The sequence below is a fragment of the Catenulispora yoronensis genome (assembly GCF_039531695.1).
In the GTDB taxonomy this organism is placed as follows: domain Bacteria; phylum Actinomycetota; class Actinomycetes; order Streptomycetales; family Catenulisporaceae; genus Catenulispora; species Catenulispora yoronensis.
On sequence record NZ_BAAAQN010000011.1, the window covers coordinates 56,935 to 114,605 of the forward strand.

Here is a 57,671-nt window from a genome sequence, read left to right on the forward strand (position 1 = left end):
CCGGATTCCGGCGGGGTGGAGGAAGGAACGGAAGGGGTCGTCATCGCAGCCTCTGGTCGGTCCGGGTTTCCCGAAGTGCCCGCACGGGCGTCGGAATCGTATGCCCGGGCAGGCGTTTCCCGCGACGGTTCGGGACCAATACCCGACGGGACGGCAAAGTGCAGGGCAAGTCCTGGTTGCGCCGTGGGCACGGGCCGCTAGGCTGACGGCTTCGGCAATCGGGATCATGGGGTGGCTCATGGGTGAGGCGCGGCTGACCCGCGAGGAAGCGGTGGCGTTGCTGGAGCGGGGGGAGGCGGCCGCCGAAGCAGAAGACTGGGCCGTGGCCGCGGCCTGCTACGAGGAGTTCCTCGAAGTGTTCCCCGATACCGAGTTCAGCCCCGTGCTGTGGTTCGACGCCGCGCTGTATCACAAGTTCCTGCGGAACTGGGACAAAGCCTACGAGATCGGCAAGCAGGCCGCGGCGCGGGCCGGCGACGGCGAGGGCGAGCCCGCCTACTGGAACCTGGGCATCGCCGCGACGATGGTGCGCGACTGGGAGACCGCGCGGCAGGCGTGGGCCGGCTTCGGCATCACCCTGGCGCCCGGCGAGGGCGAGATCCAGGACGGCTTCGGCATGGCCTGCGTCCGGCTCGACCCCGAGGGCGACGCCGAGGTGGTGTGGGTACGCCGCATCTGCCCGACCCGCGGCCGCGTCCTGTCCGTCCCCTTCACCGACCGCCGCTTCGGCGAGATCGTCGTCCACGACGGCGCCCCCAACGGCGAGCGCCACGTCGGCGAGCACTCCTACCCGGTCTTCGACGAACTCGCACTGTGGCAGCCCTCGGACACACCGACCTGGCGGGCCCAGCTGACAGCCCCCGACGAGGCCGACATGCGCGCCCTCAGCGACGCCTTCAGCGACCACGACCTGGCCATGGAACCGGTCGACAGCCTCAAGTTCCACTGCAAGTGCTGCAGCGAGGGCTCCCTGGAGACCGACACCACCGTACTCACCGGCCTCCGCGACGTCCTGCTGGCCGCACCGGACGAGGCCGCGGCGCGGGAGATCCTGGACACCTGGGCCGACGACGGCCCGCAGCGGGCGTGGCATGCGATCCATGCGAAGGCTGAGACGGAGCTTGGGGAGTAACCAACCCACCGACCAATTCACCAATCAGTCAACGCACCACCCGGTAGCCGGCGAGTAGGTAGGCCAGCGAGTTGATGGGCCAGTGGGTCGGCGGGCCAGTGAGTCGGTGAGCCGACCCACCGCCCGAGTCGCAGCGCACTCCCGTCAACGCACCCCCGTCACCCCTCAAACCCACTAGCGCTCCCTACCACCCCATGTGAGAGCATGCCAGGCGTAGGCGACGCCTGCCCCGAACGCCGCAAGAAGATTCGTTCGGCCGTCCGGACACAAGGAACTCCCTTGGGCTACCTCGCTCTGCTCCGTCTGCCGTTCCTCGCCCGGCTGCTCGCCGGGTCGCTCGTCGGGCGTCTGCCCGGTGGGATGGCGATTCTGATGATTCCGCTGGCGTTGCGGCGTTCCGGTCTGGACTACGGCTTCGTCGGGCTGGCCTCCGGGGCGCTCGCCGTCTCGGCCGCCGTCGGGGGGCCGGTGCTGGGGCGGCTGGTGGACCGGGTCGGGCAGGTCAAGGTCCTGGTTCCGGCGGCTGTCGGTTCCGGGCTCGGGTTCGCGGTTCTCGCGCTGGCGCCTGGTGACCGGGTCGCGGTGCTGGTCGGCGTCGTGCTTGCCGGGGCTGCCGCGCCGCCGTTGGAGCCGTGCATCCGGATCCTGTGGCCCTCGCTGGTGTCCGCCGACAAGTTGGCCTCCGCCTATGCGCTGGACTCGGCCGCGCAGGAGCTGATCTTCGTCTCCGGGCCGTTGGTGGTGGCCGGGTGTGTGGCGTGGGCCTCGCCGGTCGCGGCGTTGTGGCTGGGGGCGGTGCTCGGTGTGGTCGGCGTGTTGGTCGTCGTGACGGCGCGGCCGGTGCGGGAGTGGCGACCGGAGTCGCGGGAGACGCACTGGCTCGGGCCGCTGCGCAGCCCCGGGCTGGTGGTGCTGCTGGCCTCGCTGATCGGTCTCGGTGTCGCCATCGGGACGTTGAACGTGTTCCTGGTCGACTACGCCGAGCACCACCGCTTCCCAGGCGGGGCCGGCACGCTGATGGCGATCAACGCCTTCGGCTCGCTGCTCGGTGCGCTGGCCTACGGCGCGCGCACCTGGCGCGGCTCGCCGCCGAGCCAGCTGCTGTGGCTGCGCGTCGGCCTCGGCGTCTCCTACGCGCTGCTGTTGTTCGTTCCCGCGCCGCCGCTGATGGTGGTGGCCATGGTGCTCTCCGGGGTGTGCTTCGCGCCGTCGCTGACCGTGCTGTTCATGCTCACCGGCGAACTGGCGCCGGCCGGGACCGCCACCGAGGCGTTCGCCTGGCTGATAACGCTGTTCAGCGTCGGCGCCGCGACCGGTTCGGCGATCACCGGATTCGTGGTGGACCACGCGAGCCTGGGCGCGGCGGCCGTGACCGCGGTGGCCGGCGTCGGGTCCGCGGTGCTGATCCAGCTGGCCGGGCAGCGGTTCCTGACCCAGAGCGAGCCGGCCGCCCAAGGAACTCGTCACGGGACGCCGGAGTTGACCATGTGACTGGAGGGACCTGACGACGGGGATGCCGAATGATTACGGGGATGCCGAATGATTCTTGAGATCCGTACCTACCGCCTGCATCCGGGCACGCGCGAGGAGTTCCTGCGCGCGATGACCGAGGAGGCGATCCCGCTGCTGCTCAAGGCGGGTATCGACGTGGTGGCCGCCGGGCCCTCGCTCTACAACGAGGACGCCGACGAGGAGGCGGTGCTGATGCGCGGCTTCGCCTCGCTGGAGCAGCTGGCCGAGCAGCAGGACGCGTTCTACTCCAGCCCGGAGTGGCTGGAGGGGCCGCGCGAGGCGATCGTGGCGCCGATCGTGCAGTACCACTCGATCGTGCTGGACGTGCCGACCGCCGTGGTCGAGGGGCTGCGGAAGCCATACTGAGCTACCGACGGGTAACATGTCAGGGGCGGCCCCCGGGGTCGCCCCTGAACACCTTTTCTGACGAACTCTGACGAACTCATGGAGACGACCATGGTCTTCTCGGTCCCGGTCACCGTCCGCGGCTACGAACTCGACACCCAGGGCCACCTCAACCAGGCCGTCTACCTCCAGTACTCCGAGCACGCCCGCTGGGAGCTGCTGCGCGCCGCCGGCATCCAGCAGAACGAGCTGGTCGAGAGCGGCATCGGCCCGGTGGTGCTGGAGGCCACCATCAAGTACCTGCGCGAGCTCCGCGGCGGCGACGAGGTGCGGGTCACCTGCGAGCCCGGCTGGACCGAGGGCAAGGTCTTCCAGTTCAAGCAGCAGATCATCAAGGACGACGGCACCGTCTGCGCCGAGATCGTGCTGGTCGGCGGCGTGCTGGACCTGAAGGCGCGCAAGCTGGTGCCGAACCCGGCCGCGGCGCTGGCGGCGCTCGCGAGCGACCCGTCGGTGCTGGGGGTCTGAGGAAGTCTCGAAGCCGCGGCACCGACTGTTCCGAAGTCGTACCTTCACCAGATCGGCTGATCGGTGTGGTCCGCGCGTTTCGCCCAGCGAGCACTCGTCGTTTCTCCGGACGAGCGGCACGTGATCGGTGCCGCCGCTACACAGGAGGAAGTACCAGTGCTGAACACCAAGAAGATCGCCGCGCTCGTCGCCGCCACCGGCGGTCTGGTGATGGCCGGGGCCGGCCTGGCCAGCGCCGACTCGACCGCCCACGGTTCCGCCCAGGACTCGCCCGGCGTCGTGTCGGGCAACAACATCCAGGTCCCGGTGCACATCCCGGTGAACCTGTGCGGCAACACCGTGAGCATCATCGGCATTCTGGACCAGGCGCTCGGCAATGCCTGCGTGAACGCGGGCTGACGGTTCGCGCGACGCGCTTCGGGGCGGTTCCGAGGATCCCTGGCGGGTCCTCGGGGCCGCCCCTCGCCGTGTTCTCGAGGATCGACACCTTTCGCGCGGATTTCACTCGAAAGGGCGATTCCGGGTTTAGTCGGAAAAACCTCACGCCGGACGTCTCGTTAGCCGGATAGGTCAATCGGCTCGTCTGACGAAACAACAGGCATACAAGGCAGGGGCTTTCATGCATTCGCAAGTGAAACGGCGTATCGCGTTCGGGATCACCACCGGCGGTCTGCTCGCCGGCGGCGGATTCGGCATCGCGCACGCCGACACGGCCGGCACGGGCTCCGGGGCCACCGGCACGGCCGGCGGCTCACCCGGAGTCCTCTCGGGCAACAGCATCCAGATCCCGGTCGACATCCCGATCAACGTCTGCGGCGTGACGGCGAACGTGGTGGGCCTGCTGAACCCGGCCGCCGGCAACAGCTGCGCGAACTCCGGCGGCGCCGTCGCCACCGGCGGGTCGGCCGCGTCGGACGGATCCGCCGCGTCCGGGGGCTCCACGGCCGTCGGCGGCGCGTTCGGCTCGCCGGGCGTCCTGTCCGGCAACAACGTGCAGGTCCCGGTCGACGTCCCGGCCAACGTCTGCGGCGACAGCGTCAACGTCGTCGGCGTCGGCAACACCGCCGCGCACAACACCTGCGCCAACCACGGCGCTCCGACCTCCGGCGGCGCGGTCGCCGCGGGCGGCAGCGGCAACGGGACCACCGCCGGCGGCTCGCCGGGCCTGTTGTCCGGCAACAGCCTGCAGATCCCGGTCACGGTCCCGGTCAATGCTTGCGGCGACAGCGTCAACGTGATCGGCATCGGCAACACCGCCGCGCACAACAGCTGCGCCAACCACGGCAGTGCCGTCGCCGCGCCCCCGCCGGTGACCACCACCACGGCCGCCCCGCCGCCCGCCGCGCCGCCGTCCACCCCCGTCACCACGACGCCCGGGACCACCGTGCCCCGCACCACCGGCGGCGAGCCGGTCGGCGACGTGGCGCAGCCGGCCGGGGCGACCGGCTCGCTGGCCCACACCGGCGCCGACGGCCTGGCGCTGGCACCGATCGGCGCGGCCATGATCGGCGGCGGCGCGTTCCTGTACCGCAAGTTCAAGCCGAGGGGCTCGCACTGAGCCGGGCCGAGCTGCGCTGCACTGAGCCGCACTGCGCTGCACTGAACTGAACTGAACTGTGCTGCGCTGAACCGCGGGGCGGGGATCCGAACCAAGGATCCCCGCCCCGCCGTCGTCTTGTCGGGAAGTTCTCACACACGGACGCCGCATTTCATTGGCTCCTCAGAGAGAGAACGCACAGTCGTGGGCATACAGGTAGAGCAGACGCCGACAGGAGAACCCATTGAGGACCGGCTGGATCGAGCTCGCCGCCATCCCGGCGGCGCTGTTGGTCGTGTACCTGATGCGCACCAACAGCTGGGCCAGCGACCACGTCCGCCAGGCCTGGAGCTGGCTCAAGGCGTGGGCCCGGCTGGCCCCGTTCACCACGGCGCTGTGGCTGCTGGTGGCGGTGCACGCCTGGATGCTCATCGGCCTGCCGCCCAAGCTGCGCGACGCGGTCCTGCTCACCCACTCCACCACCCTGTCCCACCTCAAGCACGAGCCGCTGACCGTGCTGTTCGGCTCGGCGATGTGGACCGACGTGGACGAACTGCTGTTCATGACCTTCACCGCGGTGATCTACCTGGCGCCGCTGGAGCGCTGGATCGGCACCTGGCGCACGCTGCTGGCGTTCCTGGCCGGGCACATCGGCGCCACCGTGCTGATCGCGCTGTGGATCGAGGAGACGGTGCTGATCACCCCGGAGCAGGACCGGGTCTACGCCCGCACCATCGACGTCGGCATCAGCTACGGCGCCTACGCCTGCGCGGCCCTGCTGGCCTACCGGCTGCGCTGGCCCTTCCGGGTGTCGGTGTGGGCGCTGATGCTGGCCTACCTGCTCTACCAGGCCTCGCTCACCGACTTCGACGCCGCGGTCGACTACACCTCGCTGGGCCACCTCGTCGCCTTCGCCATCGGCCTGCTGCTGTGGCCGCTGACCAGGACCGACCGCGCCCGGGCCCGGGTCCACGACCCGTGGATCAAGATCCCCGCCGCGACCTCGGCGTTTTCCGGGGCGCAGCGCCCGGCCGATAATGAGAGCACGAGCCTGGCGCGGTGATCCCGCAGAGCCTGGCGCGCGACAACGACGTCCGCCCCTGAACCGCGAGGGATGCGCCATGCCCGCCGCCGATACCAGAACCGACGAATCCGCCGGAACCGCTGTTCGGGGCAACGTCGCCCCGCCCGTCAACGCCCCGGACACCGGCGTCCCAGGCACCGCCGCCCCCGACCTCGCCGCTCTCGACGAGATCCAGCGCCGCGTGCTGTGGCTGGCCACCCGGATCGTCGACGCCGCCAACCACGACCGCGCCACCGGCGACGGGGTCAAGGTCGGCGGCCACCAGGCCTCCTCGGCCTCGCTGGTCACCGCGATGACCGCGCTCTACTTCAGCCACCTCGGCCCGGACGACAAGGTGTCGGTCAAGCCGCACGCCTCGCCGGTGTTCCACGCCATCCAGTACCTGCTCGGCGACCTGGACGGCTCCTACCTCACCCGGCTGCGGGCCTTCGGCGGCCTCCAGTCCTACCCCAGCCGCACCAAGGACCCGGACCGCGTCGACTTCTCCACCGGCTCGGTCGGCCTGGGGCCGGCCGCGCCGCTGTTCGCCGCCGCCGCGCGCCGCTACGTCGACGCCCACTTCGGGGCCCGGCCGCGCTCCCGCTTCGTCGCGCTGCTCGGCGACGCCGAGCTCGACGAGGGCAACGTCTGGGAGGCCATCGCCGACCCGGCCTGCGCGGGCCTGGGCGAGGTGATGTGGATCGTCGACTTCAACCGGCAGTCGCTGGACCGGGTCGTGCCCGGCATCCGCGAGGGCCAGCTGCGGCGGCAGTTCGAGGCCGCCGGGTGGCACGTCGTCGAGGTCAAGTACGGCCACCGGCTCCAGGCCGTGTTCGGCCGGCCCGGCGGCCCGGCGCTGAAGGCCTGGATCGACGGCATGTCGAACGAGCGCTACCAGTCGCTGTTCGGCCTGGCCGGCCCGGAGCTGCGCGCCCGGTTCCTGGAGGGCGCCTCCATCGAGGTGGGCGCGGTGCTCTCGGTGGTCCCGGACGAGGACCTCGGCGCGCTGCTCACCGACCTCGGCGGCCACGACCTGGAGGCGATGCTCGCCGCCTACGCCGAGTGCGACCGCGTCGCCGACCGGCCCTCGGTGGTGTTCGCCTACACCGTCAAGGGCTGGGGCCTGCCGATCGCCGGCAACCCGCGCAACCACTCCGCGCTGCTGAGCACCGAGCAGGTCGCCGCGCTGCGCGCCGCGCAGGGGCTGACCGAGGCCACCGAGTGGGACCGGATCGCCCCGGACACCGGCGCCGGGCGCCTGGTCGCCGCGCGCGCCGCGGCCCTGAAGCGCCCGCAGCCCACCGCCCACGCCCCGATCCCGGTGCCGGTGCAGGTCGAGACCCGCTCGCCGAACAAGCCGACCTCGACCCAGGAGGCGTTCGGGCGCCTGGTCTCCGGGCTGGCCCGCACCCCCGAGGTGGCGCGGCACCTGGTCACCACCGCCCCGGACGTGGCGACGTCCACGAACCTGGCCGGGTTCATCAACAAGTTCGGCGTGTTCGCGCCCAGCGAGGTGCAGAACTTCACCGCCGCCGACTCCCCGGTGCGCTGGACCGAGTCCCCGGCCGGGCAGCACATCGAGCTGGGCATCTCCGAGATGAACCTGTTCCTGCTGCTCGGGCAGCTCGGCCTGGCCTGGGACCTGTCGGACCAGCCGCTGCTGCCGATCGGGACCGTCTACGACCCCTTCGTCTGCCGCGGCCTGGACGCCTTCATCTACGGCACCTACTCCGGCGCGCGCTTCCTGATCGCCGGCACGCCCTCGGGCGTCACGCTGGCCCCGGAGGGCGGCGCGCACCAGTCGACGATCACCGCCTCGATCGGCCTGGAGCTGCCGAACGTGGTGTTCTCCGAGCCCGCCTACACCCGCACCCTGGACTGGATCCTGTGCGACGCGCTGGCGCGGATGGGCCGCGGGGAGGCCGGATCCTCGGCCTACCTGCGCCTCACCACGCGGCCGCTGGACCAGGCGCCGTTCGAGGCGGCGCTGGCGCGGGTGGGGGAGGAGCGGCTGCGCGAGCAGGTGCTGGCCGGCGGGTACCGGCTGCACGTCGCCTCCGAGCTGGAGAACGCCGGGGCGCCGGTGGTGCACCTGGCGGCGTCCGGGGCGGTGCTGCCGGAGGTGCTGGCCGCCGCCGAGGAGCTGGCGGCGGAGGGCGTGGCGGCGCACGTGGTCGACGTGACGTCGCTGGACCGGCTCTACACCGGGTGGCGCCGCTCGTTGCAGCAGGACTACCGGACGGCCTCCGGGCCGCGGCGGCCGTCGGTGCTCAAGGAGCTGTTCCCGGGCCGGGCGCCGATCGTGACGGTGCACGACGCGGCCTCGCACGCCATGGCGTGGCTGGGGTCGGCGGTCGGGGTGCCGGCGGTGCCGCTGGGGGTGGACTCGTTCGGGCAGTCCGGGGCGGTCGCGGACCTGTATGAGCAGCACGACCTGGTGCCGGGGGCGATTGTGAACGCTGCTTTGGCGGCATTGGCCTTGTAGCGGGTAGCGGGTAGCGGGTAGCGGATGGCAGCGGACGGCTGCCGACCGCCGGGGAGTTCCGACGCGGGACTTCCCGGCGGAGCCCGCCGCCGGTAATCTGACGCAGCGTCAGATTGGGGTGGGCCGATGTTCCGCACAGAACCGCTGACCGCGGAGAAGGACTGGCAGCTGCGGCTGGAGGCCGCCGACCAGGACGGCGTCGCCACGCTGGTGCTCGACCGGCCCGAGAAGCTGAACGCCTGGAGCTGGGAGGCGTCCCGGCAGCTGGCGCGGCTGACGGCGCGGGTGCGCTTCGACGAGCGGATCCGGGTGCTGGTGGTGCGCGGCGAGGGCCGGTCGTTCTGCGCGGGCGTCGACCTGGGGCTGCCCGAGGACCGCATCACCGGCCGCTCCGCCGCCGAGCGCGCGCGCAACTTCGCCGAGGGCCTGCGCTGGGTCCACGAGCAGTTCCGCGCCTTCGCGACCCTGCCGCAGCCGGTCATCGGCGCCGTGCAGGGGTACTGCCTCGGCTTCGGCTTCGAACTGGCGCTGATGTGCGACATCCGCGTGGCCGCCACCGACGCGGTGTTCGCCCTGCCGAAGGCGCAGATCGGCATGGCGATCGACGCCGGCGGCGAGATGCGCCTGGCCCGCGATGCCGGCAGCGGCTGGGCCAAGCTGCTGGCGCTGACCGGGCGCCGCGTCGACGCCGAGACCGCGGCCCGCATCGGCGTGGTGCAGGCCCTGACCAGCCCGGCGGACCTCCTGCCGGCGGCCCGCGACCTGGCCCGCGAGATCGCCGCGAACGCGCCGCTGGCGGTGCAGGCGATCAAGCGCTCGATCGACGCGTTCGCCGACCGCGGGCTCGCGGAGGCGATGGGACAGGCCGCGCTGTTCGCCGCGAACACGTTCATCTCCGAGGACGCGCCGCTCGGATACGCGGCGAAGGCACGGCGGAGCGCGGCGGAGTTCGAGGGGAAGTGAGACCGGCGACGTGAGACTGAGACTGAGGCTGAGACTGAGACCGAGACCCCGCAACCGCTCCGCGTCCCGCCGACGTCCTCCGGACATGTCGAGCGACACCTCCGCCAAGACTGTCATCGCCTTCCACGCCCACCCCGACGACGAGGTCCTCGTCACCGGCGGCACCCTCGCCCGGCTCGCGGCCGAGGGGCACCGGACCGTGGTCGTCGTGGCCTGCGACGGCGCGATGGGCGACGCGCGGGAGCCGGGCGCGCTGGGCCGCCTCGACGAGCTGCGCGCCAGCGCCCGCGTGCTCGGCGTGGCGCGGGTCGAACACCTCGGATACGCCGACAGCGGCCACGGACCGCTGCTGTATCCGGACCCGCCGGACCGGGTGCGCTTCGTCCGCGCCCCGCTGGAGGAGGCAGCCGGCCGGCTGGCGGCGATCATCCGCGAGGAGCACGCCGACCTGCTGCTCAGCTACGACCCGAACGGCGGTTACGGGCACCGCGATCACGTGCGCGTGCACGAGGTAGGGGCGCGCGCGGCGGAGCTGACCGGGGTGCGGGTGCTGGAGGGGACGGTGCCACGCGAGCCGATCGTGCGGCTCGGCAAGGTGTTGCAGGCGATGCGGATCCTGCGACGCTACGACTTCTCCGACCCCTCATGGTTCGGCAGCCCGCGCGCGACGATCACGCACCGCGTCGACGTGCGCGCATACGCGGCTACCAAGCAGGCCGCACTCGCGCAGCACCACTCGCAGATGGGCAACGGGCGCGGCAGCAAGCTGCATCGGGTTATGACCCTCCTTCCGGTGCCGCTCTATGCGCGGCTGGCGGGGAGGGAATGGTACGTCGAGCGCGCAACGCCCGCCGGTGCGGGAGCAGACGACGATTCGGTGGTCGAAACGGCGCCCGATCCTGCTTACGGCCCTGCGCGTGAGGCAACGCCCGACGCCGCGCTCCCCGGCCCGGGCTCCGCCGCCGCGCTGCCCAGCCCAGGCTCTGCCGACGCTGCACCCGGCCCGGACACCGACCGCTCCGATTCCGCGCCACCTCCCATCCCCCAGGAGTAGCCATGCCCCCCGGCCTGCCCGAACCCCCGCCGCCCGGCACTCCGATGCTGCCGCGCGACACCTTCGCCGGTGTCACCGTCCTGGTCACCGGTGGCGGAACCGGGCTCGGGCGGGCGATGGCCGCGGAGTTCGCCCGCTGCGGTGCCGCCGTCGGTATCGCCAGTCGTGATGCCGGGCACCGGGAGCGCGGGGTGGCCGCGGTGCGGGAGGCCGGGGGCGAGGCGGTCGGCGTGCCCTGCGACGTGCGCGACGCCGACGCCGTCCGGAGCGCCTTCGACGCCGTCGAGAGCGTGCTCGGCCCGGTCGGCGTGCTGGTCAACAATGCCGCCGCGAACTTCCCGGTGGCCGCCGCCGACCTGTCGCCGAACGGCTGGCGCGCGGTCACCGACATCGTCCTGGACGGCACGTTCCTGTGCTCCCGCGAACTCCACCGCCGCTGCACCGCCCGGCGCGCGCCGGCCGCCATCCTCAACATCCTGGCCACCCAGGCCTTCACCGGCGGCCCCGGTATGGCGCACGCCGCCGCGGCGAAGGCCGGCGTCGGGAACCTGACCAAGTCGCTGGCCGTGGAGTGGGCCCCCGACGGCATCCGCGTCAACGCCCTCGCGCCGGGCCTGTTCCCGCACGACGAGATGCGCGGCGACCTCAAAGCCCTGCGCACCGACCCGTCCGAGGACGCGCGCCGCCAGCCCGCCCTGCGCACCGGCCGCCGCCACGAGATCGGCTGGGCCGCCACCTACCTGTGCTCCCCGTTCGCCGCCTTCCTCACCGGCCACACCCTGGTCGTCGACGGCGGCAACCACCTGCGGCGCGACTTCGTCATGCCGCCGGTGACGCCGATCGGCGAGCAGCTCCCGAAGCGGGGATGAGGGAAGTCGGATCGACTCCGCCCGGTAGCCGGTCCCGCACGATGCTCAGTGTGAACGTCGGCGGCACAGGGAAGCAGCAGAAGAGAGGCTCGAACCGACCATCGCACCCGGTTTTGTGGGGGGATGCATGGCACTCTCGGATTGGCTGCAATCGATCTCTCTGCTGGCCGTCGCAGGCGCGCTCATCATCACTGTTCGCCAGGCACGCGAGATGGCTTCTCAGACGCGCTCGATGTCCAAATCCCTCGAACAGAGTTCGTACCGGCGTCTGATAGCCGCCAACACTTCTCAGCGCAGCGTCTACCTCAAGGACGATCCGGACCTTCTGGCATGGCACCTGGGGTCGCGCGGCTATCCCGAGGGCAACTACGAGCAGAACAAGCAGACGCTGTGGCTGCTGGTCAGGCTGGACCAGCACGAGGAGAACTACCTTGAGAACCTGCGAGGGATGTTTCCAGACGGCGTGTGGGCGCCGTGGGTGGAGGTCATGCGAGCGGACTTCGCGGTCCCGGAGTTTCCGGCGGTCTGGTCGAACGCGCGCAGGTTCTTCTCTCCACAGTTCATTACCTTCATCGACGACCTTGTCCAAGGTCTGCATCCGCTCCCCGTCGAAAGCGCGGAGCGTTCTCAACACGTAGCGATTCCCCGGCCAGCACCTGCCGCCCTGGTCGCGGGCGAGATCGCGGGCGCGGAGAAGGGCGAGGGCGCGGGGGAGGCCACGACCGAGGTCGAACAGCGCGATGTCGCCGCCGAAGGCGACCAAGCAGAACTGGCGTGAAACCGGCGTGAGCTGGCGTGAACCGGCGTGCATCGACCGGCGGCGGCTCCCGAAGCGCGAGCCCCGTCCACCGCCGGTAAGTTGCCGCTGTGGAACTCCCGAGCGAGATCGCCCCGGCCGCGCCCGCCCTCGCCGTCCTCGACCGCGAGCTGTCCTCCTGCCGTGCCTGCCCGCGCCTGGTGGCCTGGCGCGAGGAGGTCGGGAGCGTGAAGCGGAAGTCCTTCGCCGATCAGACCTACTGGGCCCGCCCCGTCCCCGGCTTCGGCCCGCCCGACGCCGCGCTGCTCATCGTCGGCCTCGCCCCGGCCGCCCATGGCGGCAACCGCACCGGCCGCATGTTCACCGGCGACCGCTCCGGCGACATCCTCGTCGCCACCCTGCACGACCTCGGCCTGGCGAACCAGGCCACGTCGGTCTCCGCCGACGACGGCCTCGACCTGCGCGGCGTCCGCTTCACCGCGCCGGTCCACTGCGCGCCGCCGGACAACAAGCCCACCCCGGCCGAGCGGGACACCTGCCGCCCCTGGCTGGTCCGCGAACTCGAACTCACCCGGCCCACCGTGCGCTCGATGGTGGTGCTCGGCGCGTTCGGCTGGCAGGCCCTGTTCCCGGCGATCGCGGCCGCCGGCTGCTGGCACGTCCCCAAACCGCGACCGGCGTTCGGCCACGGCGTCCGCGCCGACCTCGCCGCCGCCGACGGCGGACCCGACCTGGCAGTGTTCGGCTGCTATCACGTCAGCCAGCAGAACACCTTCACCGGCCGCCTGACCCCGGCGATGCTGCGCGACGTGCTCGGGACCGCCGCCGTCGCGGCCGGGCTGCCGGTGGCAAGCTGACCGAAACCTGTGCCGCTACGGGCCATCCTGTGCCGCCACGGGCAATCCTGTGCCGCACGCGAGCCCCGGAACAACGCCGCGTGGCGCGGCTTCCGGGCGGAAGCCGCGCCACGCGGGCGGGTCAGGGCAATGCGGGGTCAGACAATGCCGGGTCAGACGATGCCGAGGACGTCGGGGTCGGCGGGGTCGCCGGTGATGATGGTGCCGGTGCCGTGGGCGAGCCACAGGTTGCCGCCGCCGTTCCAGGCGACTTCCCAGGAGCCGTCGGTGCGGGTGATGATCGAGGGGCTGGTGCCGGCGGCGACGCCGAGGACGTCGGGGTCGGCGGGCTGGCCGACGATCGCGGTGTCGCCGGTGATCTGGGCCAGCCAGAGGCTGCCGCTCGCGTTCTGGGTGTCGGAGCCGTGCCAGGCCGCCTGGACGTCGCCGTTGCTCAGTGCGGTCAGCGCGGGGTTGGTGCCGGGGGCCATGCCGAGGACGTCGGGGTCCGCGGGCTGGCCGTTGATGATGGTGCCGGTGCCGTGGGCGAGCCAGAGGTTGCCGCCGCCGTTCCAGGCGACTTCCCAGGAGCCGTCAGTACGCGTGGTGATCGAGGGGCTGGTGCCGGCGGCCACGCCCAGAGCGTCGGGGTCGGCGGGCTGGCCGACGATCGTGGTGTCGCCGGTGATCTGGGCCAGCCAGAGGCTGCCGTTCGCGTTCTGGGTGTCCGAGCCGTGCCAGGCTGCCTGGACGCCGCCGTTGGTCAGCGCGGTCAGCGCCGGGCTGGTGCCGGGGGCCACACCCAGGGAGTAGGGGGCGGCGGGCTGGCCGGAGATGTTGGTGCCGGTGCCGTGGGCGAGCCACAGGCTGCCGCCGCCGTTCCAGGCGACTTCCCAGGAGCCGTCGGCGCGGGTGACGATCGAGGGGCTCGTACCCGGCGTCACCCCGAGGACGTCGGGATCCCCCACCGCGGTGATGGTGGTCCCGGTCCCGGTCGCGATCCACAGGCTGCCGCCCGGGTTCTGGGTGTCGGTGCCGTGCCAGGCCGCGACCCAGCTGCCGTCCGGCTTCGAGGCCATCGAGACCGACGTTCCGGGGGCGACGCCGAGGACGTCGGGGTCCGCGGGCTGGCCGTTGATGATGGCGTCACCGGAGCCCTGGGCCACCCACATGCTGCCGTCGGCGTTCTGCGTGTCGGCGCCGTGCCAGCCGACCTGCCAGCCGCCGGAGGGCAGCGCGGTCAGCGCCGGGCTGGTGCCGCCGACGACGATCGAGACCGGGGCGGAGGTCGTCGAGATGCTGCCGCCGGCGGTGGTCGCGGTGGCCTGGGCGGTGATCGTGTGCGTGCCCTTCGAAAGGCGTGTCGTGTCCAGCGGGAAGGAGTACGGCGCGCTCGTCAGGGCTCCGCCGGTGAGGGTCCCGTCGACGAGGTAGGCGACGCTGAGCGAGGCACCCGGGGTGGTGTCCGAGGCCGAGGCGGTCAGCGTGGTCACCCCCGAGACGAGCGATCCGGACGCCGGGCCGGTGACGCCGACCTGCGGTGCCGTCGGAGAGTTGGAGACGGTGAAGCTGACCGGGCCGTAGGTGTGGTTCTGGCCGTCGATCTCGTTGGCCGTCGCGGCGATGGTGTAGGTGCCGTTGGCCAGGCCGGCGGTGTTCCAGGGCTGGGCGTAGTTGTTGGCTCCGCTGCCGCCGGCGATCGTGGCGGAGTAGCCGCTCGGGCCGGTGATCGTGTAGCTCAGCGAGTTGATGACGCCCTGGGCGCTGGCTATGGCGGTCAGGCTCACCGCGCCGGAGACCGTCTTGCCGGAGGCCGGCGAGCTGTTCAGGTCGACGGCGACGTTGAAGCCGCCCGGTACGGTCGCGGTGTTCTGGACGTTCTTGTAGCGCAGGGCGACGTAGTTGGAGGTCGGCCAGCCCTCCAACGAGGTGGAGTAGATATTGGCGGAGGTGGGGCCGTGGGTGGGGTCGGTCGGCTGGGATTCGGCGTAGTAGGTGAAGTCACCGTTGGCCTTGTTGGTCCAGGCGTTGAACAGGAATATGTGGTGGTGCGGCATGGCCATGCCGTCGCCGGTCTGGAGGTTGGTGAAGGCCCCGACGGCGGTGTCGTAGGTGCTGTTCGGGGAGCCGTCGGAGTTGGTGAAGGCCGGGCCGCCGTCCGTGACGACCAGGCTGGTGCCCAGGTGCCAGGCCATCGACACGTAGCCGGCGCAGTCCTCGCGGTAGTTGGTGCCCTGGGGGTCCGCGGTGAAGCCGTACTGGCTGTAGGGGACGTGGTTGTTCACCCAGAACTGGGCCCGGGACATCATCTCGCTCGGGGTGATCGGTCCGCCGATCGAACTGGTGGCGTGTGCCGCGGGGGCCAGGGTGAGCAGTCCGGCGGCGACGCCGGCGGCGGTCAGGGCGGCGGCGCTCAGGCGGCGCGAACGCGTGTTCTTCTTCATTTCGGGCTCCGTGATCGTTGTCAGTGGACTCAGGGGCTGTCGGGTTCGGCAGGTTCAGGAAGTGGAGTGGTCGGCGAGCATGGTCAAGACGGCGGAGTCGCCGGCGGTGTCGTAGCGGTGAGCGGGGTCGGCGCCGAGTTCGGTGAAGGCGGCGATGATGATCGTGGTGTCGTGGCGGACGAGGTAGTAGTGGTTGATCTGCGCGCCGCCCAGGGAGGCCCCGGGCACGCCGGTCCAGGTGCGGGACCAGGCCAGGCCGTGCGCGGTGGTGGCGGTCGCGGCGACGGTCGCGTCGACCGGGACCCCGGCGCCTTGCTGGACGTCCCGACTGGTCTGCTGGCAGCCGTTCAGGCCGGCGGCGATCGCCGCGTAGGCCTGGGCGGCGGTGGCGGCATCGGCGAAGCCGAAGATGTCCTCCTGCGCCGGGGTCTTCTGAGCACTGATGTAGCCCTGCTCGTGCCAAGCCGTGGCGCCGACGACCTTCGCGCACTCGCCCAGACCCACGGTTCGGCTGGGCGGCAGTGTCATCGCCACCAGGGCGCCCATCGGCTGCCAGGCCGCGACCGCGGCGTTCGGCAGACTGGCCGGAGGAACGGGCGCAGGAGGAGGCGGAGCCTGAGTCGGGGCCTGAGCCGGAGGGGGAGCCGGAGCCGTGGAAGTGGTGTGGGTGGCCGGTGGCGCGACCTTCGCGGTCGGCGGTGCGGGATGCGAAGCCGGCGATGTGGTGGTCGGGGCGGCGGTCGCGGTGGCGGCCGCCTGCGTCGGGGTACCGGTGGCGGTCGCTGCTGCCGGGGCTCCCTGGCTGCTTGCCGAGGATGTCGACGACGCGGACGTCGTCGAGGACGGATTCGCGGCCGGACCGGCCGAGCGCGGGTCGGCGTCATGGCCGCACGCCGCGAGGGCGGCGATCGTGAGCAGCGAGGCGGTGGCAAGGCGGATCGTCGAAGGCTTTCCGGGCATGGCGGAGGGCTCCTTGGTTCAAAATCAGCGAAGACGCGGCCGACAAGGCGGCGGTCGGCGGTTGGAGGCCGATGGTCGGCGGTCGGCGGTCTCGGGTGTGATGCGCGCCGAGGCTGCTCAAGGCGCGGAGTCGGACAGCGGCACAGCTGACGGGTCGCTCGCACGCCGACGCGGCTTCCCGGCACGACAGGCGGTTTCCGGCTGCTTCGTCACTGGTCAGGTCTGGTCGGCGAAATCTGTGGCCTGCGGCGCGCTGATGCGCTGGAGATCCGTAAGCGGGCGACAGTCCAGTTGTTCAATGCGGGTGCGGCGTGAACCGCCTGTTGGCATATACGCAGTGCGCGCTCGGCGACGTCGGTGTCGGCCGGGAGCAGGAACAATCCGATGACGTAGTCGCGGGGATCGGGTCCAGTTCGGACGCTGATGTGCTGGAGGCCGTCGGCCGGAGTGGCGTTGGCCCACAGGATGTCGGTGAGGACTTGGGGGCTGATCGGCGTCCTGGCCTGTGGCGTGGGCGCGGTCAGGACGACCAGGACGAGTTCCATGACGGGTCTGTCGGCTCGGTCGGCTCTGTCAGCTCTGTCAGCTCTGTCGGCTCAGCAGGCCATGCACGGGGTGGCGTCCAGCGCCACGACCGTCTGCGTCTTCGCGGCGGCACGGTGCCCGCGACACCGGTCGCGGTGGCGGTGGCGGTGCCACCGAGGATGAACAGGGCGGCGAGGGCGAGGGCGCGGACGGTTTTCGACATGGGACTGGCTCCAATCGGCACGGCGGGGGTGATCGTTCGCGGGTGCGGGGTGGACTGTTCCGGCCCGGCTCCGCGGTGTCGGCCGGTCCGTCCCGGCCCCACATGTAAGAGTTTCGCCGCAGGTCAGGGGGTGCGAACAGAGGTTTGGACCTTCATAAAAGGGCCTGGCCGTTTTATGACAGCGATCACGCAGGTGCCGATGATCGGGTCCCGGCACGAACCTGTCATCTGATCTTGCCGACGGCGAACCGGTATGCGAATCTCAGTACACTGAGACATAGCGTCTTCGGGCACGGGGGGTTGGGCACAATGCTGGACACTGTCGGGGTCGGTACCAACGCGCAGACCGTATACACCGCCATGCAGCAGCGGCCCCGCGCCGACGTCGCGGCCTTGGCCGTGCTGGCGGGCCTGAGCGAGGACCAGGTGCGCGAAGCCTTGGACGAGCTGGTCGCCCTGGAGCTGCTCCGTGCCTCCCGCGAATACGACGGCGAGTTCGTACCCGTGCCGCTGGCCATCGCGCTGCCGATGCTGGTGCGCCGCCAGGAAGAGGAGCTGGCCGCCCGGCAGCGCGCGATCGCCGACGCCCGCGCCACCGCGACCCGCCTGATCGCCGAGCAGATCGCACCCCGCTCCGACACGCGGGTGATCCCCGGCACGGTCGCCACCGAGCATCTGCTCGGCGCCGACGCCATCCAGAACCGGCTGGACGCGATGGTGGCCGGCGCCACCACCGAGGTGATGTCGCTGGTGCCCGGCAACGCGGTGCCCGAAGACGTTCTGGTGGCCGCCAAAGCCGCCGACACCGTCACCCTGGGCCGCGGCATCGCCTGCCACATCGTCTACCAGGACGCGATCCGCAACCACCCGCCCACGCTGGCCTACGGTCTGTGGCTCGCCGAGCACGGGGCCCAGGTCCGCACCACCGCCGTCGGACCCCAGCGGCTGCTCATCGCCGACCGGGCCGCCGCCGTCGTCCCCATCGACCCCGACCAGCCCTGGGGCGGACGCGTCCACACCACCGATCCCGGCATCGTCGCCCAGCTCGTCGCCCTGTTCGAACAGATCTGGGCCGGCGCCGCGCCCCTGGACGCCCCCCGCCCCGTCGAATCCGCCACCGGCCTGACCAGCACCGAGCGCGCCATCCTGCACATGCTGGCCGGCGGCGCCACCGACGAGGCCGTCGCCAAGAAGCTGGGTGTCTCCGGCCGCACCGTCCGCCGCATCATGGCCGACCTCATGGACCGTCTCGACGCCGAATCCCGCTTCGAAGCCGGCATCAAGGCCGCCAAGAACGGATGGCTGTAGCCGAGGAACGGTCACCAGGCGTGCGGGAAGCCGGCCCGCGGACGGCACCTCGGTCGTCCAGCCGAAGTTTGTCAGTATGCTGCGCCGCTTCGCTCCCGAACATTAAGCTCCTGGTCAGGGCTTCATGCACCCGCTATTGGCAAAGTGTCGCGATTGCGCATCGGATGGAATCGCGCCGTTCTAAGGGGACAGACAAAGTTGGTCGGGTACAGCCTCCGGAAGCCGTTGAAGACGGTGTCCTACACCCCGCACAAGTACGGCCTCGTCCCGGACCGCATGGTCGTCAAGGACCACGCCCACGCCGATCCCGAGCTGGCGGCGGCCCTGGACGGGTGCCGCGTCGGCGACTGGAAGCCGGCGATGGAAGCGCTCGTGAAGGTGGGCAAGGACTGGGACCGTCGCGGGCTCTACGTTTTCGAGCTCGGCTTCGCCGCGGCCCGCGGACCCCGGTGGCTGGACTTCTGGCGCCAGGCCGAGCCGTCGTCCGCCGATGCCGCCGTGGTCTACGCGCAGTCGATGGTGACCAGGGCGTGGGACGCGCGGGGCGGCTACTCCGCCTCGCTCACGAGCCGCCACCAGTTCGAGTCCTTCCACAAGATCTTGCGGGTCTGCGTCGGCTTCGCGCTGAAGGCGACGGAACTGGTGCCCGAGGACCCGACGCCGTGGACGACGTTGGTGACGGCGGCGCGCGGCCTTCAGTACTCGAACCTCGACTTCGAGCCGGTCTGGCAGGAACTGCTGATCCGCGACGCGCTGAACCGGCGCGCCCACGTCCAGGCGCTCCAGTACTGGCAGCCGAAGTGGTACGGATCGCGCGAACTGGCCGACACCTTCGTCGAGGAGACCGCGATCCGGGCGCCCGGATCGGCGCTGGCGTTCCAGCTGCGCATCGAGAACCAGATGGAGATCTGGCTGGACCGCGAGCGCAGGGGCGGCCGCGAGGCGTTCTTCCGCCGGGGTCCCGGCCGCGCGCCGCTGACCAAGGCGCTCGACGAGTACTGGGACGGGACCGTCCCGACCGCCCGGGGCCAGGGGGCGGGCGACGGCAACCGGCTGGCCTGGGCGCTCACGACCGTCGGCCGGTGGGACGAGGCCTGCGAGGTGTGGAAGGAGATCGGCGGCTGCCTGATCGACAGCTCGCCGTGGCTGTATGTGCGGGATCCCGCCGCCGTCTTCGTCGAGCTGCGGCGCGAGGCCTTCGTGAGGGCGTCCGTGCGGGCGGGGCGGAGGCCCGAGTCCTGAGTGCCTGAGTGCCTGAGTACCTGAGTGCCTGAGACTCGGGACCCCGGCCCCGCCGCCCCGGGTGCTCACGGCAGATACGGACCGCCCAGGCACTTCGAGGAGTAGGTCGCCGAAATGCTCCCCGACGCGTCGTGCACCGTGACCTGGACCGTCACCGAGCCGTTGGGAATGCAGCTCTCCGAGAAGTACAGGTGCTCGAAAGGCCCGCAGACGCCGTTCCAGCACGCCGAATAGTTGCCGTAGCCGCCGGTCGGATACACCTGGCAGGACACCGTGCTGCCGCCGATCGGCGCGCAGCCGGAACCCGGGCCCAGCGCCAACGGCGGGTAGGCCGACGCCGGGCCGATCCCGAACGCGGTCAGGGCGGCGGTGGTTCCCAGCACGGACAGCGCAGTACGCACTCGCATAGATCACCCCAGGTGGGACGGTGGGAACGCGGTCGGACCGACCGCGCCACCGACCTACCCAGAACGCTGATTCACTACACCGGCGGCCCGGCGCTCCACGAAGCGCCGGGCCGCCGGCTCACCGGGCCGCCGCCCCAGCCGGCGGCGGATCGGACGGATCGGTCGCCTCCGATCAGCCGTTCGGATCGGTCAACGCCAGATTCCGGCTCGCGGTCCCGGCCGCGCCGGTCTGCGAGCCGACCGCGAACAGCGTGGTCCCGACCGACGTCACGGCGGTCAGGTCGCCGCGCGAGGAGCCGGTCGGCGTCGGCTGGACCGTGGTGGTCGTCCCGTCCGACCGCATCGAGACGGTGGCCAGCGACTGGTCGCCGACGAACCAGGCGTCGTGGGCGGCGACCGCGGTCACGCCCTTGAGCACGACGCTGGCGCCGCTGATCGCCGGGGTCGGCACAATGCTCACCGAGGTGCCGTCCCAGTGCTCGGCCAGCGGGTGGCCGCCGAGCGCGCCGACGGCCCAGACATCGGTTGCCGAGGCCGCGGACACGGCGTTGAGCGTGACGTTGAGTCCGGCCGTGGTGGCCGGGACCGGCAGCGACTGCCAGGTTCCGCCGAGGAGCCGCTCGATGTACGCGCGCCGGGACACCCCTTCGGGCTTCACCGGCGTCTGCACCGCGCCGACTGCCCAGACCGCGCCGTCCGGGGTGGTGGTGACGCCGGTCAGCAGCGCGGTCGCGCCGGCGGGCAGCGCCGCGCCGGTAACCACGGACCACGCTGTGCCGTTCCAGTGCTCGATGATCGGCTGCGACTCGTTGACGCCGTCCTGGCCGACCGCCCACACGTCGTCGGCGGCCCGCGCGGCGACCGCGTTGAGGCGGTTGCTGACGCCGGTGTTCGGGCTCGGCACGATCGTCCAGGCGGTCCCGTCGTAGTGCTCGATCAGCGTGGTCTGCGCCGCGCCGGCGGTGGACTCCGCGCCGCCGACCGCCCAGACGTCGGTCGGCGACAGCGCGGCCACCCCGTTGAGCACGTCGAAGAAGTCCGGGCTCGGCGTGGGCATCAGGGTCCAGGCGGTCCCGTTCCAGCGCTGGATCGTGGCCTGGATGCCCGATCCGCTCGGGGCGAAGCCGCCGACCGCGAAGCCGTCGGAGGCGCCGAGCATGGCCACGCCGTGGAGCACGTTGTCGGCCGCGGTGCCGGCGTCGGCGCTGGGCACGACCGTCCACGGCGTGGTGGCGGCGGACGCGGTGGAGGCGAGCAGCGCGGCGGCGGTCACGGTGGCGGTAATGGCGGTAATGGCGGCGGCGGCGAAGGCTCGGCCGCGTCGGATCGCAGCGATGTATGTCATGCCCATGGATACCTGCGAGGGTTACCATTCGCGGGCTCGCGGCGGCGGCGGCCGGGAACCGGTTCGGCCAGCTCAGCGCCCCGGGCTCGCGCGCCGCAGGCCGCGGACGGCTCGGTGACAACCCCGAATCCGGCGCCCCCCGAATCACCCCAGCGCGTGGTGACCAGGCCGCACGGCCACGAACCGCCAAGATGGCGATCGATGGAACTGACACTCATCGCCGTCGCCGGCGTCATCAGCATCGTGGCGGTGGCCGCGTTCTCCGAGCGGCTCGGCCTGGCCGCGCCGCTGGGCCTGGTGATCGTCGGCATCGGCCTCAGCTTCGTGCCCGGCGTGCCGCGCATCGACGTCGCGCCCGAGGTGGTGCTCACCGGCGTGCTGCCGCCGCTGCTCTACGCGGCGGCGGTCAACATGCCCGCCACCGACTTCCGGCGGAACATCAAGTCGATCAGCGGCCTGGCGGTGCTGCTGGTCGCCGGGACCACGCTCGGCGCGGGCTGGCTGTTCCACGCGCTGCTGCCGGGCATCGGCTGGCCGACGGCCTTCGCGCTCGGCGCGGTCGTCAGCCCCACCGACGCGGTCGCGGCCACGGCGGTGGGCCGCCGCCTGGGCCTGCCGTCCCGGCTGCTGGCCGTGCTGGAGGGCGAGGGCCTGGTCAACGACGCCTCGGCGCTGGTGCTGCTGCGCTCGGCGGTGGCGGCCATCGCCGGTTCGGTGTCGATGGGCGGCCTGGTCTGGGACTTCGTCAAGGCCGTGGGGATCGCCGTGGCGGTCGGGCTGGTCGTCGGCTATGTCAACGTCCGGATCCGCGGGCTGCTGCACGACGGCGTCCTCAACACCGCGATCTCGTTCGTGGTGCCGTTCATCGCCTTCCTGCCCGCCGAGGAGCTGCGCGCCTCCGGCGTGCTGTCGGTCGTGGTCGCCGGCCTGGTGAGCGGCGAGCTGAGTCCCCGGTTCGTGCGCGCGACGGACCGGATGACCGAGCGGATGAACTGGCGCACCCTGGCCTTCCTGCTGGAGAGCGCCATCTTCTTGCTCATGGGCCTGGGTCTGCGCTCCCTGATCGACGACGTTCGCGAGGAGCACCTGTCGCCGTGGACCGGCCTGGGCGTCGGCCTGGCCGCGTCGGCCGCCGTGATCGTCCTGCGCATCGGCTTCGTGGCGCCGCTGATCGGGGTGCTGCACAAGGACCGCCGCCGGGCCGAGCAGGCCAAGCCGCGCGTGGAGCGGATAAAGTCGCGGATCGACGAGCACGACCTGACCGAGCGGTTCAGCCCCCGCCAGGCCGACCGCATCACCAGGCGGGTGGGGCGGGTCGCGGCCGACATCGAGTTCGAACTCAACGAGGCGCTGGGCTGGCGCGGCGGCGTGGTCCTGGCCTGGTCCGGCATGCGCGGCGCGATCACGGTCGCGGCGGCCGAGACGCTCCCGGTGGACGTGGCGCAACGGCCGCAGCTGGTCCTGGTCGCCACCGTCGTCGCGATCACGACCCTGCTGGTCAACGGCCTGACGCTGCCGCTGGTGATCCGCGCGGTGCGGATCCCCGGCGACGACCAGGACCGGATCCGCGCCGAGTACACCGAGCTGATGGCCGTCCTCACCGCCGCCGGCCAGGACTACCTCGACGATCCGGGGCTGGACGCCGATCCCCAGGTCGTCGCCGAGATCCGCGAGCGGTTCGGGCAGCCGCCGCGCGACGCGGACCAGGCGGCGCGGGACGAGCTGCGCGACGAGTACCTGCGCGTGACCCTCGGCGTCCTGGAGGCCGAGCAGCAACGGCTGTTCCGGGCCCGCTCCGAAGGCGGCTACAGCTCGCGGACCCTGTCCGGCCTCCAGCGGCGGCTGGACATCCAGACCGCGACGATGCAGCGGATCGGCGACTCCGAATAGTCCTCAGCCTGCATAGTCACCACCCGGACAACCCGCACCCGGACAACCCGCATCCGGACAACCCGCACCCGGATCGCTCCTACCCCGCGTTGGCCGGGACCGGGGTCCGGGCCCGGCGCACCCGCGCCCCGGCGTCGGGGTGCATGCGCAGCGCCACGCCGGTCACGCACAGGGACACCAGGGCCAGCATGAAGAAGGCGACGCGGTAGGCGGTCCCGGCGTCCGGCGTGCCGGGCAGCAGCCGGCCGAGCGGGCCGCCGGCCCGCAGCGCGATGGTGCTCACGGCGATGGCCAGGCCGGCCGAGACCTGGAAGCTGGTGGCGCTGATCGAGTTGGCGTCGCGCATCTGCTCCGGCGCCACGTCGCTGAACGCGACGGTGCTGAACGCGGTCAGGGCCACCGAGCGGGCGATGCCGCTGACCAGCACCAGCGCCGCGGTCAGGACGATCGGCGTGTGCGCGGTGAACAGGCCCGCGGCGGCCGTGGCGGCGGCCATGACCAGCGTGGCGGCGACCAGCACCGGCCGGAAGCCGAACCGGTTGAGCAGCGGGGTGGTGGCCGGCTTGATGCCGATGTTGCCGACGAAGATGAACAGCACCACCGCGCCGGACTTCACCGCGCTCCAGCCGAAGACGTTCTGGAACAGCAGCGGGAGCAGGAACGGGCCGGCGCCGACCACCAGCCAGAACAGCGAGCCGCCGGTGACCGAGGCCCGCAGCGTCGGCACCCGCAGGACCCTGATGTCGAGCAGGGGAGCCGGCGCGCGCAGCAGGTGCCGGATCGCGGCGGCGAGCACAGCGGCCGAGACCAGCGCGGTCACGGTGGCGGGCGTCCAGGCGATGTCGGCGTCGGAGAACAGGTGGGCGGCGTAGGTGAGGCCGCCGAGCCCGGCGCAGGTCAGCACGACGCCGAGGCGGTCCAACGGCGGCGGGCTCTGGCGCGGCGTGGCGTCGACGACCCGCCAGGCGATGCCGAAGGCGACGACACCCAGCGGGAGGTTGATCAGGAACAGCCAGGGCCAGGAGGCATAGGTGGTGATGAACCCGCCGGCCAGCGGCGCCACCACCGGCGCCATCAGGCCGGGCCACACGATGTAGGCCATGAGCCGCATCAGGTCGGTCTTCTCCGCCCCGGCCAGGACGATCAGCCGGCCGACCGGCACCATCATCGCCCCGCCGAGGCCTTGCAGGACCCGCATGGCTATCAGCACCGGCAACGTCGTGCTGAGAGCGCAGCCCAGCGAGGCCAGGGTGAAGATGGCGATCGCGGCCAGGAATACCGGCCGCGTGCCCCAGCGCTGCGTGAGCCAGCCGCTCAACGGGATCAGCGCGGCCAGCGCGATCAGGAACGAGGTGATCACCAGCCCGATCGCCGCCGAGCCGACCTGCAGCGACCGGGCCATCTGCGGCGCGGCGGTCGTGACGATGGTGCCGTCGAGCATCTCCATGAAGAAGCACCCGGCGACGAGCAGAGCTTTGTTGCGATGCGGTCGGTCGATCATGTCGCTCCTCGTTCGATCCGGGCGGGCGCCGCCGCGGGTTCGGAGTTAGAGTAGACGCAACGGTGCGTCTACTCAAGCGAGCCGGGGGAGTACCTCGGCCGGGAGGGGAGTGGGAGTCGGGGGAGTCGGGACGTCCCGCGCCGTTCGCGGGCCGTCCGGAATCGTATCGGGACGGCAGACCTCTGTCGCGGGACGGCCGGCTGCCGGCGGCCTCGCTTCGCAGTTCAGAGCGCCTTCTGTGTCAAGACCCGTTTCATCGCCGCGGTCTCGGGCACGCGGGGCCCAGCGACGAACTCGCGGAGGAGGAACCACCATGTCCACCATCCTTGTGGCCGAAGACACCGTCCCGCCGGTGCCGCTGCCTCCGGGCCATCCCGACGGACCCGAACCGCAGCCGCCGACGCCGGGGCCGCCCCCGGTCCCGAATCCGATTCCGCCGCCGACTCCGACTCCGGTCCCGCCGAATCCCGACCGGCCGGTGCCGTTCCCGGACCCTGAGCCGCCGAGACCCGGACCGGTGCCGACGCCGTCGCCCACTCCGGAGCCGCTGCCCGGCGTCGGCCTGGGGTCGTAGCCCCGTAGCCCGGCCCGACGCCCGGCCCGCTATCACAACGTTGATTACCATGAGGTGGCCAGCCTGCCTGCCACAACGGAGGAGCGTGCGATGCCGCCAGTAACCGATCAAGCCGCCCAAGCCGCCCACACCGACCCGGACGCGCCGGCCACGCTGGTCCCGGCCCTGACCTCGCTGCTGGACGGCCGCTGGGCCGCCCTCCGCGCGGACCTCCGGGCCCAGATGGGTGGCGAGCCCTATCAGGACCCGATCGGCCTGACCGTGGAGGCCCACCGCGCCCGGGTCCTCGACCAGCTCCAGGCGCTCACCGCGACCGACCGCCCCGGCCTCGGCTTCGACAAGGCTCACGGCGGCGGGGGCGACATCGGCGGCTCGGTCGTCTCCTTCGAGATGCTCGGCTTCGGCGACCTGTCCCTGATGGTCAAGGCCGGCGTGCAGTGGGGCCTGTTCGGCGGCGCGGTGCAGCTGCTCGGCACCGCGCCGCACCACGAGCGCTACCTGCGCCGTATCAAAGACCTGGACCTGCTCGGCTGCTTCGCGATGACCGAGCACGGCCACGGTTCCGACGTCCAGCACCTGCGCACCACCGCGACCTACGACCCGGACGCCGGCGAGTTCGTCGTGCACACCCCGGACCGCGACGCGATGAAGGAGTACATCGGCAACGCCGCCCGGGACGGCCGCATGGCTGTGGTGTTCGCACAACTCGTCACCCGTGGCGACTCCCGCGGCGTCCACGCCTTCATGGTCCCCATCCGCGACGACGCGGGCACGGCCGCTGCCGGCGTCACCATCGAGGACTGCGGCCCCAAGGCCGGCCTCAACGGCGTCGACAACGGACGCCTGGGCTTCGACCACGTCCGCATCCCGCGCGACGCCCTGCTCGACCGGTTCGGCGACGTGGCCCCCGACGGCACCTACACCAGCCCGATCGAGAGCGACGCCCGCCGCTTCTTCACCATGCTCGGCACACTGATCCGCGGCCGCGTCAGCGTGGGCGGGAGCGCGGGCAGCGCGACCAAGCGGGCGCTGGCGCTCGCCGTCCGCTATGGGGAGCTGCGGCGGCAGTTCACGAAGCCGGACGGCGAGGAGGTCGTGGTCCTGGACTACCTCGGTCACCAGCGCAAACTGCTGCCCGCCCTGGCCACGACCTACGCGCTGCACTTCGCCCAGGACGAACTCGTCGCCGCGCTGCACGACACCGGTGCCGACGCGCCCGAGGAGGAGCAGCGCCGGCTGGAGTCCCGCGCGGCCGGGATGAAGGTCGCCAACACCTGGCACGCCACCCGCACCATCCAGGCTGCCCGGGAGGCCTGCGGCGGAGCAGGCTACCTGGCCGAGAACCTGCTGCCCGGGCTGAAGGCCGACACCGACGTCTTCACCACCTTCGAGGGCGACAACACGGTTCTGCTCCAGCTCGTGGCCAAAGGGCTCCTGACCGACTACAAGGACTCGTTCCAGAACCTGAGCCCGCTGGCCACCGCCCGCATCGTGGCCGAACGCGTACTCGGTGCGGTGGCCGAGCGGACCGCGGCCCGGAAGGTGCTCGACCGGCTGACCGAGGGCGACGACCGCGAGGCGCTGTTCGACCGGGACTGGCAGGTGAAACTGTTCGAGGACCGCGAGCAGCACGTTCTGGAAAGCGTGGCCGATCGCCTCCGCAAGGCCGGCGACAATCCGTTCGGCGTGTTCAACGCGGCTCAGGACCATGTTCTGCGGGCGGGACGCGTCCACACCGACCGGCTGGTGCTGGAGGCGTTCGTCCGCGCCATCGACCGCTGCCCGGACCCCGGTGCCAAGGCACTGCTGGAACGGGTCTGCGACCTCTATGCGCTGGCGAACATCGAGGCGGACCGCGCCTGGTTCCTGGAACACGGCCGGCTGAGCGCCGGCCGCTCGAAGGCGGTCATCGCCGCGGTGAACACGCTGTGCGCCGAGCTGCGGCCGCATGCGCGGACGCTGGTCGACGCGTTCGGCATCCCTAGGCAGTACCTCGCCGCGCCGATGCTCGACGGGAGCGCGAGCTGACAGCCAGTATGGGAAGCGGACGGCTCGACCAGAGCCGGACGCTTGATCGGGGGCGGCTCGATGCCATCGCTGGAACGAGAGATCGCGGCGGTGGAAGCCGTGCTGACCGCCTCCTCCCGGCCGAAGGATCGGCACCGCGTGCTCGACGCCGATGCCGAGCGGGCAGCCGCGGCACTGGTCGCGGCGCTCGCCGACCGGCCGGAGACCTCCCCGGAATCCTTCGAGGCCCGGATCCTGCTGGGCCGGCTCTACGAGCGGCGCTACCACGCGGTGTCGTCCCGCCGTCAGGCTCGGGAGGTCAAGAGCGCGGTCCGGGTCCTGCTTCCGGTGTTCCTCGGCCGCTCCGATGCTCTGGAGGTCATCCCGGTCGAGTTCCAGCCCGCTTTGGCCACGGCGGTGCAAGACGCGGCCAAAGCGAGTGTCGACAGGGCCAGGGAAAGCCCGGGGGTCGAGGCGTTGGACGAGGCCATCGGCCTGTTCCGGCGTATTCTGGCCGCGTCCGACCCGACCGGGTGGGAGCACGGCGTCATCATGGGGAACCTCGGTGTGGTGCTCTACTTCCGCTTCGAACGGACCGATGACCCCGCCGACCTCGACGCGGCGATCGAGGCTACGAACACCGCCGTGGACGTTGCCCGGATCCGGCCGTGGGATCAAGTGAGCTGCCTGCGGCGTCTCAAGCTGATGCTGTACGAGCGTTACAAGCGGTCCGACGCCCCGGCGGACATCGAGGCCGTCGTCGCGGCCATCCGTGCCCGGCTGGCTCTCACGGCGCGCCGCATTCCCCACGACGACGATCCGTCGGACCTGCCCGCCGCCCTGACCCTCCTGTTCGCGCGGACCGGAGCCGACAGTGCGCTTCAGGAGTCCCTCCAGCTTGTCCGCGACCGTGACGATCGCCTCGAAATGGCGGCGGACGCGTGGGTGCAGCGGGTGAAGCGGACCGACGCCACCGACGATCAGGGCCGTGCGATCGAGGCCTTGCGGCAGGCTGTCGGCGGTTTGCCGTCCGACCATCCCGAGCAGGGCGAGTACCAGCTGACGCTGGGTGTCTATCTGGCCGACCAGTTCGACCGAACCGGTGTCCCCGGCCTGGAGGACGAGGCAATCCAGGTGCTGCGCGCGGTCGTGGCCCGGCCCGGACTGGACGACGACCGGCGCACGATGGCGCAAGCCGGTGTGACGGAGCTGATGCTGGTCCGGTACCGGCGGACCGGGGTCATGGAGAACCTGGACGTCGCCGTGCAGGCCTCGCGGGACGCCGTGTCCGCGGTGACCGACGACGCCGGCCGGCTCATCATCCACACGAATCTGGCGACCGCCCTGTCCGCCCGGTTCAACGAGTCCGACACCGCGGAGGATCTGGCGGAGGCTATGAGCTCCCTGCACACCGCGTTGGAGCTGGCCGGTCCCGACAGCCCGGATCGCACGCTGGTCCTGGTCAACCTGGCCGGCGTGTACGCGGTGCGCTTTGAGCGCGCCGGCCAGGACGAGGATCTGGACCAGGCCCACAGCATCATCCGGGCGGCCATGGCGGCCACCATGCTCGGCGAGCCGGACCGCCCTCGGCGGCTGTCGATCCTCGCCAGCGTGCTGATCGCGCGGTACGAACGAGACGGCACGCTGGCCGAGCTCGACGAGGCGATCGACGCCCTGCGCGCCGCCCTTGACGCCACGCCGGACCCGAGCCCGGACCGCCCGGGCTACGTCTCCCGACTCAGCATCGCCCTGCGCTACCGGTACGAGCGGCTGGGGGCGATGGCGGATCTGGACGAGGCGGTCGAGACGGGGCGCGATGCCGTCACCGCCACGCTGTACACCCACCCCGACTACGCGCGCCGTGGCGCCAACTACGCGGCCACGCTGCATCGCCGATTCCTCCGGACACGGAACTCGACGGACCTGGACGCGGCGATCTTCGCGGCCCGGGCCTCCGTCAACGCCACGCCGCCGGCCCACCCCGACCTCGGTCGGCGGCTGGGCAATCTGTCTCACTACCTCATCACGCGCGTTGCGCTGGCCCAGGCCGTGCAGGATGCCATGCAGGATCAGGCCGTGCCGGATCAGGCCGTGCAGGATCAGGACCCGCCGGTTCAGGACCCGCAGAATCTGGCCGATCTGGACGACGCCGTGGACGCCGCTCGCACCTCCGTGGACATCACCCCGGCCGTCCACCGGCGCCGCGCCATGTACCTGCTCGGGCTCGGCACCGCTTTGGCGGCCAGGGCCCGGGCGATTGCCTCGTCGACGGACCTCGACGAGTGCGTGGAAGTGGAACGGGCAGCGGTGCAGTGTGCGCTCGACCACCAGGTGCGTGCGCAGGCTCTGGTGAATCTGGGCAAGTCGCTGAAGTCCAGGTTCGAGTGGCGAGGCGCGCGAGAAGACCGCTTGGAAGCCCTGGCCGTCTGGACCGCGGCCCTCGAAGTGCCGGGAGCGTCGCCGTCGGAGCGCATCGAGGCGGCGAGACTGGCGGCGGACCTCGGCGGAGCCGAAGACGCGCATGCGATGGCGGACCTCCTGCACTCCGCGGTCGGCCTGCTGCCGGATCTCGCTCCGCGCCGCCTGGCCCGCGCCGACCAGCAGTTCGCGCTCGGTGAAGTCGCCGGACTCGCTGCCGACGCCGCGGCGCTGACGTTGTCAGACCTCTCGCTCTCCGCGACGGAGCGCGCCGCTCGGGCCCTGCGGGATCTCGAAGCCGGCCGGACCGTTCTGCTGAACCAGACCCTGGAGGTCGAACCGGACCTGGCCCGGCTCGGGCATCGGCACGCGGACCTGGCGCGGCGCTATGCCGAACTGCGCGCCAGGATCGATCGGCCCGTGGCGATCGGCGGCGAGGCGGCTTCGGCCGAACCGGGTCAGGATTCGTCCGAGGCGGCGGAGTTCGACGACCTGGTCCGGCAGATCCGCTCGGTCCCGGGTTTCGCGACCTTCGCCGACCTGCCGTCCATCGAGGAACTGCTGGGTGATGCTGCGGACGGTGCCATTGTGACGTTCAACATCACCGACATACGTAGCGACGCCCTGCTCCTCACCACGGACGGGATCACGGCGCTGCCGCTGCCCTCGGTGAGTTCGACCTCGCTGACGCTGCTCGCCATCCAGTTCCACGGCGCCCTGGAGCTGGCCGGCAGCCTGGACGTGAGCCCCGCCGAGCGCCGCGAAGCCCAGAACACGATCCGCGAAGCCCTGGTCCGCCTCTGGGAAGACGTCGCCGAACCCGTTCTCATCGCGCTCGGCCACGACTCCACCCCTGGGGAGGGGGACGGGGCGTGGCCGAGGGTCTGGTGGGCGACCGGCGGCCTCCTGGGCCTGCTGCCGTTGCACGCGGCCGGCTGGCACGACGAGGCGCATGCCGGCCAGGCCGTCATCGACCGCGTGATCTCCTCCTATACCCCGACGATCAGAGCCCTGCGCTATGCCCGGCAGAAGGCCGCCACCGCCGCGACGGGCCAAGGCGGATCCCAAAGCAGATCCCTGATCGTCGCCATGCCGACCACACCGGCGGCACCCGGCAGGCCCGAACCGCCGCCTCTGCCCCTCGCCGCCCGAGAAGCAGCTCTCTTGGCCGCCGTGTTGCCCAGGCCGGTCGTGCTCAGCGAGTCCCAGCCGCCCACCTGGCCCGCGGTCCGCGACCAGCTGCGCCACAGCACCATCGCGCACTTCGCCTGCCACGGCGCGTTCGACCCCACCAACCCGTCGGACAGCCACCTGCTGCTCCACGACCACGCGACCAGCCCGTTGACGGTCACGCGGCTCGCCCCGCTGCGCCTCGATCACGCCCAGATCGCCTACCTGTCCGCGTGCCACACGGCCTTCCACGCGGACCAGCGTCTGCTCGACGAGTCCATTCACCTGGCGAACGCTTTCCAGTTCGCCGGGTTTCCCCACGTCATCGCGACTCTGTGGCCGATCTACGACCCGATCGCCCTTACCGTTGCCGAGAGCTTCTACCGCTATCTCCGCCTCGGGCCGGACTCCGATCCCGCCCCGGACGACGCAGACTTCGACTTCTCCCGGTCGGCCGGGGCGCTGCACCACGCGATCCGTGCTCTGCGCGGTCGACCCGGACTTCGTAACCTGCCGTCGCTGTGGGCGGCGTACCTTCACTCCGGGGCGTGAGCTCTACGGAGCGTGAGGTTCTCCGGAGAGTGAGGCCCACCCGTCACCGCTGCCGGAACGTGGTCCGCAGCCGGTACCGCTCTCCCGCGTACTCCACCGTCGACAGCATCGCCGGCACCTGCTCCCGCGTGTACACCAGCTGATCGAGGGCGAGGATCGGGCCGCCGACCGGGATCTCCAGGTGCGCGGCCAGCACCTCGTCGGCCGAGCGCGACTCGATGGTCACCACCGAGCGGTCCAGTTCGACCCCGTCGGCCCGGAGCTCGGCGAACAGCGATGCGCTGGTGAAGTCGACGCCGGCCAGCCGCGGCGCGGTGGCCAGCGGGAGCAGGCAGCGGTCCACCGCTATGCGCACCTCGTTGAGCAGCCGGACGCGCTCCAGCCGGAACAGCGGCGTGCCGGCCGGGATGTCCAGCCGCTCGGCCTCGTCCAGGGTCGCGGCCCGCTGGTCCTGGCGCAGCACCAGTGAGCGCGCGGTCATGTGCTTGCTGCGCGCGGTGGCCGAGAACGACTCCAGGTCGTTCGGCCATTCCCGCGCCGTGGGCCGGGTCGCCACGAACCAGCCGCGGCCGTGCGAGGCGGTGAGCACGCCCCGGTCGACCAGGCTGTTCAGGGCCTTGCGAAGCGTCACCCGCGAGACGTCCAGCCGCGCGCACAGCTCGCGCTCCGGCGGGAGCTTGGCGCCGGAGGCCAGTCCGCGGGAGTCGATCAGGTCCAGGACGGCGTCGGCGGCCTGCGACCACAACGGATCGGCGCCGGTGTCCCGCTGCGGCACGCGAGGCGGCGCCGGGTCGATGCGCTCGGCGTGAGCGGTGCGCTCGGTACTCATCAGGGCCTCCGCGGCGGACGGCTGGTGGGGGACGGGACCGCGCGGGACGTGCCGTCCCCGCGTGGTGCGCTGAAAACATACCACTTGCTACCACTTGGCGATGCTGGTCTGCGTGGCGCGCGCCGATTCCTCGCGTGATGAGGGTTGAAGCGGCACGAACTATGGACTGTGAGGCAAACGCTGGATCACGAAAATGCATACCACTGTTGACCAATCGCAGATCACCGCATACCTTGATCGCACTGCGCCGGGGCGGCCCGCCGGCGGCGCCTCGTCGTGGAGGATCACCCATGCGGATATCGGTACGAACTGGACGCCGTCTGGCCGTCGCGGCCTGCGCCACGGCGCTGGCGGCGAGCGCCACCGCCTGCGGCGGCGGCAGCAGCGGCGGCGGCTCGGGCGCGGCGGGCTCGGGCGGCTCGGCCGACGAGATCGTCCTGCAGACCAACTGGACCACCGGCGGCCAGGAGAACAAGCCGCTGACCAAGGCCCTGGCCGACTTCACCGCGCAGACCGGCATCAAGGTCAAGGTCCTGGAGAACGGCGACGACCTGAACCAGGTCTACGAGACCTCGCTGCTGGCCGGGAAGGAAGCCGACGTCCTGCTCGTCGGCCTGCTGGAGAAGCAGCTCGACTGGGTCAAGAACGGCGCCGTCCAGCCGGTCGGCGACTACCTGTCCCAGTGGGGCCTGACCGACAAGATCCCGGCGAGCGCGATCACCGACTGGACCGACTCCGACGGCAAGCTGCGCGGCTTCCCCTACGCGGGCTTCACCTGGCCCTGGTGGTACAACAAGGCCCTGTTCGACAAGAACGGGATCACGATCCCGACCACCGTCGACGAGCTCGTCGACGCGGCCAAGAAGCTGCGGGCGGCCGGCGTCGGCCCGGTGGCGATCGGCGGCAACGACTGGTCCGGACAGAAGATCTTCCTCCAGATTATGGAGTCGTACATGCCCGCCGAGGAGGCCAAGAAGGTCTTCGCACAGGGCGGCACCTGCTCCAACGCCGACGCCATGAAGGGCATCGACCTGTTCACGAAGCTCCGCGACGCGGGCGTCTTCGTCGACGGCGTCGAGGGCCTGTCCGCGGACCAGGCCACCGCGCTGTACATGAGCGGCAAGGCGGCCGTCGCGCCGATGGGCTCCTGGAGCTACCTGTCCACCGACGCCTCCGTGCTCCCGACCACCATGCTCGGCGGCCTGCCGACCGTCCCGGGCGGCCCCTACACCAAGCCGACCGCCTACGAGGGCTCGACCTCGGCCGGCTGGTGGATCAGCCCGAACGGCGCGAAGAAGTCCGACGCGGTCAAGAAGCTGATCCAGTTCATGTACCAGCCCGCCGTGCTCAAGGCGATGGTCACCGACGGCGGCGTCGTCCCCCCGGTGGGGACCCAGGTCGACACCTCCGCGGTGTCCAACCCCCTGCTGGCCGCCTCGGTGTCGGACCTGCCGAAGAACGTGGACTGGGCCGTCATGCCCGACCTCTACGTCCCGGCCGACGTCGGCAACCCGATGTACCACGCGACCTCGACCGCGTTCACCAAGGGCAACGACTCGAAGGCCATCTGCGCCGCGGTCGACCAGGTGTACCAGGCCGCGAAGTAGGCGCGGGTCGGTACCGCTCAGGCCGGTCGGGCCGACTCGCCCAAGCCCGGTCCCGACCTGGCGCCGGTCCTGGCTCTGGCCCGGGCCCCGGCCTGGAACTGGCCTTGGCCTGGTTCGGGCCCGGGCCCCGACCCTGGCCTGGCCGTGGCTCCGACCTAGCCCTGACCTGGTCCTGGCCTCGGCCTGGTTTTTGGTCAGAGTCCGGTCCCGGCCTGATCCGGTCCCGGCTCGGCTCGGCCCGGCCTGGCGTGTCCGGACGGACCTGAGACCCGTCCGGCCGCGCCGGCCCGGCCCTGTCGGCCGATCCCGCAAGCCAGCCCCCAAGATCCGAACCCCAAGGCCCGACCCCGTAGCCCCGCCCGAAGGAAGGCATCCCGGTGACCACCACCGATGACAGAGCGGCCATGCCGGCGGCGGCGCGCTCCGAGGCCGCTGCCGCCCCGCGCCGTCCGCGCCGTTCGCGGAGGTTGCGCGACCTGGCTCCGCTCGGCTTCACCTTGCCCGCCCTGGGCTGGTTCCTGTTGTTCACCGTCGGCCCGTTGGTCAGCCTCTTCTACTACTCGCTGACCGACTGGCGCGGCTTGATCGCGCCGCGGACCTATGTCGGTTTCCGGAACTTCGGCCGGCTGTTTGCCCGGCAGGAGTTCCACCAGGCCGTCACGAACACGCTGGTGCAGCTGGTGGTGACGCTGCCGGTGGTGATCGCTGGGGCGTTCATGATCGCGTACTACCTGTCGCTGCGTCCGCGCGGCCATCGGTTCGTCAGGGCCGTGCTGTTCACCCCGGTCCTGCTGTCGGCGCCCGCGCTGGCGATGGTGTTCGTCGGGGTCTTCGCGCCGTCGGGGCTGGTCAACGGCCTGTTGCAGAACTTGGGCCTGGGCAGTGCGGCCAAGCCGTGGCTCGCGCAGTCCTCCAGTGCCTCGATCGCGATCCTCGTGGTCATCGTCTGGTCCTCGATGTCGGTGTCGGCGGCGATGCTCGCCTCCCGTCTCAACTCCGTGTCCGCCGAGATCTTCGAGGCGGCCGAGATCGACGGCTGCGGGCACTGGCGGCGGATGTGGCTGATCGCGTGGCCGGTGTGCCGGGAGTTCGTCGGCGTCGTGACGATGCTCCAGTTCCTGTGGACGCTGTTCTCCTCGGCGGCGGTCGTCCTGCTGCTGACGCGCGGGGGACCGGGCTACTCCACCGTCAACCTGTCGTACCTCGTCTACGACTACTCCTTCAACCAGTCGAAGGTCGGCTACGGCCAGGCCGTCGCGGTCATGTTGTTCGTCGTCGGCGTCGCGGGGCTGCTGGGCATCCGCCGGCTGTTCCGGCAGAACTACTGATCCGCGATGGCCTCCCGAGACCACGAACCTCCGAGAAAGGGGAGCCGGCCGTGAACCGCCGACCCATCCGCGGCCCCCGCGCCGCCCGTGTCCGCGCCCGCGGGCCGCTCCAGCGCAGCGGGCCGTTGAAATACCTCGCCCACTTCGGCGTGTGGGGCTACGTCGTGTTGCTGCTCGTGCCGGTGTACTACCTGGTGATCTCCGCCTTCAAGAGCAACACCGCGATCCTGAACTCGCCGTTCAACCCCTTCTCCGGCCTGGTGCTCAGCAACTTCGGCACGGCGATGTCCGACGCCGGACTGGGACCGGCCCTGGTGAACCAGGCCTACCTGACCGTCGGCGCCAGCGTCCTGACGCTGGTCCTGGCGGTGCCCGCGGCCTTCGCCCTGGCCCGGTCGAACGGGCGTACCGCGGCGCTGATCGAGCGGACGTTCGCGCTGGGCTTCCTGGTCCCCGGCTTCGCCGCGCTGGTGCCGACGGTGCTGCTGGCGATCTGGATGGGCCTGTTCCACACCCGCGAGTTCATGATCATCTTCCTGCCGGCCGGGGCGCTGCCGCTGTCGGTCATCCTGCTCACCCAGGCCATGCGGACGGTGCCGAAGGAGCTGGAGGAATCGGCCGTGCTGGACGGCGCCGGCAGCCTGCGCTTGATGCGCTCGGTCTACTTCCCGCTGGTGATGCCGACGCTCATCGTCGTCGCCGTGCTGAACTTCCTCGGGTTCTGGAACGAGTACTTCTTCTCGCTGGTCATCATCGGCCCGGACAAGGCCCTGCGCACGGCCCAGGTCGCACTGCCGACCCTGTCGATGGCCCAGTCGGCCCACTACGGCGTGCTGGCCGCGGGCATCGTGGTGACGCTGATCCCGGTCTACGTGCTCTACACGTTCTTCGCGAACAAGATGGAAGGGGCGGTGCTCGCAGGTGCGCTCAAGGGCTGATCACCGAATCCTGACCGGCCACCTGGGCTACGGCGCCGGGCGCGGCGGCGCGGTCGTGGTCGCCGTGCCGGACGGCGTGGCTCCGGCGCGGGTCGAGGTCGTCACGGCTGCCGAGGCCGCCGAGGCGATCGAGACCGGCACGACCGCCGAGACCATCGCGACCGCCGCAGGCCGCGACCTGGCCATCGGCCCGGTCCAGACCGTGCCGGGCTGGACGGTCGGACCGTTCGTCCGCTGCGAGCTTCCCCCGGACCTCCCCGCCGGCCGGTACGCCGTGCGGGCCCTCGCCCCGGACGGCACCACCGCCGTCTCGCAGCCGTTCGCCGTCGAACCCGACGGCGTCCAACGGCAGACCATGTCGGACGTCCTGGCCTACTTCAAAGCCATGCGTTCCTCCGGCGAGATCGACCGCAAGGACCGCACCGCCGCCTTCTTCGGCGACGACTCCGGCCGCACCGTCGACGCGCGCGGCGGCTGGCTCGACGCCAGCGGCGACACCAGCAAGTTCCTCAGCCACCTCACCTACACCCGGACCATGAGCCCGCAGCAGACGCCGCTGTGCGCCTGGGCCATGCTGGCCGCCCGCGACGCCCTCGCCGAACAGCACCCGGCGCTGACCCGCTCGCTCAGCACACGGCTGCGCGACGAAGCCCTGTGGGGTGCCGACTTCCTGGTCCGCTTCCAGGACCCCGCCGGGTACTTCTACGTCGGCATCTTCGACGCGCTCACCAAGCAGCTCGACGAGCGCGTGATCAACGCGCCGCTGCCGGACTGCGTGCGTACCGACCGCTACCAGGCCGCATACCGGCACGGCGGCGGCCTGGCGATCGCGGCGCTGGCGCGCGCCTCGCGCGCCGACGACGACGGCGACTTCCCCCGCGCCGAATACCTGCGGGCAGCCCGGGCCGGCTTCGCCCACCTGGAGAAGCACAACACCGACTATCTGTGGGACGGCGCCGAGACCGTCCTCGACGACTACTGCGCGCTCCTGGCGGCGGTCGAACTCGTCGCGGCCGAGGACCACACCGACAGCGCCGACGCGGTGGTCGCCGCCGACCGGCGCGCTGCGAACCTGATCGCCCGCTACCGCCGCCCCGCCGATGGCGGCCCCGGCTGGTTCGCCGCCGACGCCGAGGAGCGGCCCTTCTTCCACGCCGCCGAGCCGGGCCTGCCGATCCTGGCGCTGCTGCGCTTCGCCGAGGTCCTGCCGTTCGCCCGGCACGCCGAGGCCGCCCGGGAGCTGGCCGTCGAAGCCCTCTGCGACGTCGTGCGCCGCACCGACGCCGTCCCGAACCCGTTCGGCTACCCGCGCCAGCGCGTCCAGCCGCTCGACGGCCCGGCCAAGGACGCCTTCTTCTTCCCGCACAGCAACGAGACCGGCTACTGGTGGCAGGGGGAGAACGCCGGGATCGCCTCGCTGTCCGCAGCGGCCGCCGCGGTGCTCCGACAGGCCGGCGACCTTCTCACCGACGACCGGCGCGCCCGGCTCGCCGCCTTCGCCGACGACCAACTCGCCTGGATCCTCGGCCGCAACCCGTTCGACGCCTGCTTGCTCGCCGGGCGCGGCCGGGGCAACGTCGACTACCACAGCGATTTCCCCAACCTGCCCGGCGGCATCGTCAACGGGATCACGTCCGGCTACACGGACGAGAACGACATCGCGTTCCTGCCCGCCGACGCCCCGGAAGGCGACGGCTGGCGCTGGGCCGAGCAATGGATCCCCCACACCGGGTGGTTCCTGCTGGCCGTCGCCTCAGCCTCCTGACCCGACCCGACCTGACCCGCCCCCGGCCGGAGCACATTCACAACACTCATATCCACCCCCGCACCGGCAGCGGCATCCGCACCCGCCGCGGCTTCGCAACGCACTGCCACCACCACTGCACCACCCGAGGAGTAGGACGACTCATGACAGGCTCGCGCATCACCTTCCGCGAGGGCCGCGACGCCCAGCCCGCCGCCCTGGGCCGCATCGTCGCCCACGTGCGGGCCCAGCTCGGCGAGCGGCCCGCCGCCCTGACCGCCGCCGCCCGCCCGCTGTTCACCGGCATCGGCGCCTCCTACGCCGCGGCCGCCGTCCCCGTCCACGCGCTGCGCGCCGCGCGGATCCCGGCCCAGCGGATGCGCGCCGACGAGGCCGCCGACCAGCCCGGGGGCGTCGGCGCCGACCTGCTGATCGGGATCTCGCAGAGCGGCCGCAGCACCGAGACCCTCGCGGCCTTCGAGCAAGTGAGCGGCCCGGCGCGGATCGCCGTGGTCAACGTCTCCGACTCCCCGCTGGCCGCCGCCGCCGACCTTACCGTCGGCCTCGGCGACGAAGCCGACTCCTTCGCCTCCACCGTCGGCTTCACCGGCACCATCGTCGCGCTCGACCTGATCGCCGCGGCGGCGGCCGGCCACAGCGGCGCCGGGTGGTCCGAGGTCGGCTGGTCCGAGGTCGGCTGGTCGGCCGTCGGCACCCTGGTCGAGGCGGCGCGCGCCACCGCCGTCCCGGTCGCCGCCGTGGTCGCCGGGCGCGCGGCCGAGGCGTACGCCGCCGACTTCGTCGCCTCCGGGGCGTCCCGGGCCGCCGCCGAGGAAGGCGCGCTCCTACTGCGGGAGGTCGCGCGGCTCACCGCCGCGGCTTCCCCGACGCGCACCTACCTGCACGGGGAGATGGAGTCGGCAGGCCGCACCCTGCACGTCGTGTTCGGCGACGGCCGCGAGATCGAGCTCGCGCGGACGCTGGCCCGGGCCGGGCACCGCAGCGTCCTGGTGACGGCCGAGCCGGTCGAGCCGGTCGGCGACCTGCACGTCGTCGCGCTGCCGCGCAGCGCTCCGGGCGTGCGGGCGGTGCTGGAGACCGTCGTGGCGCAGGAACTCGCGGCGGCGCTGGCCGAGGCGCGGGACGTGCCGGTCGAGTCGTTCGTGTTCGCCAACGACGACACCAAGCAGGGCGGCCTGGATCCGGCCGACTTCACGACCGCGAGCGCGTCGTGAGGGCCGCTGCCATGATCGACTCCATGGACGCGCTGCTTCCGGACGCCGTCGCGGGGATCGACGTCGGCGGCACCAAGACGCACCTCGCCCTGTCCGCCGGCGGCAGGATCCTGCGCGAGGCGGTCGTCCCGACGCCGCAGTGGCGCACCGGCCGGCCGCAGCTCGACGGCCCGGCGCTGGCCGGGCTGGTCACCGAGCGCCTGGGCCGGGCGGCCGCCGCCGTCCCGCTCGGGGTCGGCGCGCACGGCTGCGACAGCACCGAGCAGTGCGCAGCGCTGGCCTCGTCCATCGCCGCGCACCGCTCCGGACCGGTCCGCGTCGTCAACGACGCCGAGCTGATGCCGTGGGCGCTGGGCACCCCGGGCATCGGCGTGGTCTCGGGCACCGGCGCGATCGCCGTGGCCCGCGACGAGGACGGCCGGCTGGTCCGCTCCGGCGGCTGGGGCTGGGTCCTCGGCGACGAGGGCGGCGCGGCCGCGCTGACCCGCGAGGCGGTCCGCGCGGTGCTGGACGCCCTGGACCGGCACGAGACCGCCGACCCGCTGGTCCCGGCCATGCTCGCCGCGTTCGGGATCGCCGACCCCGCCGACCTGGCCATGGCCGTCACCCGCGGCAGCACCGCCGAGTCCTGGGGCCGCCACGCCCCGGTGGTGTTCGCCGCCGCCGACGCCGGCTCGCCGCTGGCGGCGGCCGTCGTCGAGCAGGCCGCGGTCGATCTGGCCGACTGCGTCCGACGGCTGCTCGACCTCGACGTCCCCGCCGACCGGGTGGTCGCCGGCGGCTCGGTGATCACCGCGCAGCCCCGCCTGCGGGATCGCTTCGTCGCCGAGCTGAACCGCTCGCACCCCGATCTGGCGGTGGCGATCCTTGACCGGCCGCCGGTGGCCGGGGCGCTGGCGCTGGCCGCCGCCGCGTTGGAAGGGAACTGACGGGCGCCGTGCTTCGGCGGAATTCTGATAACGACTGATTACTCAAATTGCGCCGGTGAGCCGCTCGGTGACCAGCCGCGGCCACACGGTCGCCGCCGCCACTGACACCGCCCCGACCAGTACCGCGGCGTCGCCCAGCTCCGAGATCTGGACCCGGGGCGGAAACGGGACCATTTCCTTCAGCCGGGTGCGCAGCGGGTCCAGGAGCACCGCGCCGTCGGCACCGAGCTCTCCGCCCACAACCACCAGCGGGACGTCCACCACCAGGGCGATCATCGCGATCGACGCCGCGACCCGGCGGGCCTGCTCGGCCACCGTCCGCAAGGCGAAACCGTTGCCCTGCCGGGCCTGTTCGAACAAGGTCTGCGGGGTCGGCGGCTCCTGCCCCGGGGGAATCCGGCCCGCTCGGGACTCGGCCCGGTGAGCGGTGGCGATGAGGTCGCGCAGGGAGTCCGCCGCCGGACTTTCGGGGGCGAAGGGGAGCCGGCCCGGGTAGTCGACTTCTCCGGCGGCGCCGTGGTGGCCGCGGCGCAGGCGGCCGTCGAGGACCAGGCCGGCGCCGACGCCCGAGCCGAGCGACAGGAACGCGAAGTCTCCGCTCTCCCGCCCCGCGCCGCGCCGCAGCTCGCCGAGCGCGGCCAGGTTGACGTCGTTGTCGACGTCCAGGAGATGGGGAAGCACGGGGCTGAGAGTGTCCACGATCGGGTGGTCCTCCCATTCCGGCTCGCTGCTGACCCGGATGCGGCCGGAACCCGGCTCCACGATCCCGGCCACGGCGGCCACCGTGCCCAGCACGGTCTCAGGGGTCGTCTCCGCTAATCGGGTCACCTGTTCGAGAACCGCGGCGGCGTCGGCGCGCAGCGCTTCGGCGCCGGTCCCCGAGCGCGGATGGTCGTACCGGGCGAGCACGGTGCCGTTGAGGTCGGCCAGGGCGCCGCGGACCACGCCGGCCCCGAGGTCGATGCCCAGCAGATGGCCGGCGTCGAAGGCCGGCTCATAGAACACGGCCCCGTAGTGCAGCCCGTCCGTCGGGCGGGCCGCCTCGCGGACCAAACCGGCCGCGACCAAGGCCTCGATGACGTGGTTCGCGGTCGGCTTCGACATGCCGAGACGGCGGGCGACCTCGGCCCGTGACAGCCGGGGCTCGCGCACGAGGGCGTCGAGAACGGCGCGCGCGTTGAGTTCGCGCAAGGTGGCAAGGGTGGCGCTTTTGGCTGTCACGGGCCTCGATCGTAGTGCCGGACGTGCACCGGACCGTCCGGTCTGCGGCCCAGCGTGCCACAAAATCTAGTAAAGTAAAGATACTTGACTTGATGTTGGCGTCGCCGGATACTGACGAACACCCAGCCCGCGCCGGCGCCGTACCCCGGGAGCCGGTCCCCTCTCCAGCGCGGCCCCTCACCTCCCGGTGCTCCCTTCCGGAATCTCGACCGCGGCCGCGCCCTGCCCAGAAAAGGAAGGCGCATGCCCCGTATACGAAAACTGACCCGCTATGCCGCCGTCGCGACCGGCGTTGTCAGCGTCCTGGTCACGGCGGTGGTCAGCGTGAGCCCGTCGGCGAGTGCTGATACCAGCGGCGCGCTGACGGTCGGCTCGGCGAACGCCGTGAGTTTCAACCCCTTCCAGGGGCTCGGCACCACGATCGACTCCTTCGACGCGGTGCAGGGCATGACCCATTCCCTGGCCAACGGCGTCACCGACCCCAGCGGCAACGACCCGGGCACCCGTCCGAAGCCGGGCTTCGACGCCGACCTGTTCACGCCGGACGAGGCGTTCAGCGCCTCCAACATCTCGCACCTGGCCACCAGCGGCCTGCGTCCGCTGTCCTACCGGCTGGTCACCGAGCTGCGGGAGGAGACCTGGCACTGGGGCAACACCGGCAGCCTGAGCGAGGGCACGACCGGCTACTGGACCAGTGCCCCGGACGGCAATCCGGTCAAGGAATCCTACGGATACGACATTGCCCACGGCGGCAGCTCGCTGCCCGGCGGGGAGAACGCTTATATCTCCCGCCTGGACGACGGCAGCACCTCCAGCTATTGGAAAAGCAATCCGTATCTGGACCAGACCTATACCGGCCAGCCCAATTCGGCCCATCCCACGTGGGCGGTGGTGGACCTGGGCGCCAGCACCACGGTCAACACGGTGAAGATCAAGTGGGCCGATCCGTACGCGGTCTCCTACCAGGTCCAGTTCTGGCACGCGGACTCCTCGGCCGCCAGCGACCCGAACCCGTTCGACACGCCGGACCAAGGACACTGGCAGACGTTGACCGGCGGTTCGGTCACCGCCGGCCACGGCGGCCTGGCGACCATCAGCGTGACCCCGCAGAAGGCGGAGTTCATCCGGGTCCTGATGAACACCTCCAGCGGGACCTGCGCCGGCGGTGACAGCGCCGATCCCCGCAACTGCCTGGGCTTCGCGATCGACGAGCTCTACGCCGGCAACACCAGCGGCGGGACGTTCACCGACGCGGTCAAGCACGGCAACGAGACCAAGCAGTCGACGACCTACACCTCGTCGAACGACCCCGCCGAGGACGCCTCCTCGGTCCGGCAGTTCGATCAGCCGGGCCTGGACGCCGTCTACGACAGCGGTGCGAACCAGAACCTTCCGATGATGGTGCCGGTCCCGGTGCTGTACAGCACGCCGGAGAACGCCGTCGCGCTGGTGCGCTACCTGGAGTCGAAGGGCCGCAAGATCTCGTCGGTGGAGATCGGGGAGGAGGCCGACGGCCAGTACACGACCCCTGAGGACTACGCCGCGCTGTGGTCGCAGTGGGCCACGGCTCTCCACGCCTTCGACCCGACCCTGGTGCTGGGCGGCCCGGCCCTCCAGGACTCGACGGCGTCGAGCTGGAACGACGCCGCCCAGAGCGACGTCGACTTCGGCACCCGGTTCATCCGCGCGCTCAAGGCCTACGGACACCTCGGCGACCTGGGCTTCTACTCCTTCGAGCAGTACCCGGTCTTCGACGTCAACAACTCCACGGACGCCTACAACCTGCTGCTGAACGAGCCGAAGCGCAGCGCCGCCGTGCTGGCCGAGCTGCGCAGCACCATCCCCGCGGGCATTCCGTTGATGGTCACCGAGCAGTCGGCCTACGACGACACGCTTCAGGGCGGCCTGTGGCAGGCGGACTTCCTCGGCTCGATGTTCACCGGCGGCCTGGCCGCCGACTTCAACTACCAGGCGCTGCCGCAGCACCTGTTCGACGGCATCGCCTCCAACCTGTTCACCGCCGACTCGCACGGGCAGTACAACGGGACCACGTCGCAGTACTGGGCCAGCTCCCTGCTGGGGAACACCTGGCTCCAGCCGGTCAACGCCGCCCAGCAGCTGTATCCGGTCTCGGTCCCGGCCACGGTGAACTCCAACGGCCAGCAGCTGCTGACCGCCTACGCCGTGCACCGTCCCGACGGGCAGTGGGCCCTGATGGTGATCAACAAGAGCAAGACCGCGACCTACAAGAAGCCGGTCAGCATTCAGGGCTCGAACTTCACCGGGACGGTCGACAGCTACACCTGGGGCGCGAGCCAGTACGCGTGGCACGTCTCCAGCGGGGTGGGCAGTGCCTCCCCGAACACCGGTCCGGCCCACACCACGGGGGCGGCGGCCACCAGCTACACCTTCCCGCCGTTCTCGATCACGGTGCTCCGGGGCAAGGTCGGCTGACCTGTTCCGCCGACCTGGTCCGCCGATCCGTTCGGCCGACCATCGCTGGGGCCCGTCCCGTCCTGACCACCGGGTCGGGCCGGGCCCCTGACCGCTACCGGCTCGACGACCGGCTGCGGGGCGGCGCGGGGGAGGGGTGATGCTCCGAAGCGGCCGACGACGACGGCGGCGGCGGATAGTCGACCCCGGCGGCGATGAGCAGCGTTTCGCAGTAGGCGATGATGCGGTCCTCACCGCCGGCCACCGCCGTGAGCTGGTCCCGCGCCGCCGGATCGATGGTCTTGCTGTGCAGGCCTTTCTGGTCGACAAGGATCACCTTGCACAGGGCCAGGTCGGACATGAGCGTCCCGGTCGCGCCCGGGCTCGGGGGCGGGCCCGGCAGCGACACCGCGGACGAGGAGCCGACGGGCGGCATGCCCGTCGGCCGGTCGGTGGGCGGGGGCGTAGGGGCTCCCGGCCCACCGACGCTCACCGTGCTGCTGCCGTCCCGGTGCCGCTGGCCGTGCTGCGGAACGCCGATGCCGCCGAGCACGGTGTGCGCCATCTGCTGGACCGGGCCCGGCAGGGCGCCGGTCTCGGCGACGGTCGTGGTCGCGACGACGAGCAGGGAGGCGCTCACCGTGGCGGCCAGGACTGGTTTGCGCCAGCGGGGAAGGCCGCGCCGGTGTGCGGAACGGGAGCCGGAGGGGGAGCGGCCGTGGGGGCCGAGAGCGTCCGGGTGCTGCGACGCCGGATCGGATACCGGACCGGATGCCGGATCGGATACCGGCTCGGACACCGCGGATCGGAACGCGTCCAGGGCCGGTTCCAGCCCCGCGAGCTCCTCGGGGTGACCGGGAGCGCGCAGCGCCTTCTCGAAGGCCTTGCTCGTCGGATCGTCATGCCCCTTGTTCCGCACTCGCACCCACACTCGCTCCTCGGTTCCGCGGCCCGTTCGGCTCTCCCGGCTCATCCGGCTCATGACGTGGCCCCCTTCCGCACGGCGCCGGACCGGCCACCGCCGCCCCCACTGCCGCCCCCGCCCCCGCCCGGGTCACCGCCGTCACCGCCGTCACCGTCGCCGCCACGGCCGTCGTCATTCTCCCCGATCACCTGCGCCAGCCGCCGCAATCCCCGCATGGCGTTGATCCGCACCGCGCCGGCGCGCTTGCCCAGCACCTCGGCGGTCCGCGCGACGTCCAGGCCGACCATGACGCGCAGCAGCACCGCCTCGGCCTGGTCCTTCGGCAGCGCGGCGACCAGGCTCAGCGCGTCGTCGGTGGCGAGCCGCTCCAACGCGCTGGCGGCGGTGTCGCCGGCGGCCACCCGGTCGTCGGCGAACTCCGCGAGGTCCACCGGCGCCGCCGGGGACTCGCGGTGACGGCCCTCGCGGCGCAGCTCGTCGACCGCGCGGTTGCGGGCGACCCGGAACAGCCACACCCGGAACGCCGTGCCGTCGCCGCGGAAGCCGCGCAGCTCGCGGGCCGCCTTCAGCCAGGTCTCCGAGGCGATGTCCTCCGCCGCCTGCGGGATCAGGACCCGCAGGTAGCGCAGCAGCAGCGGTTGCAGCAGGTGCCACAGCTGGGTGAAGCCCGCCTCCTCGCCGGCCTGCGCGCGGCGCAGGGCCCGGCACAGCTCTGCTTCGTCCACCGAGTCGGCTCCTCCCCGAGTCGGCCTGCGGTCCGGGATCTCCCGGGACCGGGTGTCCGGCGGGAGGTGTAACAGCGACGCGCGCATCATCGTCCCTTTCCCCGGACCGCGTCACCAGGACCGGGTCACGAGTGCCGGACCGCGAGCACGTCGACCGCGAGGTCGCGGACGGCCGCCTCGTCGACCTCGACGCCCAGACCCGGTCCGGCCGGCACGTCCGCCCAGCCGTCCTCCACCCGCACGGTGGTCGGGGCGTAGGGCGAGGCCACGAACTGCCGGCCGTTCAGATCGACCGGACCGGTGACCCCGAAGGCGGAGAACAGATGCAGGGAAGCGGCCAGACCCACGTCGGAGTCGGTGAGCCCGGATCCCATGAGCCGCACCCCGCTGTCCTGCGCCAGCTCGCACAGCCGCCGGGACAGCGTCAGGCCGCCGCTGCGCTGGACCTTCGCGATGGCGACGTCGACGGCGTCCAGCTTCACGAAGGTCGCCAGGTCGGTCGGATGGCGCAGGCTCTCGTCCAGGGCCACCGGGATCGGGCTCACCTGCCGCAGCCGGCGCAGACCGGCCACGTCGTTGGCGGGCAGCGGCTGTTCGAAGGCGGTCACGCCGTACTCGGTCAGCGCCCGGGCCAGGGCCAGGGCCCGGTCGACGGTGTAGGCCTGGTTGGCGTCCACCCACAGCGGCGCGTCGGGTGCCGCGTTCCGCACCGCCGCCACGATCGCCAGGTCCTCGGCGTCGCCGTGCAGGCCGATCTTGACCTTGAACGCCCGGTACCCGAGCCCGGCGCCCTCGGCGACGGAGTCCGCGACCGCCTCCGGCCCCGGCCCGGAGACCACCCAGCCCAGCTGGATCCGCTCGGCGCGGCGCCGGCCCCACAGCACGCCGACCGGCACGCCCAGGGCCCGGCCCAGCAGGTCGTGCAGGGCGACGTCGACCGCGCACTTGGCCAGCGGCGCGCCGATGGAGAACCCGCGGTTGATCGCGCGGTCGAAGGCGGTGGTGACCCCGTCCAGGTCCCAGGCCGGGCGGCCGAGCAGGGCCGGGGCCAGGTAGCGGTCGACGGTGGTGACGATCGACTCGGCGGTCTCGTAGGTCCAGGCCGGGATCGGCGTGGCCTCGCCCCAGCCGTGCACGCCGTCCGCCGACACCTTCACCAGGACCCTGATGCTCGGGCGGCCGGCCTCGGTGACGGTGCCGCCGGCCACCCCGAAGGAGCGAAGCGTCGGCAGCGCGACGGCGAAGGTCTGCACCCGGTCGACCACGAGCTCTGCGATGGACATTCCAGTCTCCGAACTTAGAGAAGCGATTTGCTTGACCTGATTGAAACACAGACCTACGATCCGGGAAAGCGCTATCCCGAAACGTGTACGGAACATTTACCAGGATCATTCACCGAAGTTTTCCAGGACGGAGATCGATGAAGCTTGCCCAGCTCAGAACCAATGAAGAAGTGAGGAGTGAACCCGTGACCCGATCTTCTTCATGGCGTTCAAATGCCGCCTCTGCGGTATTTCAGATATGGCGTCCGGCGGCTTTGCTCGTCGGCTGCCTGGGGATCTGGTGGCTGATTTCCGCAGCCCATTTGGTCAAGGCGTACCTGGTGCCCTCGCCGGCCGCCACCGCCGAGGTGCTGACCCGGCAGTGGCCGTACCTGTCGCACAACGCCTGGGTCACGCTGTACGAGACGCTGATCGGCTTCGCGGTGGCGGTGGTGGTCGGCGTGGCCGCCGCGGTTCTGATGGTGTACTCGCGGAACGTGGAGGCGGCCCTCTACCCGCTGCTGCTGTTCGCGCAGGTGGTGCCGAAGATCGCGGTCGCGCCGCTGTTCGTGGTCTGGCTCGGCTTCGGCCTGACGCCGAAGATCCTCATCGCGGTGCTGATCGCCTTCTTCCCGGTGGTGATCTCCGCGGTCACCGGTCTGAAGTCGGTCGACCCGGAGATCCTGGACCTGGCCGCGACCATGGGCGCGGACACCTGGAAGACCTTCGCCAAGATCCGGTTCCCGGGGTCGCTGCCGTATCTGTTCTCCGGGCTGAAGGTGGCCGTGACGCTGGCCGTCACCGGCGCGCTGGTCGGCGAGTTCGTCGGCGCGAACGAGGGCCTGGGATTCGTGATCCTCCAGGCCAACGGCAACCTCGACACCCCCACGCTGTTCGCCGGGCTGCTGGTGCTCACCGCCATCGGGGTGGTGCTGTTCGCCGCCGTCGAACTCGCCGAGCGCTGGGCCCTGCCCTGGCACGCCAGCCGCCGTGGCCGGGGCGCCGCGGCCACCACGCTCTAGTCCCTACTCATTCTCTGGAAGGGCACTTCTGTGAAACTGCGCACCACCCTCGCCGCCTTGGCACTGGCCTCGATCCTGCTCGCCGCCGGCTGCGGCTCCGGCTCCGGCGGCCACGGCGCCGGCCCGGCCGGCACCTCCGGGTCCCCGGCGCACCTGGACAAGGTCACGCTCACGTTGAACTGGTACCCGTACGGCGAGCACGCCGCCCTGTACTACGGCCTCAAGACGGGCGTCTACCGCAAGTACGGCATCGACCTGACGATCCAGGCCGGCCAGGGCTCGGGCAAGACCGTGCAGGCGGTCGGCGCCGGGCAGAGCGACTTCGGCTGGGCCGACACCCCGGCCCTGATGCAGGCGGTCGGCAAGGGCGTGCCGGTCAAGAGCCTGGGGGTGTTCCTCCAGACCACGCCGGCCTCGGTGCAGTTCTTCTCCGACAAGGGCATCACCGGCCCGGCGGACCTGAAGGGCAAGAAGGTCGCCGGAACGGCCGGCGACGCGCTGTCCAAGACGTTCCCGGTGTTCCTCCAGAAGAACGGCATGCAGCTCTCGGACGTGTCGGTCCAGAACACCGACGCCGCCGGCAAGCTCGCCGCCGTCATCTCCGGCCAGGCCGACGCGCTGCTGGGCAACGCCAACGACCAGGGCCCGACCATCGCCGACAAGACCGGCCGGCCGACCACCGCGATGAAGTTCTCCGACTACGGGCTGACCTACTACAGCGACGGCCTCATCGCCTCGGACGGCACCGTGGCCAAGACCGACCTGGCGACCCGGATGGTCAAGGCCACCAGCGAGTCGTTCACCGCCGCGGCGGCCGACCCGGACGCGGCCGTGGCCGCGATGGCCGGCTCCTCCCAGCAACTGCCCTCCGCGACCGTGCTGAAGGCCCAGTTCGCCACCACCCTGGGCCTGCTGCACACCGCGGCCACCACGGGCAAGGCCCCCGGTGCCGACACCGAGGCCGACTGGCAGGCGACCATATCCGTGGTCTCCGGCGCCGGGCTGATCGGCGGCTCCGGGAAGATCGGCGACTACTGGGCCGAGTCCGTGGCGCTGAAGGCATGAGCGTGTCAGCCCACCGCACCCCGGCCGCGAGCGGCTCGCCGGCCGACGCCGAACCCCTCGGCCGCGCCGGCATCGTCGCCGAGTTCCACGACGTCTCCGTGCGCTTCTCCAGCAAGAAGCGCGATGTCCTGGCCCTGCGTAACGTCGGCCTGGAGGTCGAGCACGGCGAGTTCGTGTCCATCGTCGGCCCCTCCGGCTGCGGCAAGTCCACCCTGCTCAAGCTCCTCGCCGGGCTGCTGCTGCCGACGGACGGCCGGGTCGTCCTGCGCCGCCAGCGCGTGGTCGGGCCGCGCAGCGACATCGGCTACGTCTTCCAGCGTGCGGCGCTGCTCGAATGGCGCACCGCGCGGGGCAACATCCTGCTCCAGGCCGAGATGCGCCGCATGGACTCGGCCCGGGCCGCGCGCCGCGCCGACGAGCTGATCGAGATGGTCGGCCTCGCCGGCTTCCAGGACGCGCTGCCGCACGAGCTCTCCGGCGGCATGCAGCAGCGGGTCGCCCTGTGCCGGGCCCTGCTGCACAATCCCTCGGTCCTGCTCATGGACGAGCCGTTCGGCGCCCTGGACGCCCTGACCCGCGAGCAGATGAACGTCGAACTGCACCGGGTGTGGAAGCAGACCGGCACCACGGTCCTGCTGGTCACGCACTCCATCGCCGAGGCCGTCTACCTCTCCAACCGCGTCGCGGTGATGACCGCGCGGCCCGGCACCGTGGCCGCCGAGATCACCGTGCACCTGCCGGCCGAGCGGGACTACGCCGCCACCATGACCCAGCCGCAGTTCACCGCCGCCGCCGGCCGCATCCGCGAACTCCTCGGCGCCGAAAGCCACGCCGAGTAGCCCCCACCCCCTCTCGAAAGGCAGGACAGTCCATGAACGAGGTACGAAGACGCGCGCTGCTCGGCGCCGCGCTCGCGCTGCCCGCGACGGTGATCGCCGCGGGCTCGGCGGCGGCGTTCGCGGGCGGCGCGGCCCGGAACCCGGACGGATCCGCCGTGCCGGCCGCGACCCGGCGCAGCAGTTCGCGCTCGTCGTCGAAGTCGTCCTCGCCGTCGTCCCCGTCCTCGCCTTCGAGCTCCAGCTCGGGGCCCGGCGGCTACTACACCGGCGACTACAAGGTCAGCCTCAACCTCTACAGCTTCAACGTGAACCTGATCGCCTGGGTCGACAACCGGCGCGGCGCGCCGCCGCTGGACACGCTGTCGGCGATCAAGTGGGGTGCCGGCGCCGGATTCGAAGGCGTCGACGTTCCCATGTACTACGTGCCCGGGTATTCGGGCACGGCCATGCCCACCGCGTCCACCGCCTCCATCAAGGCCTTCGTGGACCAGATCAAGGCCACCGCGGCGGCCCAGAACCTGCCGATCACCGGCACCGGCATCGGCAACGACTTCGCACAGGCCGACAGCGCCGCCCGGGCCCTGGACGTCCAGCGCGCGCACTTCTGGATCGACATGGCGGCCGAGATGGGCGCACCGGTGTTCCGCGTGTTCTCCGGCGTGGTCCCGGCCGACCTGGCCACGGCCGGCGGCTGGGCCGGCGTGGCCCAGTCCCGGGTCGTGCCCGCGCTCCAGGACGTGGCGGCGTACGCGGCCACCAAGGGCGTGAAGGTGGCCTTGCAGAACCACGGCGACATGACCGCCACCGCCGACCAGACGATCCAGATCCTCCAGTGGGTCGGCAACCCCAACCTGGTGCTGCTCGACGACACCGGGTACTTCCGGCCGTTCCAGGCCGCGACCGGAGACAACTACGACTGGTACGGCGACATCGCCAAGGTGCTGCCGTACTCCGGGGACATCCAGGTGAAGCTGAAGCCGGCCGGCGCCGACTCGGCCGGCCCGGCCATGGACTTCGCCAAGCTCCTGTCGAGCGTCCGGGCCTCTCCCTACCGGGGCTACGTCAACCTCGAACGCCTCTGGGCCAAGACCGACTCCGACAACCCCAAGACCCAGCCCGCGCCGCCGTACACCGAGGTCTCGCAGTTCCTGACGCAGGTGCGGACGGCGCTCGCGGCGACCAAGGCGGGCCCGGTCGGCTGACCCGCTCAGGCCCGAGATCGGTATCAATCGGTACCGATCCAGATCACCCGAACAATCGGAATGGAAGGTACCTCCCATGACCCCACGACGCATCCGGGTCCTGCTGGCGGCCGTCGCCGCCTTCGCGATCCCGGTGACCGTCGCCCTGGCCGCGCAGACCGCCAGTGCCGGCGGTACGCACCCCGCCGCCGCCGTGCCGGCCGCGGGCAGCAACCAGGGCAAGTTCGAAAGCGTGTGCTTCTACAGCCACGCCGCCAAGAACGACGCGATCATCTACCCGAACCAGCCCGGCGCCTCGCCGCACATCCACGACTTCCTCGGCAACCCGAGTACTGACGCCAACTCGACTGTCGCCAGCCTCCAGGCCGCCGGGACCAACTGCGTGAACAACCTCGACTTCGCCGCCTACTGGGTGCCCTCGCTGCTCAAGGGCGCGACGATCCCGCCCGGCGGCGGCCTGCCGGTCGGCGGCACGCCGATCCAGCCGTCGAGCGTCACCGTCTACTACCTGTCCAACGGGAAGAACAACACCCAGCCCTTCCCGCTCGGGCTGAAGCTGATCACCGGCAACGCGCACGCCACCTCGGCGGCGCAGGAGTCCAATGTGTACTGGGGCTGCTCCACGTCGTTCCCCACCTCGCCGACCGCGCCGACCTGCGCCTCCGGTGAGGAACTGCACGTCCGGGTCGACTTCCCGGACTGCTGGAACGGGACCTCGCTGGACAGCCCCACGCACACCGGGCACGTGGCCTACTCCGACGGCAAGGGCACCTGCCCCGCCGGATTCCCGGTGCCGGTGCCGCAACTCAGCATCCTGGTGAAGTACCCGAACCCGGGCACCTCCAACTTCCTGCTGTCCTCGGGCCCGACGTACACAATGCACGGCGACTTCATCAACGCCTGGGACGCGGCCGAGATGGCCAAGCTGACCAAGGTCTGCCTGGACGCCGGCGTCAAGTGCAACCGCGACACCTCCTTCTGAGGATCGCTGGTCTCCTCCCGTCGCACCCGGCGGGAGGAGACCGGCCCCGGCGGCCGGTCGTGCCGGTCGTGACGGTCGTGACCGCCGCCGCCCGGGTGGCGATCGTCACGGCGGTGGCCGGGCTGCTCCTCACCGGGGCGGCGTCCCCGGCCTCGGCCCACGCCTCCGTGGTGGCGACGACGCCGGGCGACGGCACCGTCCTGACCACCGGGCCCGCGACCGTCGCGGTCTCCTTCGACCAACCGGTGACAGCCGGAACCGGAGCGCTGCGAGTGCTCGCACCGGACGGCCACCGCGTGGACAGCGGCTCACCGTTCCACCCCGCCGGCCGCGGCTCGGACCTCGCGGTGACCCTCGGCGACCGAAGCGAGCGAGGGACCTACACCGTCGCATGGCGGGTCGTCTCGTCCGACTCGCACCCGGTCTCCGGCGGCTTCACCTTCAGCATCGGCATCGCGACCACCGTCACGTCACCCGACGCGGCCGGCCAACCGACCGGGAGCCGCACGGTCGGCGTCCTGTTCGGCATCGCCCGCTGGACCGCGTACACGGGCTACGCCGCCCTGGTCGGCGGCACGACCTTCGCCACCTGGTGCTGGCCGGCCGGCAGCGCACTGCGAAGCACCCGACGCATGCTGACCGCCGCCTGGGCGACAACCGTCGCCGGAACCCTCGGCTGCCTGCTGGCACAAGGGCCGTACGGCGCCGGCCTCGGCCTCGGCACGGCGACGTCCTGGCCGGTGCTCAGCCAGACGCTCGCCACCCGGCTCGGAACAGCGGTGCTGGTTCGGCTCGCCCTCCTGGTCGCCGCCGTGCCGGTGCTGATCCTGCTGCTCCAACGCCGCCATCGCCCGGCCACCGGAACACTCGCCAGCCTCATGGCGACCGCGCTGAGCGTCACCTGGGTCGCCGCCGACCACGGAGGCAGCGGCGAGCAGGTGGAGATAGCGGTGCCCGTCAGCGCACTGCACCTGCTGGCCACAGCCATTTGGCTCGGCGGTGTCGCCTTTCTCGCGATGGTGGCGCTGCGGGAGGGGAGCAGCGCGGCCCGGGTCCGGGCGGATGAGGAGTCCGCCAGCAAACCCGAATCCGGACCGGGCCTCGAAGCGGGCAGCGGACTTGATTCGAGTACTGGCGCCGGATTCGGATCGGACCTCGAAGCGGGCGTGAAGCGTTTCTCCCGCCTGGCGCTCGCTTGCATCATCGTGCTCCTCGCATCAGGGCTCTACGACTCGTGGCGCGGAGTCGGCACTTGGGCAGCACTTATCGGCACCGCCTACGGCCGCCTGATCATCGGCAAAACCGCCGGCTTCGCCCTCGTGCTCTGCCTCGGCGCGACCGCACGCCGCGCCCTCGCTCGGCGCGCCCTGCCGAGCCTGCGCGACACCGTCGTCGTCGAGACCGGTGTCGGCCTGGGCGTTCTCGCGCTGGCCGCCGTGCTGGTCGAGGTCCAGCCCGGCCGCACGGCCTACGCACCGCCGGTCCATGCCACCGCGGCCTTCGACACCGGCGGGCCGCATGGTGCCGGCACCGCGCAGCTGGTCGTCGATCCGGCCCGCACCGGGTTCGCCACCTTCGACCTCGCGATCGTCGACCCGGCGCGGTCCCCGGTCCGCGAGGCCGAGGTCAGCGCCGCCCTCCAGCTCGACGCCCAGCGCCTGGGCCCGCTGCCGGTCACCTTCACCGACGTCGGCACCGGCCGCTACCGCGCCACCGCCTCGATCGCCGTTCCCGGCGCCTGGGTGCTGCGCGTCACCGTCCGCAGTGACGCGCTCAACGAGACGACCGTCGCCTTCCCCGTGAAGGTGCACTGACCGAGAGGGACCCCATGAGCAAGGACCGCATGAGCAAGGACCGCATGAACCTGGAACGCCGCACCCTCCTCAAGCTCGCCGGCGGTTCCGCCGCCGCGCTGACCCTCGGCCTCCCGCCGGCCGCGGCGCGCGCCGCCCAGGCCCCCGGCACCGTGCCGCACCACTACTTCGACGGCGACTACCTCGTCAGCATGAGCCTGTTCTGCTTCAACCAGAACATCGACACCTGGCTCCGCGGACGGGCGAACGGCGCCCCGCCGCTCACCACCGCGGCGGCCATCGACTGGGCCAAGGCCGCGGGCTTCGACGGCGTCGACATCACCGCCTACTACATCCCCGGCTACGACACCCACACCATGCCGACGCTGCCCACCGACCAGATCGTGGCGTTCGCCAAGGGGCTGCGCGCGCAGTGCGAGCACCTGAACCTGCGTGTCACCGGCACCGGCGCGTTCAACGACTTCGCCGACCCGAACGCCGCCCGCCGGGCCCTGGACGTGCAGCGCGTCCAGTTCTGGACCGACATCGCGGCGGTGCTGGGTGCCCCGGCGATCCGGGTCTTCAGCGGCGTGGTGCCGACCGACCTGGACGCCGCCGGCGGCTGGGCCGCGGTGGCGCAGCAGCGGATTGTCCCGGCCCTGCAACAGGTGACGGCCTACGCCGCCACGCGCGGTGTCAGGGTCCTGCTCCAGAACCACGGCGACATGACCGCCACCGCCGACCAGACCATCCAGCTCCTGCAATGGGTCGGCGACCCGAACATCGCCATCATCGACGACACCGGCTACTTCCGCCCCTTCCAGACCGGGGACGGCGCCGCCTACAACTACTACTCCGACATCGACAAAGTGGTCCCGTATTCCCGCAGCATCCAGGTCAAACGCAAGCCCGGCGGCGAGACCGACAGCGCGCTGATGGACTACCGCCGCCTGTTCACCGGGCTGCGGATGGCCGGGTACCGCGACGTGATGCCGTTGGAGCGGCTGTGGGCCAAGACCGACCCCGACACCCCCAAGAACCAACCGACGCCGCCGTACCAGCAGGTCGCGGACTTCCTGGCCGAGGTCCGCGCGGGACTCGCGGCGACCAAGACCAACGCCTTCGACGCCGTCCGCAAGAGCATCGACCGGCTCGGCGCGGCCGGGCAGATCGGCCACGGCAGCCGGTCCGCGCTGGTCGCGCTGATCAGCGACGCCGGACACCGCTACGACATCGCGCAGCCCGCGCTCGCGCTGAGCGGCCTGCGCGAGTTCTTGGCCGTGCTCGCCGCCGCCCCCGCGGACATGTCCGCCGACGCCGTCGCCGCGCTCACCTCGCAGACCGGCGGTCTGCTGCTCGCCGCGAACGACGTCTTCGAGTCCTGACGGTCCGGCGGCTGCTGTGCCGCCGTCACGATGACCGCCTCCACCCGGCACCATCCACCCCACAGAGAGGAACCACCGTGTCCCCCCGCACTAGGCGCACACTGAGCCTGGGTGCGACCATCAGCACCCTGACTCTGGGCCTGATGACCGCCACCGCCTCGCAATCCGCACACGCCGCCGGTCCCGCCCACGCCTTCCCGTCCCACCAGACCTACAAGGTCGGTGTGATGCCGTCGGCGTCGCAAGCGGTCCGCGACGCCGCAGTCCAAAAGCAGTACGACTCCTGGAAGGCCACGTATCTGGTCCACGGCTGCGCCACCAACGAGTACTACGTCTCGACCAAGGGAGACAAGGACGCCACCAACAACGGCCCGGTCTCCGAGGGTCAGGGTTATGGGATGAACATCGTGCCGTTGATGGCCGGGTACGACGCCAATGCCCAGGCCGAGTTCAACGGTCTGTGGCAGCTGGTCAAGGACCACGAGGACCAGTACGGCATGATGCAGTGGCAGCTGGACGGCAAGACCTGCAAGTACTACAGCTCCGGTGCTCCGGACGGCGCGACCGACGGCGACCTAGACATCGGCTACGGTCTGATCCTGGCCGACAAGCAGTGGGGCGGCTACCAGGCCGACGCCCTGAACTGGCTGAGCAACTTCTACGCCCACAATGTGGCGCCGGACGGCCACCTCAAGTGCGAGGACGACGGTCCGAACACTGACACCCGTCCTTCGGACCAGATGATCGACCACTTGCGGGCGTTCGCGGCGTACGACTCCGCGCACGACTGGAACAAGGTGATCACCCGCACCGAGGCCGTCGACTCCTCGCTGGTGAGCAATTACTCCTCGGCCTACGGTCTGCTCCCGGACTTCGTGGTCGGCGCCAACGCGACACCGCAGCCCGCGCCCGCGCACTACCAGGAGAACCAGCCGGACAACATCGTCGGCTACAACTCCATCCGCGTCCCCTGGCACATGGGAACCGACGCGCTGCTCAACGGCACCGCCGCGAGCTTCGAGCTCAGTGACGCCACCAAGTGGTCGAACTGCGCCAAGCAGGTGTCCGGCGCCAACCCGGGCAAGGTCTATCCGCACCTGAACCTGAACTGCACGGGCTACAACACCACCGATCTCGCGGAGGAGGCCGGCGACGCGATCGGCCCGTCCGCGATGGCGGCCGGCGACCAGGCGTGGACCGACACCATCTGGAGCTACCTCCAGACCAACCCCTACGGTGACGGCTACTTCGGCGAGTCCATCAAGACCCTGGTCATGATCGTGATGGCCGGGGACTACTGGAGCCCGGCCGCGTCCAGCACTCCGCCGCCGGCCAATAACTTCTCGGTGTCCGACGCGCCCGCCTCGGGCACGGTGACCGCGGGTTCGTCGGTGTCCTCCACGGTGTCGACGGCCGTGGTGTCGGGTTCGGCGGAGTCGGTGTCGCTGACGGCCTCGGGCCTGCCGAGCGGGGCGACGGCGTCGTTCAGCCCGGCCGGCGTGACGGCCGGTGGTGGCAGCACCCTGACGATCGCGACCTCCGCGTCGACCGCGTCGGGGACGTATCCGGTGACCATCACCGCGACGGCACCGTCGGCCACCCACACCGCCACGTTCAGCTTGGCGGTCACCGGCCCCGGCGGTGGCGGCGGTGCGATCGTCAACGGCGGATTCGAGTCCGGCAGCCTGACGGGATGGACCGTGAACAGCGGTTCGGCTTCGGCGGTGTCCTCCCCGGTGCACGCCGGTGGATTCGCCGCCTTGGTGGGCGCCGGCGCTGAGACCAATGGGCTGTCCAAGCTGTCGCAGAAGTTCACGGCGCCCTCCGGAAGCAGCACCCTGTCACTCTGGTACAACGTGAGCTGCACCGACAGCAGCGGCGGGTACGCCACGGTGCTGCTGGTGGACAACACGTCCTCCTCCACCACGCGAGTCCTGAACCGGGTGTGCACCACCGGTCAGGGCTGGAAGAGTGCCTCGGCCGCACTGACCGCGGGCCACTCCTACACCGTGGAACTGGAGTCCCGTGACGACGGCGTCAGCGGCACCCCCACGAACGCCGTCTACGACGACGTGACCGTGAGCTGACCGTCGGCTGAGATCCCCAAGACGTCCGGTCGCCGACTGCGGAGCGCGGCGGCCGGACCCTTTGCCATGCCATCGTAAGTATCCTGAGCTGCATATTAATCAACAGCTGGCTGAGAAAGAGCTTGCCGTCAGAGCTTGACGCCATCAGGCCCCGAAGTTAGCCTCCACCACGAGTTAGGAAAGCTTCCTAACTTGAACTCCCCCTCCCTGCGCAGGAGAGGCCCCGGCCGGTGTCCGCCGGCCGGATCCCCGTCTTCATCGAAACGGTAGGTGGGACATGCGAACACGAATACGCACGTCGGCGGGAGCGCTGGCCGCGACCGCCGCTCTGGGGCTGGCCTCGGTCGCCGCGGCCTCCGCGGGGCCGGTGCGGGCCACGACCGCCACCAAGAGCGTGACGGCGTCGGGCGTCCCGGCATCTGTCGCGCCGGTCCAGGCCGACGCGCTCGCGGCGTCCGTCCACGCGTCGTCGG

The 57,671-nt window shown here is 71.6% G+C and carries 47 protein-coding genes (2 of these 47 only partly in view); 35 read left to right on the forward strand and 12 right to left on the reverse strand.

Annotation, left to right across the window (positions count from 1 at the left end):
* Positions 1–44: the start of a hypothetical protein gene (locus tag ABD481_RS11955; protein WP_344665662.1), read on the reverse strand. It extends 526 nt beyond the left edge of the window; only the first 44 of its 570 coding nucleotides appear in the window; the start codon lies at positions 42–44; its stop codon lies beyond the left edge, outside the window.
* Between the two features lie 194 nt (positions 45–238).
* Here ABD481_RS11955 and ABD481_RS11960 point away from each other — a divergent pair, with 194 nt between their 5' ends.
* The 13 genes from ABD481_RS11960 (at position 239) to ABD481_RS12020 (ending at position 13,102) form a co-directional block, all read left to right on the forward strand.
* Positions 239–1,132: a tetratricopeptide repeat protein gene (locus ABD481_RS11960; protein WP_344665663.1), complete on the forward strand. Its 894-nt coding sequence runs from the start codon at positions 239–241 to the stop codon at positions 1,130–1,132.
* A 279-nt stretch (positions 1,133–1,411) separates the two neighbouring features.
* On the forward strand, positions 1,412–2,623 hold the full coding sequence (locus ABD481_RS11965) for an MFS transporter (RefSeq protein ID WP_344665664.1): 1,212 nt from the start codon (positions 1,412–1,414) through the stop codon (positions 2,621–2,623).
* Positions 2,624–2,671: 48 nt separating this feature from the next.
* Positions 2,672–3,010 (forward strand): NIPSNAP family protein, encoded by a 339-nt coding sequence (locus tag ABD481_RS11970; RefSeq protein WP_344665665.1) that lies wholly within the window; start codon positions 2,672–2,674, stop codon positions 3,008–3,010.
* Between the two features lie 90 nt (positions 3,011–3,100).
* Positions 3,101–3,517 carry an acyl-CoA thioesterase gene (locus tag ABD481_RS11975; protein WP_344665743.1) on the forward strand — a complete coding sequence of 139 codons (417 nt, stop codon included), beginning with the start codon at positions 3,101–3,103 and terminating at the stop codon, positions 3,515–3,517.
* A 210-nt stretch (positions 3,518–3,727) separates the two neighbouring features.
* On the forward strand, positions 3,728–3,916 hold the full coding sequence (locus tag ABD481_RS11980; protein WP_344665744.1) for a chaplin: 189 nt from the start codon (positions 3,728–3,730) through the stop codon (positions 3,914–3,916).
* Between the two features lie 220 nt (positions 3,917–4,136).
* Positions 4,137–5,075: a chaplin gene (locus ABD481_RS11985; RefSeq protein WP_344665666.1), complete on the forward strand. Its 939-nt coding sequence runs from the start codon at positions 4,137–4,139 to the stop codon at positions 5,073–5,075.
* 223 nt (positions 5,076–5,298) lie between these two features.
* Positions 5,299–6,117, forward strand: coding sequence for a rhomboid-like protein (locus ABD481_RS11990; protein WP_344665667.1), 819 nt, complete (start codon positions 5,299–5,301; stop codon positions 6,115–6,117).
* Positions 6,118–6,175: 58 nt separating this feature from the next.
* Positions 6,176–8,602 carry a transketolase-like TK C-terminal-containing protein gene (locus ABD481_RS11995; RefSeq protein WP_344665668.1) on the forward strand — a complete coding sequence of 809 codons (2,427 nt, stop codon included), beginning with the start codon at positions 6,176–6,178 and terminating at the stop codon, positions 8,600–8,602.
* A gap of 126 nt (positions 8,603–8,728) precedes the next feature.
* Positions 8,729–9,565 carry an enoyl-CoA hydratase/isomerase family protein gene (locus ABD481_RS12000; protein WP_344665669.1) on the forward strand — a complete coding sequence of 279 codons (837 nt, stop codon included), beginning with the start codon at positions 8,729–8,731 and terminating at the stop codon, positions 9,563–9,565.
* Between the two features lie 85 nt (positions 9,566–9,650).
* Positions 9,651–10,619: a PIG-L deacetylase family protein gene (locus ABD481_RS12005; RefSeq protein ID WP_344665670.1), complete on the forward strand. Its 969-nt coding sequence runs from the start codon at positions 9,651–9,653 to the stop codon at positions 10,617–10,619.
* 2 nt (positions 10,620–10,621) lie between these two features.
* Positions 10,622–11,488: an SDR family oxidoreductase gene (locus ABD481_RS12010; protein WP_344665671.1), complete on the forward strand. Its 867-nt coding sequence runs from the start codon at positions 10,622–10,624 to the stop codon at positions 11,486–11,488.
* Between the two features lie 127 nt (positions 11,489–11,615).
* Positions 11,616–12,266, forward strand: a complete 651-nt coding sequence (locus ABD481_RS12015) for a hypothetical protein (RefSeq protein WP_344665672.1) — start codon at positions 11,616–11,618, stop codon at positions 12,264–12,266.
* Between the two features lie 89 nt (positions 12,267–12,355).
* Positions 12,356–13,102, forward strand: a complete 747-nt coding sequence (locus ABD481_RS12020) for a uracil-DNA glycosylase (RefSeq protein ID WP_344665673.1) — start codon at positions 12,356–12,358, stop codon at positions 13,100–13,102.
* A 152-nt stretch (positions 13,103–13,254) separates the two neighbouring features.
* On the opposite strand, the gene ABD481_RS12025 is transcribed toward ABD481_RS12020, so the two are convergent.
* The 3 genes from ABD481_RS12025 to ABD481_RS12035 form a co-directional block, all read right to left on the reverse strand.
* The gene (locus ABD481_RS12025; protein ID WP_344665674.1) at positions 13,255–15,525 is read right to left on the reverse strand and encodes an Ig-like domain-containing protein; all 2,271 of its coding nucleotides are present in this window, start codon (positions 15,523–15,525) and stop codon (positions 13,255–13,257) included.
* Between the two features lie 54 nt (positions 15,526–15,579).
* Positions 15,580–16,485 (reverse strand): hypothetical protein, encoded by a 906-nt coding sequence (locus ABD481_RS12030; RefSeq protein ID WP_344665675.1) that lies wholly within the window; start codon positions 16,483–16,485, stop codon positions 15,580–15,582.
* 209 nt (positions 16,486–16,694) lie between these two features.
* Positions 16,695–17,030, reverse strand: coding sequence for a hypothetical protein (locus ABD481_RS12035; protein WP_344665676.1), 336 nt, complete (start codon positions 17,028–17,030; stop codon positions 16,695–16,697).
* A gap of 512 nt (positions 17,031–17,542) precedes the next feature.
* On the opposite strand from ABD481_RS12035, the gene ABD481_RS12040 reads away from it, so the two are divergent.
* Both ABD481_RS12040 and ABD481_RS12045 read left to right on the forward strand, forming a co-directional pair.
* A complete protein-coding gene (locus ABD481_RS12040; RefSeq protein ID WP_344665677.1) occupies positions 17,543–18,541 on the forward strand; it encodes a LuxR C-terminal-related transcriptional regulator in 999 nt (332 codons plus the stop codon).
* Between the two features lie 198 nt (positions 18,542–18,739).
* A complete protein-coding gene (locus tag ABD481_RS12045; protein WP_344665678.1) occupies positions 18,740–19,783 on the forward strand; it encodes a DUF4034 domain-containing protein in 1,044 nt (347 codons plus the stop codon).
* A gap of 65 nt (positions 19,784–19,848) precedes the next feature.
* Here ABD481_RS12045 and ABD481_RS12050 read toward each other — a convergent pair whose 3' ends face one another.
* Together ABD481_RS12050 and ABD481_RS12055 are read right to left on the reverse strand one after the other, a co-directional pair.
* Positions 19,849–20,190, reverse strand: coding sequence for a hypothetical protein (locus ABD481_RS12050; RefSeq protein WP_344665679.1), 342 nt, complete (start codon positions 20,188–20,190; stop codon positions 19,849–19,851).
* Between the two features lie 172 nt (positions 20,191–20,362).
* A complete protein-coding gene (locus ABD481_RS12055; protein ID WP_344665680.1) occupies positions 20,363–21,535 on the reverse strand; it encodes a hypothetical protein in 1,173 nt (390 codons plus the stop codon).
* A gap of 201 nt (positions 21,536–21,736) precedes the next feature.
* Between ABD481_RS12055 and ABD481_RS12060 the strand changes: the two genes are divergently transcribed.
* The gene (locus ABD481_RS12060) at positions 21,737–23,425 is read left to right on the forward strand and encodes a cation:proton antiporter (protein ID WP_344665681.1); all 1,689 of its coding nucleotides are present in this window, start codon (positions 21,737–21,739) and stop codon (positions 23,423–23,425) included.
* A gap of 79 nt (positions 23,426–23,504) precedes the next feature.
* On the opposite strand, the gene ABD481_RS12065 is transcribed toward ABD481_RS12060, so the two are convergent.
* Entirely contained in the window at positions 23,505–24,926 is a 1,422-nt protein-coding gene (locus tag ABD481_RS12065) for an MFS transporter (protein WP_344665682.1), read from the reverse strand.
* 313 nt (positions 24,927–25,239) lie between these two features.
* On the opposite strand from ABD481_RS12065, the gene ABD481_RS12070 reads away from it, so the two are divergent.
* From ABD481_RS12070 to ABD481_RS12080, 3 genes are all read left to right on the forward strand, one after another.
* Complete coding sequence (locus ABD481_RS12070) at positions 25,240–25,500, forward strand: hypothetical protein (protein ID WP_344665683.1); 261 nt, start codon at positions 25,240–25,242, stop codon at positions 25,498–25,500.
* 90 nt (positions 25,501–25,590) lie between these two features.
* A complete protein-coding gene (locus ABD481_RS12075; protein ID WP_344665684.1) occupies positions 25,591–27,528 on the forward strand; it encodes an acyl-CoA dehydrogenase family protein in 1,938 nt (645 codons plus the stop codon).
* Between the two features lie 60 nt (positions 27,529–27,588).
* Positions 27,589–31,647: a CHAT domain-containing protein gene (locus ABD481_RS12080; protein WP_344665685.1), complete on the forward strand. Its 4,059-nt coding sequence runs from the start codon at positions 27,589–27,591 to the stop codon at positions 31,645–31,647.
* Between the two features lie 43 nt (positions 31,648–31,690).
* Here ABD481_RS12080 and ABD481_RS12085 read toward each other — a convergent pair whose 3' ends face one another.
* Positions 31,691–32,476: a GntR family transcriptional regulator gene (locus ABD481_RS12085; protein ID WP_344665686.1), complete on the reverse strand. Its 786-nt coding sequence runs from the start codon at positions 32,474–32,476 to the stop codon at positions 31,691–31,693.
* Between the two features lie 290 nt (positions 32,477–32,766).
* Between ABD481_RS12085 and ABD481_RS12090 the strand changes: the two genes are divergently transcribed.
* The 6 genes from ABD481_RS12090 to ABD481_RS12115 all read left to right on the forward strand — a co-directional run bounded on the left by ABD481_RS12090 (position 32,767) and on the right by ABD481_RS12115 (position 40,257).
* A complete protein-coding gene (locus ABD481_RS12090) occupies positions 32,767–34,083 on the forward strand; it encodes an ABC transporter substrate-binding protein (RefSeq protein ID WP_344665687.1) in 1,317 nt (438 codons plus the stop codon).
* Between the two features lie 377 nt (positions 34,084–34,460).
* Positions 34,461–35,411, forward strand: coding sequence for a carbohydrate ABC transporter permease (locus tag ABD481_RS12095; protein ID WP_344665688.1), 951 nt, complete (start codon positions 34,461–34,463; stop codon positions 35,409–35,411).
* A gap of 125 nt (positions 35,412–35,536) precedes the next feature.
* Positions 35,537–36,349: a carbohydrate ABC transporter permease gene (locus tag ABD481_RS12100; protein ID WP_344665745.1), complete on the forward strand. Its 813-nt coding sequence runs from the start codon at positions 35,537–35,539 to the stop codon at positions 36,347–36,349.
* The gene (locus tag ABD481_RS12105; protein ID WP_344665689.1) at positions 36,333–38,114 is read left to right on the forward strand and encodes a glycoside hydrolase family 9 protein; all 1,782 of its coding nucleotides are present in this window, start codon (positions 36,333–36,335) and stop codon (positions 38,112–38,114) included. The genes ABD481_RS12100 and ABD481_RS12105 overlap by 17 nt, the downstream gene beginning before the upstream one ends.
* 143 nt (positions 38,115–38,257) lie before the next feature.
* Positions 38,258–39,328: an SIS domain-containing protein gene (locus ABD481_RS12110; protein ID WP_344665690.1), complete on the forward strand. Its 1,071-nt coding sequence runs from the start codon at positions 38,258–38,260 to the stop codon at positions 39,326–39,328.
* Between the two features lie 23 nt (positions 39,329–39,351).
* Positions 39,352–40,257, forward strand: coding sequence for a BadF/BadG/BcrA/BcrD ATPase family protein (locus ABD481_RS12115; protein ID WP_344665691.1), 906 nt, complete (start codon positions 39,352–39,354; stop codon positions 40,255–40,257).
* A gap of 42 nt (positions 40,258–40,299) precedes the next feature.
* Here ABD481_RS12115 and ABD481_RS12120 read toward each other — a convergent pair whose 3' ends face one another.
* Positions 40,300–41,478 (reverse strand): ROK family transcriptional regulator, encoded by a 1,179-nt coding sequence (locus tag ABD481_RS12120; RefSeq protein ID WP_344665692.1) that lies wholly within the window; start codon positions 41,476–41,478, stop codon positions 40,300–40,302.
* A 243-nt stretch (positions 41,479–41,721) separates the two neighbouring features.
* On the opposite strand from ABD481_RS12120, the gene ABD481_RS12125 reads away from it, so the two are divergent.
* On the forward strand, positions 41,722–43,932 hold the full coding sequence (locus ABD481_RS12125) for a discoidin domain-containing protein (RefSeq protein ID WP_344665693.1): 2,211 nt from the start codon (positions 41,722–41,724) through the stop codon (positions 43,930–43,932).
* 94 nt (positions 43,933–44,026) lie between these two features.
* Here the strand turns inward: ABD481_RS12125 and ABD481_RS12130 are convergent, their stop codons facing one another.
* The 3 genes from ABD481_RS12130 to ABD481_RS12140 all read right to left on the reverse strand — a co-directional run bounded on the left by ABD481_RS12130 (position 44,027) and on the right by ABD481_RS12140 (position 46,844).
* Complete coding sequence (locus ABD481_RS12130; protein WP_344665694.1) at positions 44,027–44,836, reverse strand: hypothetical protein; 810 nt, start codon at positions 44,834–44,836, stop codon at positions 44,027–44,029.
* 53 nt (positions 44,837–44,889) lie between these two features.
* Positions 44,890–45,561 (reverse strand): RNA polymerase sigma factor, encoded by a 672-nt coding sequence (locus tag ABD481_RS12135; RefSeq protein ID WP_344665695.1) that lies wholly within the window; start codon positions 45,559–45,561, stop codon positions 44,890–44,892.
* A gap of 125 nt (positions 45,562–45,686) precedes the next feature.
* Positions 45,687–46,844: a mandelate racemase/muconate lactonizing enzyme family protein gene (locus ABD481_RS12140; RefSeq protein ID WP_344665696.1), complete on the reverse strand. Its 1,158-nt coding sequence runs from the start codon at positions 46,842–46,844 to the stop codon at positions 45,687–45,689.
* Positions 46,845–46,981: 137 nt separating this feature from the next.
* Between ABD481_RS12140 and ABD481_RS12145 the strand changes: the two genes are divergently transcribed.
* From ABD481_RS12145 to ABD481_RS12185, 9 genes are all read left to right on the forward strand, one after another.
* Complete coding sequence (locus ABD481_RS12145) at positions 46,982–47,845, forward strand: ABC transporter permease (RefSeq protein ID WP_344665697.1); 864 nt, start codon at positions 46,982–46,984, stop codon at positions 47,843–47,845.
* Positions 47,846–47,875: 30 nt separating this feature from the next.
* Complete coding sequence (locus tag ABD481_RS12150) at positions 47,876–48,910, forward strand: ABC transporter substrate-binding protein (protein ID WP_344665698.1); 1,035 nt, start codon at positions 47,876–47,878, stop codon at positions 48,908–48,910.
* Entirely contained in the window at positions 48,907–49,749 is an 843-nt protein-coding gene (locus ABD481_RS12155) for an ABC transporter ATP-binding protein (RefSeq protein ID WP_344665699.1), read from the forward strand. The genes ABD481_RS12150 and ABD481_RS12155 overlap by 4 nt, the downstream gene beginning before the upstream one ends.
* A gap of 32 nt (positions 49,750–49,781) precedes the next feature.
* Entirely contained in the window at positions 49,782–50,951 is a 1,170-nt protein-coding gene (locus tag ABD481_RS12160; protein WP_344665700.1) for a sugar phosphate isomerase/epimerase family protein, read from the forward strand.
* A 76-nt stretch (positions 50,952–51,027) separates the two neighbouring features.
* Positions 51,028–51,933: a DUF1996 domain-containing protein gene (locus ABD481_RS12165; RefSeq protein ID WP_344665701.1), complete on the forward strand. Its 906-nt coding sequence runs from the start codon at positions 51,028–51,030 to the stop codon at positions 51,931–51,933.
* Between the two features lie 68 nt (positions 51,934–52,001).
* Positions 52,002–53,747, forward strand: coding sequence for a copper resistance CopC/CopD family protein (locus tag ABD481_RS12170; protein ID WP_344665702.1), 1,746 nt, complete (start codon positions 52,002–52,004; stop codon positions 53,745–53,747).
* Positions 53,748–53,761: 14 nt separating this feature from the next.
* The gene (locus tag ABD481_RS12175) at positions 53,762–55,111 is read left to right on the forward strand and encodes a sugar phosphate isomerase/epimerase family protein (protein WP_344665703.1); all 1,350 of its coding nucleotides are present in this window, start codon (positions 53,762–53,764) and stop codon (positions 55,109–55,111) included.
* Between the two features lie 77 nt (positions 55,112–55,188).
* Positions 55,189–57,198 (forward strand): glycosyl hydrolase family 8, encoded by a 2,010-nt coding sequence (locus ABD481_RS12180; RefSeq protein ID WP_344665704.1) that lies wholly within the window; start codon positions 55,189–55,191, stop codon positions 57,196–57,198.
* A gap of 277 nt (positions 57,199–57,475) precedes the next feature.
* On the forward strand, positions 57,476–57,671 hold the start of the coding sequence (locus ABD481_RS12185; protein WP_344665705.1) for a glycosyl hydrolase 2 galactose-binding domain-containing protein. 3,788 nt of this gene lie beyond the right edge of the window; the window shows 196 of its 3,984 coding nt (coding positions 1–196); its start codon is at positions 57,476–57,478; its stop codon lies off the right edge, out of view.

Coding starts and splice junctions, on each gene's coding strand:
- ABD481_RS11960 (WP_344665663.1), top strand. CDS start 239: ATGGGTGAGGCGCGGCTGACCCGCGAGGAAGCGGTGGCGTTGCTGGAG.
- ABD481_RS11970 (WP_344665665.1), top strand. CDS start 2,672: ATGATTCTTGAGATCCGTACCTACCGCCTGCATCCGGGCACGCGCGAG.
- ABD481_RS11975 (WP_344665743.1), top strand. CDS start 3,101: ATGGTCTTCTCGGTCCCGGTCACCGTCCGCGGCTACGAACTCGACACC.
- ABD481_RS11980 (WP_344665744.1), top strand. CDS start 3,728: ATGGCCGGGGCCGGCCTGGCCAGCGCCGACTCGACCGCCCACGGTTCC.
- ABD481_RS11985 (WP_344665666.1), top strand. CDS start 4,137: ATGCATTCGCAAGTGAAACGGCGTATCGCGTTCGGGATCACCACCGGC.
- ABD481_RS11995 (WP_344665668.1), top strand. CDS start 6,176: ATGCCCGCCGCCGATACCAGAACCGACGAATCCGCCGGAACCGCTGTT.
- ABD481_RS12000 (WP_344665669.1), top strand. CDS start 8,729: ATGTTCCGCACAGAACCGCTGACCGCGGAGAAGGACTGGCAGCTGCGG.
- ABD481_RS12005 (WP_344665670.1), top strand. CDS start 9,651: ATGTCGAGCGACACCTCCGCCAAGACTGTCATCGCCTTCCACGCCCAC.
- ABD481_RS12010 (WP_344665671.1), top strand. CDS start 10,622: ATGCCCCCCGGCCTGCCCGAACCCCCGCCGCCCGGCACTCCGATGCTG.
- ABD481_RS12015 (WP_344665672.1), top strand. CDS start 11,616: ATGGCACTCTCGGATTGGCTGCAATCGATCTCTCTGCTGGCCGTCGCA.
- ABD481_RS12025 (WP_344665674.1), bottom strand. CDS start 15,525: ATGAAGAAGAACACGCGTTCGCGCCGCCTGAGCGCCGCCGCCCTGACC.
- ABD481_RS12030 (WP_344665675.1), bottom strand. CDS start 16,485: ATGCCCGGAAAGCCTTCGACGATCCGCCTTGCCACCGCCTCGCTGCTC.
- ABD481_RS12035 (WP_344665676.1), bottom strand. CDS start 17,030: ATGGAACTCGTCCTGGTCGTCCTGACCGCGCCCACGCCACAGGCCAGG.
- ABD481_RS12040 (WP_344665677.1), top strand. CDS start 17,543: ATGCTGGACACTGTCGGGGTCGGTACCAACGCGCAGACCGTATACACC.
- ABD481_RS12050 (WP_344665679.1), bottom strand. CDS start 20,190: ATGCGAGTGCGTACTGCGCTGTCCGTGCTGGGAACCACCGCCGCCCTG.
- ABD481_RS12055 (WP_344665680.1), bottom strand. CDS start 21,535: ATGACATACATCGCTGCGATCCGACGCGGCCGAGCCTTCGCCGCCGCC.
- ABD481_RS12060 (WP_344665681.1), top strand. CDS start 21,737: ATGGAACTGACACTCATCGCCGTCGCCGGCGTCATCAGCATCGTGGCG.
- ABD481_RS12065 (WP_344665682.1), bottom strand. CDS start 24,926: ATGATCGACCGACCGCATCGCAACAAAGCTCTGCTCGTCGCCGGGTGC.
- ABD481_RS12070 (WP_344665683.1), top strand. CDS start 25,240: ATGTCCACCATCCTTGTGGCCGAAGACACCGTCCCGCCGGTGCCGCTG.
- ABD481_RS12075 (WP_344665684.1), top strand. CDS start 25,591: ATGCCGCCAGTAACCGATCAAGCCGCCCAAGCCGCCCACACCGACCCG.
- ABD481_RS12080 (WP_344665685.1), top strand. CDS start 27,589: ATGCCATCGCTGGAACGAGAGATCGCGGCGGTGGAAGCCGTGCTGACC.
- ABD481_RS12085 (WP_344665686.1), bottom strand. CDS start 32,476: ATGAGTACCGAGCGCACCGCTCACGCCGAGCGCATCGACCCGGCGCCG.
- ABD481_RS12090 (WP_344665687.1), top strand. CDS start 32,767: ATGCGGATATCGGTACGAACTGGACGCCGTCTGGCCGTCGCGGCCTGC.
- ABD481_RS12110 (WP_344665690.1), top strand. CDS start 38,258: ATGACAGGCTCGCGCATCACCTTCCGCGAGGGCCGCGACGCCCAGCCC.
- ABD481_RS12115 (WP_344665691.1), top strand. CDS start 39,352: ATGGACGCGCTGCTTCCGGACGCCGTCGCGGGGATCGACGTCGGCGGC.
- ABD481_RS12125 (WP_344665693.1), top strand. CDS start 41,722: ATGCCCCGTATACGAAAACTGACCCGCTATGCCGCCGTCGCGACCGGC.
- ABD481_RS12140 (WP_344665696.1), bottom strand. CDS start 46,844: ATGTCCATCGCAGAGCTCGTGGTCGACCGGGTGCAGACCTTCGCCGTC.
- ABD481_RS12145 (WP_344665697.1), top strand. CDS start 46,982: ATGAAGCTTGCCCAGCTCAGAACCAATGAAGAAGTGAGGAGTGAACCC.
- ABD481_RS12155 (WP_344665699.1), top strand. CDS start 48,907: ATGAGCGTGTCAGCCCACCGCACCCCGGCCGCGAGCGGCTCGCCGGCC.
- ABD481_RS12160 (WP_344665700.1), top strand. CDS start 49,782: ATGAACGAGGTACGAAGACGCGCGCTGCTCGGCGCCGCGCTCGCGCTG.
- ABD481_RS12165 (WP_344665701.1), top strand. CDS start 51,028: ATGACCCCACGACGCATCCGGGTCCTGCTGGCGGCCGTCGCCGCCTTC.
- ABD481_RS12175 (WP_344665703.1), top strand. CDS start 53,762: ATGAGCAAGGACCGCATGAGCAAGGACCGCATGAACCTGGAACGCCGC.